The organism is Pseudoponticoccus marisrubri (assembly GCF_001482405.1).
Lineage (GTDB): Bacteria > Pseudomonadota > Alphaproteobacteria > Rhodobacterales > Rhodobacteraceae > Pseudoponticoccus > Pseudoponticoccus marisrubri.
The window spans coordinates 5001-57877 of record NZ_LPXO01000007.1 but is presented as its reverse complement, the minus strand read 5'-3'; the positions used below and the strand labels follow the sequence as shown (position 1 = coordinate 57877).

Genomic DNA, 52877 nt, shown 5'->3' with positions numbered 1-52877 from the left:
GCCGCGCCGGTCGCCCCGGTCCGCATGGAGCGGGTCGCCGTGCTGGGCGCGGGGCCGCTGGCGCTGCAGATCGCCGTCTCGGCGCTGAATGCCGGGCTGTGCGTCGACTGGGGCATGCGCGACACCGCCCATCGTCACGAGGGCGAGGCGCAGCTGCGCGACCTGCTGGCCGCGGGGCGAGATGCCGATGCCCGCGCCGAGGCGCTGGACCGGCTGCGCATCGGCGACAGCGCCGCGATGACCGACCGTGCCGACATCATCCTGCACGCCGCACGCGGGCAGGGCGACGTGCCCGCGCCCGAAGGCGTGGTGCGCGCGGTCGCCATGGCCGGCCGCGTCGACCGGGTGGGCCTGCGTTTCGCGCCGCCGGTCTTTGCCACGCGGCTGGTCGAGATCATCGAGGGGCCGGACTGTGCGCCCGGCGACCTTGCCGCCGCTCTGGCCTTGGCCGACCGGCTGCACAAGGTGCCTGTCCATGTCCGCTCGACCGGCGAGAGCCTGGCCGGGCGGCTGGCCGCGGCGATGCAGCGGGCCGCCGACGGGCTGGTCGATCTTGGCGCCGACCCCTATGCGATCGACGCCGCGCTCGAGGACTGGGGCCTGGCCCGCCCGCCCTTCAAGGCGCGCGACATGGCCGGGTTGGAGACGCTGGCCCATGCCGAGCGCGGGGCAGGGGCCACGAACTGGTCGGCCGAGATTGCCGGGCTGGGACGCACCGGCTGGGTCGCGGGGCTGGGCTTCTATGACTGGGAGCAGCGCGTCGCCTGTCCCAGCGCCGCCGTGACCCGCCATCTGGACACCGCGCGCGCGCCGGTGAAATGGCCGGCCGAGGACCTGCGCCGGCTGGTGATCGGCGCGATGGCCAACGAGGGCACGCGCCTGCTGGCCGAGGGCATGGCGCGCCGGGCCTCGGATCTCGACGTGGTCTCGCTGCTGGCGCTGGACCTACCGCGCCCGCGCGGCGGGGTGATGAAGGCGGTAAGCCTCTGGGGCGTCTTCGGCGTGATGAAGACACTCGAGCGGCTGGGTCATCCCGACGCCGATTTTTGGCAGCCGCAGCCCGCCTGGGCCGAGCTGGTCAAGTACGGTCAGAGTTTCGACGACCTGTGACTGGTGGCGCCGGCCCGCGGGCCGGCCTGGCGGCTCAGCCCAGGAAGATGCCCAGGATCACCATCATCAGGCCCAGCACCGAGAACATCAGCGCGCCCATGTTGATCGGCATGACGCGGCGCACCCGGGCGCGCAGCTCCTCGTCGGGCAGCTGCGCGCGGCGCGCCGTCCAGACCTGCCAGATGCACCAGATCAGCCCCGCGAGCCCAGCCACGGACACCGCTGCCCCGCTCCAGATCAGCCATCCCATACACCCTGCTCCCCGCTCGCTTCCGGCGCCCTGCGGGTAAAGCAGAGCCCGCCATGGCGCAACCCCTTGATGGCCGCGCGGGGCTTGGGTAGCTAGAAGCACTCACAGGCAGGAGACCCCCGGATATGCAGGATTCCGCACCCGACAATTACGGCGTCGCCGCGGGCGAGCTGAAGCAGTTCATCGAGCGCGTCGAGCGGCTGGAAGAAGAGAAAAAGGAGATCGCCGAGCAGATCAAGGAGGTGATGGCCGAGGCCAAGGGCCGCGGCTACGACACCAAGGTCATGCGCAAGGTCATCGCCCTGCGCAAGCGCGACGCCGACGACATCGCCGAGGAAGAGGCCGTTCTGGAGATGTACAAGACCGCGCTTGGGATGGGCTGAGCCCGTCGGGCGAGCCTGGGGACGGAGCCGTGTAACGCGCCGCCGTGGGCCGGCGGCGCGCGGCAGCGTCACTGCTTGTCGGTGACGTTTTCCTTGAACGCGGTGTCGAAGGCGGCTTTCTGGTCGGGGCTGGCCTCGGTCTGGTGGGCGGATTTCCACTGGTCGTAGGGCATGCCGTAGAAGACCTCGCGCGCCTCGTCCTTGCCCATCTCGATGCCGCGTTCGGCGGCGGCCTCCTGGTACCAGCGGCTCAGGCAGTTGCGGCAGAACCCGGCGAGGTTCATCAGGTCGATGTTCTGCACGTCCTTGCGGTCTTCCATCAGGTGGCGCTGCAGCCTGCGGAAGGCCGCCGCCTCGAGTTCGGTCCGTGTCGCGTCGTCCATGGGATCCTCCCTTGTCTGGGGCCTGTCGCGGCCCCGGTTGCTCAGTCCGGGACCTGGGCCAGCGCGTGGCGCAGCAAGGGTGCCAGCCGGGCGCCCCAATGCGCCTGCGCCACCTCGGTCCCGATCAGGTCGTTGCGCAGTTCCAGCAGCGTGTTCAACCGCCCGTGATGCAGCGCGTGCCGGTCGATCGCGTCGCCCGGCAGGTGGCCGGGATAGGGCTCGTTGCGCCCCACCACCAGGTCGGGCTCGGCCTCCAGCGCGGCGATCAGCGGGTCGGAGAGGCGCGAGTCCCAGGCGTGGAGCACGCCCACATGCCAGGGTCGCGACGGCCGGCCGCGCAGCTGCCGCGTGAAGGAATGCACCGAGACGATGACCGTGTCCTCGCGCCGGCCGGCCAAGTCCGCCAGCGCATCGTGATAGGGACGGTAATAGGCCTCCAGCCGGCGCGCGCGCTCGGCCGCATCGGCATGGCGGTTCCCCGGGATGACCGAGCCGTCATAGAGCTTCATCAGCAGGGTCGGGTCGTCCTCGCCGCGATTCGGGTCGATCACCAGCCGCGAGAAGTTGGACAGCAGCACCGGCGCCTCCAGCGCCGCGCCAAGCGCCCGCGCCACGCCCGCGGCGCCCACGTCATAGGCGATGTGGCGGCACATGTCGGCCACCGGCAGGCCGAGATCGCCGCCAAGGTCCGGCGGGACCGTGTTGAAGGCATGGTCGCACGTGATCAGAAAACGGCTGTCGCGCGCCGCGCCATCAATGTGGTAGGGGGAATACGTCATCGCCTCGTCATCTCTGCTCGGCTACACATAAGCAAGTTGCGCGGCGAAGGGAAATACGCGATAACGCGAGCGCCGTTAGCGGTAACGCCGCCGGCCGGCGGCTTGTGGCCGCCGCGCTGCCAGAAGAAGGCCGCGACGCCGCCAGAAACCTGCATGTGGCAGGAAGGGACAGACATGAAACGAGACCGCAAAGTCAAGATCGTGGCCACGCTTGGCCCGGCATCCAGCACCTACGAGATGATCCGCGCCCTGCACGAGGCCGGCGCCGATGTGTTCCGGCTGAACATGAGCCATGGCAGCCACGAGGAGATCGAGGCCCGCCACAAGATCATCCGCCAGGTGGAGCGCGACCTCGACAGCCCGATCGCCATCCTCGCCGACCTGCAGGGCCCCAAGCTGCGCGTCGGCACGTTTGCCAACGAGGCCGAAGAGCTGGAATGGGGCGAGCGTTTCCGCCTCGATCTCGACGAGGCGCCCGGCGACAAGACCCGCGTGAACCTGCCCCATCCCGAGATCTTCGCCGCGCTGGAACCCGGTGCGCACCTGCTGGTCAATGACGGCAAGATCCGCCTGCGCGTCGATGATTGCGGCAAGGACCATGCCAACTGCACCGTGGTGACCGGCGGCACGATTTCGAACCGCAAGGGCGTGAACGTGCCCGACGTGGTGCTGCCCGTGGCAGCGCTGTCCGAGAAGGACCGCCGCGATCTGGAATTCGTCTGTGCGCTGGGCGTGGACTGGCTGGCGCTGTCCTTCGTGCAGCGCGCTGCCGATGTCGAGGAGGCGCGCGCGCTCTGCGCCGGCCGCGCCGCGATCATCTCGAAGATCGAGAAACCCTCGGCCGTGAAGGCCTTCGACGAGATCATGGCCGTCTCGGACGGGATCATGGTGGCGCGGGGCGACCTGGGCGTCGAGCTGCCGGTGCAGAACGTGCCGCCGATCCAGAAGCGGCTGGTGCGCAAGTGCCGCGCCGCGGCCAAGCCGGTGATCGTGGCCACGCAGATGCTGGAGAGCATGATCGAGTCGCCCATGCCCACCCGGGCCGAGGTCTCGGACGTGTCGAACGCGATCTACGAGGGGGCCGACGCGATCATGCTGTCGGCGGAATCGGCGGCCGGCGAGTACCCGATCGAGGCGGTCGGCACGATGAACAACGTCGCCATCGAGGTCGAGAGCGACAGCATTTATACCGAGATCATCGAGGCCTCGCGCACCGCGCAGCGCCACACGATCGCCGACGGCATCGTGGCCGCGGCCCGCGAGATCGCTGAGACCACCGACATCAAGGCGATCTGCTGCTTCACCTCCTCGGGGACCACCGCGGCGCTGGTCGCGCGGGAACGCCCGCGGGTGCCGATCATCGCCATGACCAGCCTGCGCGGCGCCGCACGGCGGCTGTCGCTGACCTGGGGCACGCAATGCGTGATGACGGGCGAGCTGGAGCGCTTCAAGCAGGCGGTGGTCAACGCGGCCCGCGCGGCGCGGGCCGAGGGCTATGCCACGACCGACGACCAGATCGTCGTCACCGCCGGCGTGCCCTTCAACGAGCCCGGCACCACCAACATCCTGCGCGTCGCGCCCTGCGACGAGCGTTTGATCTATCGCACCGATCCCGAGTAACCTCGGGGCCGGGCAACAGGACCGGGCAACAGGGCAGGGGGCGCAGAAGGTGAATCTCGATCCGGACGTGTCCCTTGTCATCGGCCTCGTGCTGGCGGTGATGGCCGTGCCCTCGCTGATCTCGGCCTGGGCCGACCGGCGCAGGCCCTGGACGGGCGTCATCGTCGCGCTGATGGCAGCCGCGCTGATCGGCTGGGCCGTCACGCGCAAACCCGGCGGCTACACGCTGGCGCAGGTGCCCGAGGCGATCTATACCGTGATCGCGCGCCTGCTGAACTGAGCGGATTGCGCCTCCCCGCCCGAAAGGGCTTGTCATTCCCGCCCGCCTTTCCTATACGCGCCCCTCAACCGCGCGGCCGGCCCCGGAGGCATGCCGAGTCGCGCCAGAAGACAGGAGCCCGAAATGCCCAAGATGAAGACCAAGTCGAGCGCCAAGAAGCGCTTCAAGGTGAGCGCCACCGGAAAGGTGATCACCGCCCAGGCCGGCAAGCGCCACGGCATGATCAAGCGCCACAAGAAATTCATCCGCAACGCGCGCGGAACCACTGTCATGTCCGAGCCTGACGCCAAGATCGTCAAGCAGTTCATGCCCTACGACCGCTGATAGGAGGATTTACGCATGTCCCGAGTCAAAGGCGGAACCGTCACCCACGCGCGCCACAAGAAGATCACCAAGGCGGCCAAGGGCTATTACGGCCGGCGCAAGAACACCTTCAAGGTGGCGGCGCAGGCGGTCGACAAGGCCAACCAGTACGCCACGCGCGACCGCAAGAACCGCAAGCGCAATTTCCGCGCGCTGTGGATCCAGCGGATCAACGCAGCCGTGCGCAGCCATGACGAATCGCTGACCTATTCGCGCTTCATCAACGGCCTGACGCTGGCCGGCATCGAGGTCGACCGCAAGGTTCTGGCCGATCTCGCCGTGCACGAGCCCGAAGCCTTCGGCGCCATCGTCGAGCAGGCGAAAGGCGCGCTGCCGGCCTGAGCCGCGCAGGCACCACACGGATCCGGAAGGGCGGTCTCTGACAGAGGCCGCCCTTTTTTCATGTCCGGGCTGTGATCTAGCGGGCCGGCGCGAAGCGCTCGGGGTCGACATCGCGCAGATGCGCGGCGACCAGCTGTGCGATCCGGGCCGAGCCGGCGGCCGAGGGGTGGATGCGGTCGCTGGCGAACAGCGACAGGTCCGACGAGGGCAGAACGTCGCCCATGTCGACCAGCGTCACGCCCGGGTCGGCCTCGGCCATGCGGCGCAGCCGGTCCTCCATCTCGTCATAGATCGGCACGCAGGAGGTGCCGGCGTAGCGGGGCGAGGTGTAGTAATCCACCCAGACCACCCGCGAGCCGCGGGCGCGCTGTTCGGCCACCATCTGCGGGATCGCGCCCGAGCGGCCATCCTGCGCGATCAGCCGGTCGAGGATGGCGCGGCTGTTGCCGCCGGTGCAGCCGACGCCCAGGTCGTTGGCGCCGCCGTTCAGCACCACCCAGGGCGCGTCCACCCCCTCCAGCTGGTTGGGGATGTTCAGCGCGCCGCGCCCGTCCATGACCCTCGCCAGTGGCAGCGAGACATCGCCGGCCTGCACCTCCAGCAGCCGCTCCAGCCCGTCGGCGACAGAACCGCCCTGCACCCGGTTCCATGCCATCACCGAATCGCCGGCCACGACGACCGGCGCGTCGCCGGGCACGCCGCGCCCGCAGGCGCTCAGGACAAGGAACAGGACGGGTACGAGCCAGCGCATGGGGGGTCTCCTTTGCACAGGACAAAGGTGGGGCAGGGGCCGCGCCCGACAAGCCCCGTACGCCGGAGCGCTTGCAAACCCGCCGGGGCGCGGCTAACCCGTCGGCGACCAAACTGGAGCCCGGAAAATGGACGATCTGCGCGACAAGTACATCACTGCCATCGCCGAGGCGGCCGACGAGGCGGCGCTGGAGCAGCTGCGCGTGGCGGCCGTGGGCAAGAAGGGCGAGATCAGCCTCAAGATGCGCGAACTGGGCAAGATGACCCCCGAGGAGCGGCAGGTCATGGGCCCAAGGCTCAACGCGCTCAAGGACGAGATCAACGCCGCGCTGGCCGCCCGCAAGACCGCGCTGGCCGATGCCGCGCTGGAAGAGCGGCTCAAGGGCGAGTGGCTGGATGTCACGCTGCCCGCGCGCCCGCGCCGGCAGGGCAGCATCCACCCGGTCAGCCAGGTCTGGGAGGAATGCACCGCGATTTTCGCCGACATGGGCTTTGCCGTGGCCGAGGGCCCGCAGATCGAGGATGACTGGTACAATTTCGATGCGCTGAACATCCCGTCGCACCACCCCGCGCGGGCCGAGATGGACACGTTCTACATGCACCGCGCCGAGGGCGATAACCGCGCCCCGCATGTGCTGCGCACCCATACCTCGCCGGTGCAGATCCGCTCGATGCAGGCGCAGGGCGCGCCGATCCGCATCATCGCGCCGGGCCGGGTCTACCGCGCCGATTACGACCAGACGCACACGCCGATGTTCCACCAGATCGAGGGGCTGGCCATCGACCGCGACATCTCGATGGCGAACCTGAAATGGGTGCTCGAGGAGTTCTTCTCGGTCTTCTTCGGCACCAGCGTCAAGACACGCTTCCGCGCCTCGCATTTCCCCTTCACCGAACCCTCGGCCGAGGTGGACATCCAGTGTTCGTGGCAGGGCGGCCAGGTCAAGGTGGGCGAGGGCGATGACTGGCTCGAGGTGCTGGGCTCGGGCATGGTGCACCCCAAGGTGCTGGAGGCCGGCGGGATCGACCCGAACGAATGGCAGGGCTTTGCCTTCGGCATGGGCATCGACCGGATCGCCATGCTGAAATACGGCATCCCCGACCTGCGCGCCTTCTTCGACAGCGACCTGCGCTGGCTGCGCCATTTCGGCTTCCCCGGCCTCGACGTGCCGACGCTGCACGGCGGGCTGAACCGCTAGGGCCCGGCGCGGGGTCGGGTATTCCGCCACCCGGCCGAATTGGCCGCCCCGCAGGCGCGGGATCCGTGGCAGGCTGTCTTGCATCGCATTTCGGAGACAGCCCATGATTCGCACGCTTTTCCTGGCCGCCCTTCTGGCCACGCCCGCCGCCGCCGACGAGATCTGGACCTCGGATTACGGTCGCATCACCTACGAGGACGAGATCGACGGCGCGGCGCTGTTCGCCTTCCGGCATCCCGGCGGGCAGCGCGCGATGCTCTACATCCCCGGGTTGGCCGGCAATTACGACAACCGCCACACGCATCGCGCCTACTGGTTCGGCGAGGGGCCGGGCTTCTGCGAGATGGCGCTCTCGGCCGGCGGGGCCGCGCCCTCGCGCAACTGGGGGCAGGCGCTGATCAGCTTCGACACGCCGGCCTTCCCGACCTCCTTCACGCTGACCATGGGCGATTGCTTCGATCCGCTGAGCTACAGCCTGCGGGCCGAGACCTGGTCGGAATAGCCGCTGCACCACGGCGGGCACGCAACCGATCGGGCGCTGCGGCGTTGGATCCCCGGATCCACACACCGGAGCGCCCATGTCCCTGTTTCACGCCGAGAACCGCAACAAGTCCCCGCGCGCCAAGCGGGTCTATGCCGCCTTCGAGATCGCGTACACGATCGTCGATTTCATCGCCGCCCTGTGCTTTCTCGCCGGCTCGATCCTGTTCTTCTGGGAGGCCACCAAGACCCCCGGCATCTGGCTCTTCGTGGTGGGCTCGGCCTGTTTCGCGCTCAAGCCCACGCTGCGTCTGGTGCGCGAGCTGAAGCTGGCCGCGATGGGCGATGCCGAGGATCTGGCGGCCCGGCTCGATCCCTGAGCCGCGCCCCGGGCCTTTCCCCCGCCGGGGCAATCGGCTATGCCCCGCGCGAACCGGAATTCCGACGAAGGGCCGCCTGCCATGAAATTCACCCTGTCCTGGCTGAAAGAGCATCTCGACACCAGTGCCGGCGTCGACGAGATCGCCGAGACCCTGACCGACCTCGGCCTCGAGGTGGAAGGCGTCGAGAACCCGGCGGCGCGGCTCTCGGCCTTCACGCTGGCCCGCGTGCGCTCGGCCGAGCAGCACCCCGATGCCGACCGGCTGCGCGTCTGCATGGTCGAGACCGACGAGGGCGACAGGCAGATCGTCTGCGGCGCGCCCAATGCGCGGGAAGGGATCACCGTGGTGCTGGCCAAGCCCGGGGATTACGTGCCCGGCATCGACGTGACCCTGTCGGTGGGCAAGATCCGCGGCGTCGAAAGCCACGGCATGATGGCCTCTGAGCGCGAGCTGGAGCTTTCGGACGAGCATACCGGCATCATCGAGCTGCCCTCGGGCGAGGTCGGGCAGCGCTTCGTCGACTGGCTGGCCGAGAACGACCCCGCCAAGGTCGACCCGGTGATCGAGATCGCCATCACCCCCAACCGGCAGGATGCTCTGGGCGTGCATGGCATCGCCCGCGACCTGGCCGCGCGCGGGCTAGGCACGCTGAAGCCGCTGAAGACTGCGCAGGTCCCCGGCAGCTTCCCCTGTCCGATCAAGGTCGAGATCGACGCCGACACGCAGGGCGAGGGCGGCTGCCATGTCTTTGCCGGCCGCGTGATCCGCGGCGTGACGAACGGGCCCAGCCCGGAATGGCTGCAGCAGCGCCTGCGCGCCATCGGCCTGCGCCCGATCTCGGCGCTGGTGGATGTGACGAACTACTTCACCTTCGACCGCAACCGCCCGCTGCATGTCTTCGACGCGGCCAAGGTGCAGGGCGGGCTGCGCATCCACCGCGCCAAAGAGGGCGACACGCTGGTCGGGCTTGACGAGAAGACCTACAGCTTCTCCGACGGGCAGGTGGTGATCTCGGACGCGGGCGGCGTCGAGTCCATCGGCGGCATCATGGGCGGGCTCGCCACCGGTGCCACGCTCGAGACCACGGATGTCTTCCTCGAGGCCGCCGTCTGGGACCGGATCCAGATCGCCCATACCGGCCGCGCGCTCAAGATCAACTCGGATGCCCGCTACCGCAACGAGCGTGGCATCGACCCGGCCTACAACATGCAGGCCATGGAGGATGCGACGCAGATGATCCTCGATCTCTGCGGTGGCGAGGCCTCCGAGATCGTGGTGGCCGGCGCGGTGCCCGAGGACCGGCGCGCTTACCGGCTGGACCCGGCGCGCGTGGTCTCGCTGGTGGGGATGGAGATCCCCGCCGAGACGCAGCGCGCCACGCTGGAGGCGCTGGGCTTTGTCCTTGAGGGCGACATGGCGCATCCGCCCTCGTGGCGGCCCGACGTGCTGGGCGAGGCGGACCTGGTCGAGGAAGTGGCCCGCATCGCCTCGCTGACCCGGCTGCAGGGCACGCCCCTGCCGCGCGCGCAGGCCGGTGTGCCCCGGCCGATCCTGTCGCCGCTGCAGAAGCGCGAACAGGTGGCCCGCCGCACCGCCGCGGCGCTGGGCTATGACGAATGCGTCACTTACACCTTCATTGACCGGGCCTCGGCCGCGCTGTTCGGTGGGGGCGATGACGCGACGATGCTGGCCAACCCGATCAGTTCCGAGATGAGCCACATGCGCCCCGCGCTGCTGCCCGGCCTGCTGCAGGCCGCCGCCCGCAACCAGGCGCGCGGCCAGATGGACATGGCGCTGTTCGAGCTGGGCCACGCTTTCCACGGCGGCGAGCCGGGCGAGCAGCACCTGCTGCTGTCGGGGCTGCTGGTCGGTCGGACGGGGCCCAAGGACGTGCATGGCGCGCAGCGCCCCGTGGACGTGTTCGACGTCAAGGCCGATGCCGAGGCGCTTCTGGCCGCGATCGGGGCACCCGCCAAGGTGCAGATCCTGCGCGGCGCGCGCGAATGGTGGCATCCGGGCCGGCACGGCATGATCTGCCTCGGCCCCAAGAAGGTGCTGGGCATCTTCGGCGAGCTGCACCCCAAGGTGCTGCGCGAGATGGACGTGAAGGGCCCGGTCATGGGCTTCACCCTCTGGCCGGCCGAGGTGCCGCTGCCGCGCAAGGCCGGTGCCACCCGCCCGGCGCTGGAGCTGCATGACCTGCAACCGGTCGAGCGCGATTTCGCCTTCGTGGTGGATTCGGAGGTCGAGGCGCTGACGCTGGTCAATGCCGCGGCCGGGGCCGACAAGGGCCTGATCGCGGATGTGCGCGTCTTCGACGAGTTCATCGGGGGCAGCCTCGGCGAGGGCAAGAAATCGCTCGCCCTGACCGTCCGCCTTCAGCCCAAGGACAAGACGCTGAAGGAGAAGGAGATCGAGGCCGTCGCCGCGAAGATCGTCGAGAAGGTCACCAAGGCCACCGGTGGCACGCTGCGCGGCTGATCTGGGGCCGGACGGCGCCACCCGGCGCGGGCAAATTTCATGGATGAAATTTGCAAAACTCTTGAGGAAGAGTTTTTGTCGCGCCGGTGGCAATGTCGGGATGTGGGTCGGGCGGGGCGCTGCGTGGTCTGCGGCGCCCGCGCCCCGGATCAGCCCTTGAGCTCGTCGAAACAGGCCAGCGCCTTGGTGCCGTACATCACGCCCGGCCCGCCGCCCATCTCGACACAGACCGCCAGCGTCTCGGCAATCTCGTCGCGCGTGGCGCCCAGCCGCACCAGGGCCTCGACATGGAACAGGATGCAGGGCTCGCAGCGGATCGCCACGGCGATGCCGAGCGCGATCAGCTCTTTCTGCTTGTGATCCAATGCCCCGTCGCCCTTCAGGCTGGTCACGATGGCGCCAAACCCCGTCGCCGTCTCGCCGATCGCGGCGTTGAACTCCCGCACCTTGGGGCGGAAGGTCGATATCGTCTCCTTGTAGCTCATCCGAGCCTCCGTGATGTTGTCTCACGATTTCAAGACCATGGGCGGGAACCGCCGGCCTTGATCCGGATCAGTTGCGGCTGGTGACTTCGGGGCAATGCGGGGCGACAAAAAAGGCGCCCCGCGGGGCGCCTTTGATCCGTTTTTTTGCAGCAGTCTCTTGCGCACGCCATCAGGCGGCGGGCGATGACCTCGGCCTGGATTTCCGCGTGCCGCGGGGAAGGCGTCCACTGGACGTCGTCCGATATCGCCTAGGCCATCAGGCGGCGTGCGATCACCTGTGCCTGGATTTCCGCGGCACCCTCGAAGATGTTCAGGATGCGGGCGTCGCAGAGGATGCGCGACACGGTGTATTCCAGCGCGAAGCCGTTGCCGCCATGGATTTGCAGCGCGTTGTCCGCCGCCGACCAGGCCACGCGGGCGCCCAGCAGCTTGGCCATCCCGGCCTCGAGATCGCAGCGCCGGCCGTGATCCTTTTCCCAGGCCGAGTAATAGGTCAGCTGGCGGGCCACCATGATCTCGACCGCCATCATCGCCAGCTTGCCCGAGACCCGCGGGAAGGCGATCAGGGATTTGCCGAACTGCTTGCGGTCCTGCGCGTAGCGCATGCCGACATCCAGCGCCGATTGCGCCACGCCGATGGCGCGGGCCGCGGTCTGGATGCGCGCCGATTCGAAGGTCTCCATCAGCTGCTTGAAGCCCTTGCCCTCTTCGCCGCCCAACAGGTTCTCGCCCTTCACGTGGAAGCCGTCGAAGCCCAGCTCGTATTCCTTCATGCCGCGATAGCCCAGCACCTCGATCTCGCCGCCGGTCATGCCCTCGGTGGGGAAGGGGTTGGCATCGTCGCCGGGCGTCTTCTCGGCCAGGAACATCGACAGGCCCTTGTAGTCGTCGCTGGACGGGTCGGTGCGGGCCAGCAGCGTCATCACATGGGTACGCGCGGCATGGGTGATCCAGGTCTTGTTGCCGGTCACCTTGTAATCGCCGTTCTCGTCCTTGACCGCCCGGGTGCGCAGGCTGCCGAGATCCGAGCCGGTATTCGGCTCGGTGAAGACCGCCGTGGGCAGCACCTCGCCGCTGGCCAGCTGGGGCAGCCACTTTTCCTTCTGCTCATCCGTGCCGCCGGCGAGGATCAGCTCGGCCGCGATCTCGGAGCGCGTGCCCAGCGAGCCCACGCCGATATAGCCGCGCGACAGTTCCTCGGAGACCACGCACATCGACGCCTTGGACATGCCCAGACCGCCGAGGTTCTCGGGGATGGTCAGGCCGAACACGCCCATCTCGGCCAGTTCCTCGATCACCTCGAGGGGGATCAGCTCGTCCTTGAGGTGCCACTCATGGGCATGCGGTTCGATCCTGTCGACGGCGTAGCGGCGGAACTGCTCGCGGATCATCTCCAGCTCGTCATCCAGCCCGCTGCGGCCCACGGTGATCTCGGCGGCGCGTTCCTGCATCAGTTCGACCAGCCGACTCCGCGCGGCCTGCGTGTTGCCGCCCCGGGTCAGGGTCATCACCGCGTCGGACATCAGCGCGCGCATGTCCTCCTGCGCCAGCCCCATGTCCTGCAGGCGCACGACCTCGCCCTGGTTCATCTGGATGCCGCCATAGATCTGCCAGAGATACTCGCCGAAGGCGATCTGGTGGATCAGCTGCTCGACCTCGCCGAAGGTGCCCTCGGCCTCCAGCCGCTCGGCCCAGGCCTGCATCTGGCGCAGGCTTTCGCGGTAGGTGGCCAGCCAGGCCAGGCCATGCGCGGCGGTCTGGTGGGCCTCGACCAGTGTGCCCGACACGCGGCCATCGGCGCTGACCATCTCGCGCACGCGGGCGCGGGCGGTCTCGAACACGGTCTCCACCGGGTCGAGGCTCTGCCGTGTCAGGCTCAGAAGGTCGGCCAGAAGGGCATCGCCGAGGTTCAGGTCTTGTCCGTCATGGGGCATTCGTCACATCCTCTCTCGCGGTTACCGTTCTCCTAGTCCTTTCGCACGCGCAGCGCAACAAAAATACAAAGGAGCCCGAACCGGTGTTCAATTGTTGCGCAGCCGATTTCGGTACGCAGGTCCCTGTGGCGCATGATATGGCGCGGACATGCTCGAAGTCCTCCCCCCGTTTTCCGGCCCCGTCCTTGCCTTGTGTCTTTGCGTCGCGCTGCTGGCCGGCACGGTCAAGGGCATGGTCGGTTTCGCCATGCCCATGGTGCTGGTTTCGGGCCTCGGAAGCCTGATTTCGCCCGAATGGGCGCTTGCGGGGCTGATTCTGCCCACGCTTGCGACAAATGGCGTGCAGGCGCTGGCGCAGGGCCCGGCGGCCGCTTTGGGCTCGATCCGGCGCTTCCGGGTCTTCCTGTTGGTGGGGATGGCGATGCTGCTGGCCTCGGCGCAGCTGGTCTCGTGGCTGCCGCAGGACGTGCTGCTGCTGATGATCGGCGCCCCGATCTGCCTCTTCGCCGTGCTGCAGCTGCTCGGTTGGCAGCCGCGTCTTGCTGCGGCGCATCGCGGCTGGGAGGTGGGCTGCGCCGCGCTGGCGGGGTTCATCGGCGGCTTCTCGGGGGTCTGGGGGCCGCCCACCGTGGCCTACCTGACCGCGCTCGGCACCGAGAAGAGCGAGCAGATGCGCGTGCAGGGCGTCATCTACGGGCTGGGCGCCGTGGCGCTGACCGTCGCGCATATGGGCTCGGGCGTGCTCAACCGAGAGACGGTCTGGCTGTCGGTGATGCTGCTGCCGCCGGCCTTCCTTGGCATGTGGCTGGGCGGACTTGTGCGGGCGCGAATCGACCAGGCCGCGTTCCGGCGCGCCACGCTGCTGGTGCTGCTGATCGCCGGGCTGAACCTGCTGCGCCGCGCGCTGGTCTGAGCGGGCCGGGGGGCGTCCCCCGGCCCGGGTCTTCAGGCAAAGCGGGCCCGGGTGCGGTTCGCCAGCGCCACCAGCGACAGCATCACCGGCACCTCGACCAGCACGCCCACCACGGTGGCCAGTGCCGCGCCCGAGTTCAGCCCGAAGAGCGAGATCGCCACGGCCACGGCCAGCTCGAAGAAGTTCGACGTGCCGATCAGCGCGCAGGGTGCCGCGATCCGGTGCGGCACCTTCAGCGCCCAAGCGGCGGCATAGGCGAGCGCGAAGATGCCGTAGCTCTGGATCAGGATCGGCACGGCGATCAGCACGATGACAAGCGGCCGGTCGAGAATCACCTCGCCCTGCAGTGCGAAGAGGATCACCACCGTGGCGATCAGCCCGACGATCGAGACCGGCTTGATCCGACCCTGAAAGGCCTCGATCCGCGCGGGATCGCGCAGCCGGGCCCGGGTCCAGAGGCCAGCGGCCAGCGGCAGCGCCACGAAGAGCACGGCCGACAGGACCAGCGTCTGCCACGGCACCGCGATGTCGGTCACGCCCAGCAGAAAGGCCACGATGGGCGCATAGGCCACCACCAGCACGAGGTCGTTCACCGAGACCTGCAACAGCGTGTAGGTCTCGTCGCCGCGGGTCAGATGCGACCAGACAAAGACCATGGCGGTGCAGGGGGCCGCGCCCAGCAGGATCAGCCCGGCAATGTACTGGCTGGCCTCTTCGGGTTGCAGCAGCGGCGCGAAGATCCCCTCGAAGAACAGCACCCCCAGCGCGGCCATGGTGAAAGGCTTGATCAGCCAGTTCACCACCAGCGTGATGGCCAACCCCTTGGGCTGCCGGGCCACGTCCTTCAGCGATTTCGGGTCCACGCCCACCATCATCGGGTAGACCATGGCCCAGATCAGCACCGCCACCACGAGGTTCACGCTGGCGACCTCGGCGCCCGCGATCAGTCCCACCAGCCCCGGCGCCACCAGTCCCAGCCCGATCCCGCCGGCCATGGCCAGCGCGACCCAGACGCTCAGATACCGCTCGAACACACCCATGTCGCTTCTCCGTCCTGTTGCATCGGCGCCTTACGCCCGGGCCCGGGGCAAGGCAACCGCAGGCCGCCATGCACGGGGCGAATGCCTGCACGCCCCTGCGCGGCCGTCCGGCGCGTCGGCGCAACACCTCGGGCGCATCGGGCAAAACCCCGTTTCCCCCGGCGGCACGATCCGCTAAGCCCGGTGCCGGGGGCATTTGCAACGACGGGACGTGATGTGCAGATAGTCCAGACCGACCTTCCCGGTGTCCTGATCCTGACGCCCCGGCGCTTCGGCGACGCGCGCGGCTTCTTCAGCGAAAGCTGGAACAAGGCGCGCATGGCCGAACACGGGCTGCATTACGATTTCGTGCAGGACAACCACTCGCTCAGCGAGACCGAGAACACCGTGCGCGGCCTGCATTTCCAGAGCCCGCCGCACGCGCAGGCCAAGCTGGTCCGCTGCGGGCGCGGGCGGCTCTTCGACGTGGCGGTCGACATCCGCACGGGCTCGCCCACCTATGGCCGCTGGGTCGGGGTGGAGCTGAGCTTCGAGAACGGCCGCCAGCTGCTGATCCCCGAGGGGTTCCTGCACGGCTTTGCCACGCGAGAACCGATGACCGAGATCCTCTACAAGTGCACCGACACCTACGCGCCCGAGTGTGACGGCGCGGTGCGCTTCGACGATCCCGATATCGGCATCGACTGGGGGCTGACCGGCCCGCCGGTCCTGTCCGACAAGGACGCCGCCGCGCCCGCGCTGGCCGCGTTCGACAGCCCCTTTGCCTGGGAGGCCGCATGAAGCTTCTTGTCACCGGCGGCGCCGGGTTCATCGGCTCGGCCGTGGTGCGGCTGGCCGTCGCGCGCGGGCACGAGGTGGTCAATCTGGATGCGCTGACCTATGCCGCCTGCCTCAACAACGTGGCCTCGGTGGCCGACAATCCGCTCTACACGTTCGAACATGCCGATATCCGCGACCGCGCCGCGCTGGACCGGATCCTCGGCCAGCATCGCCCCGACGTGATCCTGCACCTGGCTGCCGAAAGCCACGTGGACCGGTCGATCGACGGGCCGGGCACCTTCATCGACACCAATGTCACCGGCACCTACACGCTTCTGGAGGCCGCGCGCGCCTACTGGGTGACCGAGGGGCGGCCCGAGCGCTTCCGCTTCCACCATGTCTCGACCGACGAGGTGTTCGGCTCGCTGCCCGCCGACCCTGCGGTGAAGTTCACCGAGGACACGCCCTATGATCCGCGCTCGCCCTATTCGGCCTCCAAGGCGTCTTCGGATCATCTGGTGCGCGCCTGGCACGAGACTTACGGCCTGCCGGTGGTGCTGACCAACTGTTCCAACAATTACGGCCCCTACCACTTCCCCGAAAAGCTGATCCCCGTGGTCATCCTGAACGCGCTGGCGGGCAAGCCCCTGCCGATCTATGGGCAGGGCGAGAACATCCGGGACTGGCTTTACGTCGAGGATCACGCCGATGCGCTGCTGCTGGTGGCCGCGCAGGGGCAGGTGGGGCGCAGCTACAATATCGGGGGCGAGAACGAGCGCAGCAATCTCGACCTCGTGCGCACGCTCTGCGGCATCCTCGACCGGTTGGCCCCGCGTGCCGAGGGGCCTTATGCCGATCTCATCACCTTCGTGACCGACCGGCCCGGCCATGATGCGCGCTATGCCATCGACCCGACGCGGATCCGCACGGAACTGGGCTGGCGCCCTTCCGTTACCGTGGAGGAAGGGCTGGAGCGGACCGCGCGCTGGTACCTGGACAACGCGCCCTGGTGGCGCGCGCTCCAGGCCCGGGATGGGGTCGGCCAGCGCCTGGGCACCGCCCCGCTGGAAAGGAGCACGTGATGAAGGCCTTGATCTTCGGCACCACCGGGCAGGTCGCCCGCGAACTCGATCGCCGCACGCCTCACGGGGTGCAGGCGATCCGGCTGGGCCGGGACGAGGCCGACCTGACGGATCCCGAGACCTGCGTCAGCATGATCGGCCAGACCGCGCCGGACGTGGTGATCAACGCCGCCGCCTACACGGCCGTGGACCGGGCCGAGGCGGAAGAGCCGCTGGCCACCACGATCAACGGCACCACGCCGGGCGCCATGGCGCGGTCCTGTGCCGACCGGGGCATCCCCTTCCTGCATGTCTCGACCGATTACGTCTTCGACGGCTCGGGCGACACGCCCTGGGCCCCGGACGCACCCACCGGGCCGCTCAACGCCTATGGCCGCTCCAAGCTGGCCGGAGAGGAGGCGATCCGCGCCGCCGGTGGACCCCACGCGATCCTGCGCACCTCATGGGTGGTCTCGGCGCACGGATCCAACTTCGTCCGGACGATGCTGCGCCTTTCCGAGAGCCGCGAAGAGTTGCGCATCGTGGATGACCAGGTGGGCGGGCCGACCCCGGCCGCCGACATCGCCCGCGCGCTCTGGACCATGGCGCAGGCGATGGTCGCGGGGCAGGGCGGCGGCACCTATCATTTCGCGGGCCAGCCCGCCGTCAGCTGGGCCGGTTTCGCGGAAGAGATCCTTGCCCGGGCGGGGCGCGCCGTGACCGTGACCCAGATCCCAACGGCCGAGTATCCCACGCCGGCGGCGCGACCGCTCAATTCCCGACTGGATTGCGCCAAACTGACGGCCGATTTCGGAATTACCCCTTCGGACTGGAAGGCGGGCCTCGCCGACATTCTGAAGGACCTTTCATGACGCGACGCAAGGGCATCATCCTCGCCGGCGGCTCGGGCACGCGGCTCTGGCCGATCACCATGGGCGTGTCGAAACAGCTGCTGCCGGTCTATGACAAGCCGATGATCTACTACCCGCTTTCGGTGCTGATGCTGACGGGGATCCGCGAGATCTGCGTCATCACCACGCCGCAGGACCAGGAGCAGTTCCAGCGCACGCTGGGGGACGGGGCGCAGTGGGGGCTGTCGCTGGATTACGTCGTGCAACCCTCGCCCGACGGGCTGGCCCAGGCCTACCTGCTGGCCGAGGCCTTCCTGGCCGGCGCACCCTCGGCCATGGTGCTGGGCGACAACATCTTCTTCGGCCACGGCCTGCCCGAGCAGCTGCAGGCGGCCGATGCCCAAGAGACGGGCGGCACGGTCTTCGGCTACCGCGTCGCGGACCCCGAGCGCTACGGCGTGGTCGATTTCGCCCCTGACGGCACGGTGCGCCACATCGTCGAGAAGCCGCTGGTCGCGCCCTCGCCCTATGCCGTGACCGGGCTCTACTTCCTCGACGGCAGCGCACCCGAGCGCGCCCGCTCCGTCACGCCCTCTGCCCGGGGCGAGCTGGAGATCACCTCGCTGCTGGAAAGCTACCTGGCGGATGGCGCGTTTAACGTGCGCCAGATGGGGCGGGGCTATGCCTGGCTCGACACCGGGACGCATGGCTCGCTGCTCGATGCGGGCAATTTCGTGCGCACCCTGTCCGAGCGGCAGGGCCAGCAGGTCGGCTGCCCCGAAGAGATCGCCTTCGACCAGGGCTGGATCGACCGCGAGGCGCTGCTGGCGCGGGCCGAGATGTTCCACAAGACGGATTACGGAGCCTACCTGCGGCGCATCGCGGGCTGAGCGCGCGGGGTAGGGATATGCCGACCGGTGCCGCGCGTGGCATCGTGCTAGGCTTGGCGCATGACCCGTTCTCCGACAGGTGGCCACCATGCGCATTGATCCCCGGATACTGCCCGCCCTCGTCCTGCTGGCCGCGCTGGCGGGTCTGCCCCCGGCACGCGCCGAGACCGTGGCCGCCGCCCGTGCCGCGCAGCAGCGCGGCGATCATGCCGCCGCGATCGCGATCCTGGAACCGCTCGCCGCCGCCGGGGACAGCGCCGCGCTGGTTGCGCTGGGCCGGGCGCATTTCTTCGGCGACGGTGTCGGGAAGGACCGGGCCCGCGCAGCCGCGCTCTACCGTGCCGCGGCTGATCAGGGCGACCCCGAGGGGATGGCGCGGCTGGGTCAGCTGTATTTCCACGGCTTCGGCGTCGAGAAGAACCAGGCGCGGGCCGTCGAACTCTACCGCCAGTCGGCCGTGACGGGCCATATCCTCGGCCAGATCAGCCTCGCTTGGGCGCTGGAGAACGGCAAGGGCGCCCCGCAGGACCTTGTCACCGCCATGACCTGGTACGAGATCGCCGCCGCCGCGGGCAGCAAGGATGCCGAGATCCAGAAGACCCATCTCGAACGCGACCTGACCCCGGCACAGCTCACCCAAGCCCGCACCCGCGCCGCAGCATGGACGCCCACGGAGCAGCAGCGCCGAGTTATCCGGCCTAAGGGCGCCGGGCCGGTGCCGTACGCCGGACGTCGCTTGAGTCAAGCTATGCTCGAATCCTGAAATGCTGTTGCACCATCTGCGGGTCGCAGAGAGGCGCGCTTGTTGCGAGAGGGCTGCCGGACATTCGCGAAATGTGACCTATCCTCTGGGGTGACATTCACGCCCTCAACCACCGCTACTGGACACTCGACACAGGCATGCCCCTGAGACCTGTCATCGCCGCGCTCATGATCCTGCTGTCGCTCGCCGTGCTGGAGGTGGCGCGGCACGGGGTAGAGATCACGCGCTTCGACGTGGGGCAGACGCCCGTCACTGCCTATCAGCGCGCCGACGCGGACGGGCCGGTGGTGGTGATGGCGCACGGGTTCGCGGGCTCGCAGCAGATGATGCAGGGTTATGCGCTGCCGCTGGCCCGGGCGGGCTATCGCGTGCATGTTTTCGATTTCCTCGGCCATGGGCGCCACCCCGTGCCCATGTCGGGCGATGTCACGGCGGAGGATGGCACGACGCAGCTGCTGGTCGCGCAGGTGGGGCAGGTGATCGACGCGGTCGCGACCGGAGAGGGTCCCGTGGCGCTGCTGGGGCATTCCATGGCGACCGATGTGCTGGTCCGTGTGGCCGCGGCGCGGTCGGATATCGGACCGCTGGTGCTGCTCTCGGCCTTCTCGCGCGAGATCACCGCAGAGGCGCCCGCGGACCTGCTGATCGTCACCGGCGCTTGGGAGCCGGGCCTGCGCGACTTCGCCGTCGAGACACTGCGCATGCGCGACCCCGAGACGGAGGCCGGCGAAACCGTCGCTCAAGGCGACGACATCCGGCGCGCCGTCATCGCGCCCTATTCCGAGCATGTCTCGATCCTGCACAGCCGCGTGGGCCGACAGGCAGCGCTGGATTGGCTGAACCACGTCTTCGGGCGCAGCACCGAGACCGCGATGCGTCCGACCGGCTGGGCCATCCTTGGGCTCCTGGCGGGGCTGGTGCTGTCCTTTCGGCCGCTGAGCCGCCTGCTGCCGGAGAACCCGCTGCCCGCGGGCCGTCTCACCCGCGGGCAGGTCGCCTTGGCAGTGGCCGCGCCGACCCTGCTGGCCCCGCTGGTGGCCGCCCCGCTGGAGATCGCGGTCTTGCCGGTCCTTGTTGCCGACTACCTGGCGCTGCACATGGCGCTGTTCGGGGCGGTGCAGCTGGCTGTGCTGCGCGCCTGCGGTGTGTCCCTTGGCAGGCTGTCATGGCCGGCGCTGGGGCTTCTTCTGCTGGCCTGCGCGGTTTTCGGTTTCTCGCTCGATCGCCACGCGGCGAATTTCTGGCCCACGCCCGAGCGGCTCTGGATCATCGCGGCCGTGGCGCTCGGCGCGGTGCCCTGCATGCTGGCCGACGCGACTCTGACGCTGCGGCTGTCGGCGGTGGGGCGGCTGCTGGCCCGGGCGGGTTTCCTCGCCTCGCTCGGCATTGCCGTGGCGCTGGATTTCGAGGGGCTGTTCTTCCTGATCATGATCGCCCCGGTCCTCGTGCTGTTCTACCTCGTCTTCGGCACGATGGGCCGCCACGCCGCCCGCCGCACCGGCCCTTTGGCCCCGGGCCTTGCCCTGGGGCTGGTGTTGGCCTGGGCGCTGGGTGTGAGCTTTCCGTTGTTTCAGGCTTGATGAAGGAGCGTGAGCCCGCGAACGACCAACCGGAAACCGACACAAGCGCCCGCACGGTTCTCCCCCGTTACCGCAACAGGTCGTCTTCGAACGGGAAGCGCGACAGGAGTTCGATGCCGGTTTCGGTCACCAGCACCTGCTGCTCCAGCTTGACGCCCTCCTTGCCGCCTTCCGCGCCGATATAGCTTTCGACGCAGAGCGTCATGCCGGGCAGGATCTCTCCGTCATAGCCGGCATCGGGGAAGTCGCCGCGGTGGTAGAGATAGGGGTATTCGCCGGTCATGCCGCAGCCATGGGCCGAGAGGTAGTAGCGATTGGCGTAGTATTTATCGGGGATGTCCCAGGCGCGGTCGGCATAGTCGCGAAAGCTCATGCCGGGTTTCAGGATGCCCATGTTGTGTTGCACCTGCTCATGGGCGACCTTGTAGAGCTCGCGCTGCGTGTCGTCGGGCCTGTCGGGGCCGGAATGGAAGGTGCGCGAGAAATCCGAGTAGTAGCCGTGGCAGCCGACCACGTCCGTATCAAGCGCGATCAGCTCGTTTGCGCCGATCACGTGGGGAGAGCTTTCCTGGAACCACGGGTTCGTGCGCGCGCCGGCGTTGAGCAGGCGCGTCTCGCAATAATCCGCGTTCTGCGCGATGACCGACTGGTGCAGCACGGACCAGAGCTCGTTCTCGGTCAGGCCGGGGCGGATCGCGGCGCGCAGTTTCGCCACGCCGGCCTCGGTCGCGCGGAGCGAGGCGTTGACGCATTTCATCTCTTCTTCCGACTTGATGGCGCGGGCCATCTCTACCGGCTGCTGCGCATCCACGATACTCAGCCCGCAGTCCCGCAGCGCAATCGCGGTGCCGGCGTTCAGACGCTCCAACCCCACGGTGGCGCCGCGTCCGACTTGTTCCGTGATCAGCGCGGTCATCTCGATGGCCCAGGCCTTTTCGCGGGCCGCGATCTCGGGGCCTGCCGCGACGAAGCTGGCGGTGCTGGCGGGGCGCACCTCGTCAATCGTCTCGAAGCCTTCGGCCAGGTGGAGGCAGCCGGTGAATTCGAAGAGGATGGATCTGTGTTCCGTCAGAAGCAGGTAGCGCGAGGGCGCGTTGCGCTGCGAAAACACCTGCATGTTGCGCGCGCCGGTGGCGTAGCGGATGTTGACCGGGTCAGACAGGATCACCGCATCTACGCCGTGGCGCGCCATCTCGCGGCGCACCTGGGCCTGCCGGTAGAGGCGCACGGCCCGCAGGTCGATGCCGTCGCTTTCGGGGGCGCGGTCGAGCAGGGCGATCCCGGAGAGATCGCTGCGCTCCGCGTGCCAATCGAGTGTCGCCATGTCACGGCCTCCTGCAGCTTCAGCGCAACCTCTGCTATTCGTGGCCCTGCGTAAACGCTTGAAAAACTCCTGCATCCGGATAACCAAAAGGAATGCATCGCACCCGCAAATCCCTGCCGCCGCTCGATACGCTGGTCTTCTTCGACGCGGTCATGCGCAATGGCGGGTTCACCGCGGCCTCGTCCGAGCTCTATGTCTCTCAGGCGGCGGTCTCGAAACGGATCCGGCAGCTCGAGGACTGGCTTGGCACGCCCCTGTTCGAACGCGGCGCGCGCAGCCTGGCCGCCACGCCCACCGGCGCCAAGCTGGCCGAGCCGGTGGCCATGGCGCTCGACTATCTCGAGGCCTCGTTAGCGGGGGCGCGGGCGCCGGCAAGCCCGGCGGTGCGAATCGCGGCGAACAACGCGGTCTCAGTCTTCTGGCTGTTTCCGCGGATCCGGGCCTTTGCCATCGGCGCGGCCGCCTGCCCGGTCGAGACCGTGGTGTCGGACGATCCGGCGACCCTGCTCTCGGACGACCACGATCTGGCGATCATCTATGCCGCCGCGCCGCCCAACGGGTGGGAGGGCGAACGGCTCATGGACGAGGTGCTGACACCCGTACTGTCGCCGGCCTGCCGGGACCGCTTCGAGGCCGATCCGCAGAGCCTGTGCCTGCTGGACTACGACCGCGTCACGCCGGACTGGATCAACTGGGAGGTCTGGCTCAAGCGGCACGACCCGCCGATCCTGTCGGGCCTGCGCCGGGAGCCCTGCCGGACCTACAGCCATACCATCGGCCGCGCCATCGCGGGCGAGGGACTTGCCCTGGCGAGTGCCACGTTGCTGAAGGATGAGATCGGTTCCGGGGCGCTCGCGCCGCTGGGCCCGCATCGCGACCGGACGGGCAAGGGCTATTACCTCGTGCACCGCTCGGGCCCGGTCCTGCGCCGGCACGTGGCCGATTTCGCGGCATTCCTGTCAGGGGGGTGATTGAGCGGGAGGGCGTTGCCGTGTGCCCGGATCGGCAGCTCCTTGGCGCTGTCATCGGGCGCAATGCCCGGCAACCCGCGTGACGTTACGCCAAGCCGAAGGCCAGAGACCGCATCGAATTGGAAGGGTAGGAGGAGGATGGTGGAGCCTAGGGGGATCGAACCCCTGACCTCTACAATGCCATTGTAGCGCTCTCCCAGCTGAGCTAAGGCCCCATCTCCTGGGTGGCGCCAGCGGCGCCGTGTCGGGGTGATTACGCAAAGCCGGGGAGAGGTTCAAGCGGAAAAAACACCCCGGATCGCGATTTTCTCACCCCGCCGTCGCGGAAAGCTCAGCTCTCCTCGTCCTCGTTGGACACGTCGGTGATGTCGTCGAGCGAGACGTTGTCGTCCTCGTCGTCTTCCAGCACGTCATCGTCGTCCAGATCCACGTCGACATCATCGTCGTCGATCAGGTCGTCCGAGGTCTTGCCGGTGTCCTTGGACTTCTTCGCCTTGTCTTCGCTGTCGGCCGCGATCATGCTCTTCTTGCCGGTATCGAGGTTGACCACCTCGCCGGTATAGGGGCTGACGATCGGGTCGCGGTTGAGGTCGTAAAAGCGCTTGCCGGTGGTCGGGCAGACGCGTTTCGTACCCCATTCTTCCTTGGGCATGGGAGGTCCCCTTCGAACTCTTGAGTCTTGTCGACAATCAGCGTCCCCTGCCATAAGAGCACAAAGCTGTCAAAGCCTTTGGCGGTGACGCGGGCGGCATGGGCAACGCTGAGGGGCATATGGGGCAGATCCGGCTGACGGGCAACCCTCCGATCGAGGTCAACCTGCGGCGCTCGGCCCGGGCGCGGCGCCTGTCGCTGCGAATCTCGCAGCTGGACGGGCGCGTGACGCTGACCCTGCCGGACGCCGTGCCCGAGGCGCAGGGCGTGGCCTTTCTGCGCGAGAAGGAGGACTGGCTGCGCGGCCATCTTGCCCGCCAGCCGGGCAGCGTGACGATCCGCGCCGGCGCGCGCTTGCCGGTCGAGGGGGCGCTGCACGAGATCCGGCCGGGGCAGGGGCGCAGCGTGCGGCAGGCCGACGGCGTGCTCTGGGTGCCGGGGCCCGAGGCGCGCATCGCCGCGCGGCTCAAGGGCTGGCTCAGGGCGCGGGCGCGCGACCGGCTGTCGGAGGCCTGCGACCTGTATGCCGGCCGGCTGGGGCGCGGCTATGACCGGCTGACGCTGCGCGACACGCGCTCGCGCTGGGGGTCGTGCACCCATGATGGCGGGCTGATGTTCTCGTGGCGGCTGATCCTCGCCGATCCGCGCGTGCTGGACTATGTCGCCGCGCATGAGGTCGCCCATCTGCGCCATATGAATCACTCGGCCGCCTTCTGGGACCAGGTGCGCGCGCTCTACGGCGACTGGCAGCCGTCGCGCAACTGGCTGCGCGCCCACGGGCACGAACTGCACCGCTACCGCTTCGACGCGGGCTGAGCCCTGTCACGGCGCCATTGACGGGCTGCGGATTCGTGATCACAGATGGTGCCATGCAAGCTGCCGTGAAGCCCGAAATCGCCGTCTCGGCCCATGACCGCGTCTATCGCGGGTTGCGCACGCGTATCATGCACGGCCAGATCGGCCCCGGGGAGGCGCTGACCCTGCGCGGGTTGGGGCGCGAGTTCGGCGTCTCGATGACGCCCGCGCGCGAGGCGGTGAACCGGCTGGTGGCCGAGGGCGCGCTGCAGATGAGCTCTTCGGGGCGGGTCTCGACGCCCGAGCCCTCGAACGAGCGGATCGAGGAGCTGGCCGAGCTGCGCGCCCTGCTCGAGGTCGAGCTGGCCTCGCGCGCGCTGCCGCGGGCCCATATCGCGCTGATCGACCGCTTGCAGACCATCAATGGCGCCATTGCCGACGTGGTCAGCAACCGCGACGCGGTGGGCTATATCCGCACCAACCTTGAGTTCCACCGCACGCTCTACCTGCGCGCGCAGGCACCCGCCATGCTGGCCATGGCCGAGACGGTCTGGCTGCAGCTGGGCCCCACCATGCGCGCGCTCTACGGCCGGCTGCGCCGCACCGAGGCGCCGCAATATCACCGCCTGATCATCGCCGCGCTCAAGGCCGGGGACGAGCCCGGCCTGCGCCTTGCCGTGCGCACCGACGTCACGCAGGGTCTGCGCATGCTGGCGGGCTAGGCGCCGTGACCGGGTTGGCCGAGATCTTCATCGTACTGGGCGCGCTCTTCCTGGCCGCGCTTGCCGCCGACACGCTGGGCCGGCGCACGCGGGTACCAAGGGTCACCCTGCTGCTGCTGTTGGGGCTGGCCGTGGGCGAGGGCGGGCTGGGCCTGGTCAGCAACGGCGCGCTGCCCTTTGCCGATGCGCTCTCGACCATCGCGCTGACCATGGTGGCCTTCCTGCTGGGCGGCACGCTGCGCACCGAGACGCTGCGCGCCCATGGCCGCGCGATCCTGTGGCTGTCGGCGGGGATCGTGCTGGCCACGGTGGCGGTGGTGACCGGCGGGCTGCTGCTGCTGGGCGTGGCCGCACCATTGGCCATCCTCGCCGGCGCCATCGCAACGGCGACCGACCCGGCCGCCACGCAGGAGGTGCTGCGCGAGCACGGGGCCGAGACGCGCTTCACCCTGACGCTGCGCGGCGTGGTGGCGGTGGACGACGCCTGGGGCATGATCGTCTTTGCGCTCGCGCTGGTCGCCGCGCAGGCGCTGGGGGGCGAGGGCATGTCGCTGGACCATCTCTGGCGCGCCCTGTGGGAGCTGGGCGGCGCGCTGGCGCTGGGGCTCGCGCTGGGGCTGCCCGGCGCGGTGCTGACCGGCCGGGTCCGCGAAGGCGAGCCGCAGCAGGTCGAGGCGCTGGGGCTGGTCTTCCTGACGGCCGGGCTGGCGCTCTGGCTGGACGTCTCCTACCTGCTGGCGGGGATGACGGCGGGGGCGGTGATCGTGAACCGCGCCCTGCACCACGACTACGCCTTCCACGAGATCGAGCGCATCGAGTGGCCCTTCCTCGCGCTGTTCTTCCTGCTGGCAGGTGCCACGCTGGACCTTGCCGCGCTCTGGGCGATCGGCGGGCTGGGGCTGGCCTATGTGGTGCTGCGGATCGCCGGCCGCCTGCTGGGCGGCTGGCTGGGCGGCCGGCTGGGCGGGCTCGATGCGCGGGAAAGCCAGCTGTCGGGCGCGGCGCTGCTGTCGCAGGCCGGGGTGGCCGTGGGCATGGCGCTGGTCGCCGCGCAGGATTTCCCCGAGGCGGGCGAGATCCTGCTCTCGCTCGCCATCGGGACCACGGTGATCTTCGAGGTGATCGGCCCGCTGACCACCGCCTGGGCGCTGCGCCGCCTGTCGCGAAGTGCAACACCCTGAGGCCTGTCCCGGCTCAGCCGACGGCGGCGCCAAGCGCCGTGTCCATCAGCCCCTTGATCGCGCTCTGCGAGGTCTGCGCCACCAGCCGGCCCAACTCCTGCTCGCCCTTCAGCACGACCAGCGTCGAGCGGCGCGGGATGCGCAGCGATGTCGCCAGTTCCGAATCGCCGAACGCGTCCCAGTCCACGTCGATGAAGGTGATGTTGGCCTCGTAATCGGGGTTCTGGTCCTTGAGTGCCTTGATCACGCGCTCCTGCGCGGCGCAGGTCGAACACCAGTCGGCCTTGAAGTCGAGGAACACGGTGTCGCCCGCCTGCAGCCGCTCTTGCACCAGCCCCGGCGTGTAGGCCATCGGCGCGGCCGTGGCGGCGAAGGGCAGGGCGCAGGCGCCCGCGGTCAGGGTCAGAAAGGTCCGGCGGTCCATGAAAAGCCTCCTCTGGGTCGTGGACAAGGTCAAAGCGAAACGGAGAGGTCGATCAGCCAGGCCGGCAGGACGCCGATCAGCCAGGCCTCGATCACGTGATGCAGGCGGAAGAACAGCGCCAGCCCGACCGCGACAAAGGTCACGCCCAGGATCGGCCGCGCCACCCCGGCCAGCGCGCGCAGCCGTGCCGAGTGTCGCCCGATGGCGCCGCGCGTTCCGTAGGCGAGGCCAAGGATCAGGGTCGAGACCCCCAGCGCGAAGAAGATCATGATTGCCGTGGCGCGGCCCAGGCTCTCGCCCTGGCTGGCCAGGCTGATGGCGCCGCCCAGCGTCGGCCCGATGCAGGGGCTCCAGACCGCGCCCAGCAGCAGCCCGCCCAGGAACTGGCCGCGCAAGCCTTCGCGGTCGACATCGTCCAGCCGCGCATCGGCCTGCCGCGCCAGCCCGGCCGTGGCACCCTCCAGCACGGCGCCGGCCTGCGGCAGCAACAGCGCCAGACCGAACAGCACCATGACAATGGCGCCCGCGCGGGCGATCGTGTCGATATCCAGCCCGACCAGGTGGCCGAAGGCGGTGACGCCGACACCCAGCGTCACGAAGGACAGGCTCAGACCGCCGGCCATGGCCAGCGGCCCCAGCCGGCTGGCCTGCAGGGCGGTGGCGATGACGATGGGCAGCACCGGCACCACGCAGGGGTTGATCAGGGTCAGCAGACCCGCGCCATATGCGAACAGCAATTCCATGCGATGCACTATGTCGCAGGCGCGCGCCGTGTCACTGCACAACCGCCTGACATGCGGTCACTTGGATGTGGGATTTGTTACGCCGCGGGGCCGCGCCCGTATCAGGCCGCCAGCCCCTTGGAGCCGATGGCCAGGAATTTCGACCGCCGCGCCGCCACCAGCTCGGCCCGCGACGTGCCTGACATCTCGCTCAGCATCTGCCCGATCGCGGCACCCACCGCGGCCACGGTGTCGGCCGGTGCGCGATGCGCCCCGCCCAGCGGCTCGGGGATGACCCGGTCGCAGACGCCCAGCTTGAGCAGGTCCTGCGCGGTCAGGCGCAGCGCCTCGGCCGCCTCGCGCATCTTCTCGGCATCCTTCCACAGGATAGAGGCACAGCCCTCGGGCGAGATCACCGAGTAGACCGAGTGCTCCAGCATCGCCACCCGGTTGGCCGTGGCAAAGGCCACCGCCCCGCCCGAGCCGCCCTCGCCGATCACCACGCTGACCAGCGGCACGCCGATCTGCAGGCATTTCTCGGTGGCGCGCGCGATCGCCTCGGACTGGCCGCGCTCCTCGGCGCCCTTGCCGGGATAGGCGCCCGGCGTGTCCACCAGCGTGACCACCGGCAGGCCGAACCGGTCGGCCATGTCCATCAGCCGCACCGCCTTGCGATAGCCCTCGGGCCGGGCCATGCCGAAATTGCGCTTGAGCCGCGAGCCCGTGTCATGGCCCTTCTCGTGGCCGATCACCACCACGGGTTGGTCCTCGAACCGGGCCAGCCCGCCCATCACGGCCTCGTCCTCGGCAAAGTTCCGGTCGCCCGCCAGCGGCATGTACTCGGTGAACAGCGCCTCGATGTAATCCTTGCAATGCGGCCGCTCGGGATGGCGCGCCACCTGGCATTTCCGCCAGGGCGTCAGTTTGGCATAAAGATCCTTGAGCAGCTGCGCTGCCTTCTGGTCCAGCGCCGCCGCCTCGGCCGAGACATCCATCTCGGACGTGCCCCGCGCCATGGCGCGCAGCTCTTCCGCCTTGCCTTCGATCTCGGCCAGGGGCTTTTCGAAGTCGAGGTAATGGGTCATCCGCGGCGCCTCCGTCATGCTCGCCGCTATATGGCGCCGCCCGCCGGCGAATGCAACAAAGCGGCGAAAGGGCGATCGCGGGGCATTCCAGCAAGATTTGTCGCGCGTCCTGTGCTTGGATGGGCGCATGAGCCGCCGCAAGAGGCCGCTTGCCCGCCCATGTCCGACAGCTACGAAACCCGCATCCGCCGCGTGCTGCAACACATCTTCGACCATCCCGATGGCGATCTGTCGCTGGATGCGCTGGCCGACGTGGCGGCCCTGTCGCGCTTCCACTGGCACCGGGTGTTCCATGCCATGACCGGCGAGACCTGCGCCGAGGCGGTGCGCCGTGTGCGCACCCATCGCGCGGCAGTCTGGCTGGTCCAGACGGACTGGCCAGAGGAGACCGTGGCCCGGCGCGTGGGCTACGACAACCCGCAAAGCTTCGCGCGCGTCTTCCGGGCGCGCTACGGGATGAGCCCGCGCGCCTTCCGCGCCGCGGCGCGGCCCGACACGCTGGTCCACCCAAGCAGACCATCCAGGACAGGAGCCGACCCCATGCTGCCCATCGAGATCCGCGACCTCGCCCCCCTGCGCCTTGCCGCGCTGTCCCATGGCGGCGCCTATCACAAGATCGGCCGCGCCTTCGAACAGGTGGCGGCGGTCTTCGCGGCCCGCGATCTCTGGCCCGAGGCGCGCGGCATGGCCGGCATCTACCTCGATTCGCCCGCCGACACGCCCGAGGACCAGCTGCGCGCCGAAGCCGGCATCGTCGTGGGCGACCACGTCGCCATGCCCTCGGACCTGCATGCCGTCACGATCCCCGGCGGCCGCCACGCCGTGCTCACGCTCACGGGCCCCTATTCCGGTCTGCCTGCCGCCTGGGACCAGCTCTACGGCACCTGGCTGCCCGACAGCGGCGAGGAACCCGCCGATCGCCCGCCCTTCGAGCGCTACCTCAACGACCCCCCCAACCACCGCGCCCGCGGATCTCGTCACCGAAATCTGCCTGCCCCTGCGCTGACGCCGCCGCGCCCGGCTTTCATCTTTCCGAAAATACTCGAAAGCGGGGTCCGGGGGCGCAGCCCCCGGCCGGTCGGATCGCGTCAGCGATCCGAAACCGCTCAGGCCCGTCCGGCCAGCAGCACCGGCGCCATGGACAGGACCAGCAGCGCCGCCATGGTCCAGTTGAAGGCACGCAGCCGCGATGGCCGCGCCAGAAGGCGGCGCACCCCGGTGCCCAGCAGGGTCCAGGTCACCGCCGAGACCGTCCCCAGCGCGGCGAAGGTGCCCGCGACCCAGAGGATCGCGCCGATGTCGCGGCTCGCGGCGTAAAGCGTGATCGCCCCCAGCGCCATGGACCAGGCCTTGGGGTTGACCCATTGGAAGCCGGCCGCCTGCAGGAAGCTCAGCGGGCTGGCGCCCGCCTCGGCCTCGGCCGGCGGGGCGGCATGGGCGATCTTCCAGGCCAGGTAGAGCAGGTAGGCGACCGAGACGATGCGCAGCGCCAGGTAGGAAAGCGGCCAGAGATCGAAGACCTGCATCACGCCGAGGCCCACCGGCACGATCATCATCGGAAAGCCGAAGGCGACCCCTATCAGGTGCGGCAGGGTACGGCGCAGGCCGAAATTGGCGCCCGAGGCCATAAGCATCAGGTTGTTGGGCCCCGGCGTGAACAGCGTGGCGGCACAGAACAGGGCGAGGGCAAGCAGAAGATCCGGTGTCATGGCATAGGGATGCCGCAGGCCGCGTGGCGAAAGGTTGCAAGATGCAGCGAAAACTCGCTAGATTTGCAATTCATGAGCGATCTTGACGACATTGACCGCAGGATATTGCGCGCGCTGAGCCGGGACGGGCGGCTCAGCAACCTCGCCCTGTCCGAGCAGGTGGGCCTGTCGCCCTCGGCCTGCCTGCGGCGCACAGCGGCGCTGGAGCGTTCGGGCGTGATCCGCGGCTACCGCGCCGTGCTCAGCCCGGAGAAGACCGGCATCGGCTTCGTCGCCTACCTGACCGTGGGGCTCAGCCAGCACACCAAGCGCGCGCAGGAGGCTTTCGAGGCCGCGATGCAGGCGGCGCCGCAGGTGCGCGAATGTCACAACGTGACCGGGACGGTGGAATACCTGTTGCGGATCGAGGCGGCGGATCTCGCCGCCTACAAGCATTTCCATACCGAGATCCTCGGCGCGCTGCCGCAGGTCAACACGTTGACCACCTTCGTGGTCATGGGCTCGCCCAAGGATGAACGCGCCTGACCGGCCGGGCCCGCCGCGCGGCGCGACGGGCCCCCCGGATCTGGACGTTTCGTACGTTTCGGCGCCGCAAATCTCCGAATTGTCCGAAACGGCGGGCTCACATGCCGGCGATCATCTCGGACTGGCGCACGATGACCTCGGCCTGCTTGATCGAGGCGATGTCGATCAGCTTGCCCTTGTAAGTGGTCGCGCCCTCGCCGCGGGCCTTGGCCTCTTCCATGGCGGCAAGGATGGCGCGCGCATCGGCCACCGCTTCCTCGGTCGGGGTGAAGACCTCGTTGGCCAGCGCCACCTGCTTGGGATGGATCGCCCATTTGCCCACCATGCCCAGCGTGGCCGAGCGCAGCGCCTGGGCGCGGAACCCGTCATCATCCGAGAAATCGCCGAAGGGTCCGTCCACCGGCAGCACGCCATGGGTGCGGCAGGCGGCGACGATGGCGGCCTGCGCCCAGTGCCACGGGTCCGACCAGTGCTTCTGCCCCTCGCGGATCATGTAGTAATTCTCCTGCGTGCCGCCGATGCCGGTGGTGGCCATGCCCATCGAGGCCGCGAAATCCGCGGCGCCCAGGCTCATCGCCTCGAGCCGGGGGCTGGCGGCGGCGATCTCCTCTACATGGGCGATGCCGGCGGCGCTCTCGATGATGACCTCGAACTTGATCGGCTTGGCCCGGCCCTTGGCGCGTTCCACCGCGGTGACCAGCGCATCCACCGCGTAGATGTCGGCCGCGCAGCCCACCTTGGGGATCATGATCTGGTCGAGCCGCTCGGAGGCCTGTTCCAGCAGGTCCACCACGTCGCGGTACCAGAAGGGCGTGTCCAGCCCGTTGATGCGCACCGACAGGGTCTTGGCGCCCCAGTCGACATCGCCGATCGCCTCGATCGCCAGCTTGCGGGCCATGTCCTTGTCCGAGGGCGCGACCGAATCCTCGAGGTCGATATTGATCACGTCGGCGGCCGATGCGGCCATCTTGGGCGGCAGCTTGGTGTTCGAGGCCGGGCCGAAAAGCTGGCAGCGATTGGGGCGGGCCGGCGCGGCGGGCTGGATGCGGAAGGACATGTGATTGGCCTCGTGGAAGGAAGTTGCGCTTTTCTCGCTCCACGGGTTATGAAATTGCGCAATGCTGCGCAAGCGAAAAGACCGTCATTGGCGCGGGGCCCCGGGCGGGCGCATGCATGGATCTTCGAAGAAAGGGTGAAAAATCGGGCAGATCCCCCGGGATCGGGCGGGGGCGCGCCGGATTTCGGAAGCCTTTCCCGGACCCGGGCAGGCATGGTATCGCAAAACCTGACAAGGGAGAGCGCGATGATCGAGACACCGTATCTGCTGTTTCTGGGCGACGCGCCGGATGGGCTGGCCGCCAAGGTGGCACAGGGCATCCGGGACTGGCGTCCCGAGAACTGCGTGGGCCAGCTGCGCATGGAGGGCTGCAAGGCCGACCTCAAGCTGGAGGACATGACCCTGGAACAGGCCAAGGCCGCCGGCGCCAAGACGCTGGTGATCGGCGTGGCCAACCGCGGCGGCAAGATCAGCCAGGCCTGGAAGAAGGTGCTGGTGGCGGCGCTGGAGGAAGGGTTCGACCTGGCCTCGGGGCTGCACAACCTGCTGCGTGACGAGCCCGACCTCGTCGCCGTGGCCGAGGCGTGCGGGCGCAGCCTGCATGACGTGCGCGTGCCCGAGGTGGAGTATCCCATCGCGGACGGGCGCAAGCGGGCCGGCAAGCGGGTGCTGGCCGTGGGCACCGACTGCTCGGTCGGCAAGATGTACACCACGCTGGCGCTGGACGCCGCGATGCGGGCGCGCGGCATGAAGTCCACCTTCCGCGCCACCGGCCAGACCGGCATCCTGATCACCGGGGACGGCGTGCCGCTGGACGCGGTGGTGGCCGATTTCATGGCCGGCTCGATCGAGTGGCTGACGCCCGAGAACGATCCCGACCACTGGGACGTGATCGAGGGGCAGGGCAGCCTGTACCATGTCTCCTTCTCGGGGGTGTCGCTGGCGCTGATCCATGGCGGGCAGCCCGATGCGCTGGTGCTGTGCCACGAACCGACCCGCACCCATATGCGCGGCCTGCCGGATTACGGTCTGCCGGCGCTGGAGGCGGTGCGCGACCTGTCGCTGCAGCTGGCGCATGTGTGCAATCCCGACTGCCGCGTGGTGGGCGTGTCGATCAACACCCAGCACATGGGCGATGCCGAGGCCGAGCGCTATTGCCGCGAGATCGAGGACCGCATGGGCCTGCCCACGGTGGACCCGTTCCGCCACGGCGCCGACCGGCTGGCCGCGGCGCTGGCCGAGCTCTGAGGCCCTGCGCGGGGCGGACGGGACGGCGCTCGTGCCTGCGGCACCTCGCCCCGCCCGCCGTCCCGCAGGGCGCTCCGCCCCGGCCGCGCAAGGGCGATGGCCGGGTCTTTTCCGCAGCAAGACGCAACAGGAGGTGCCGCCATGGGCATCGAGGTAACCCGCGACGTGTTCCGGCTGGCCGAGGCGTTCACGATCTCGCGCGGCAGCCGGACCGAGGCAAAGGTCCTGACCGTGCGCATCACGCGCGACGGCGTGACCGGGCAGGGCGAATGCGTGCCCTATGCCCGGTATGACGAGACGCTGGACAGCGTGACCGGGCAGATCGCGGGGCTGCCCGACGGGATCACGCGCACCGCCCTGCAGGAGGCGCTGCCGGCCGGTGCGGCGCGCAACGCGGTGGATTGCGCGCTCTGGGACCTGGAGGCCAAGGCCGCCGGCAAACGTGTCTGGGAACTGGCGGGCCTGCCCGCGCCGGGCCCCGAGATCACCGCCTACACGCTGTCGCTGGGCGCGCCTGAGGACATGGAGGCCGCGGCGCGGCGCCACGCGCATCGCCCGCTGCTCAAGATCAAGCTGGGCACGCCGGATGACATGCCCCGGCTGGAAGCCGTGCGGCGCGGCGCGCCCGAGGCGCGGATCATCGTGGATGCCAACGAGGGCTGGTCGGCGCCCGTCTATGCCGAGCTGGCCCCGCATCTGCAGCGGCTGGGCGTGGCGCTGGTGGAACAGCCCCTTCCGGCGGGCGAGGACGAGGCGCTGCGCGGGCTGGACCGCCCTGTGCCGATCTGCGCCGACGAGAGCTGCCATGACCGCGCCTCGCTGCCGGGGCTGGCGGGCAAGTACGACATGGTGAACATCAAGCTGGACAAGACCGGCGGTCTGACCGAGGCGCTGGCCCTGCGCGCCGCCGCCCGCGAGGCGGGCTATGGCGTCATGGTGGGCTGCATGGTCGGCTCTTCGCTGGCCATGGCGCCGGCGGTGCTGGTGGCGCAGGGCGCCGCGGTGACCGACCTGGACGGCCCGCTGCTGCTGGCCGAGGATCGCGATGCGCCGCTGCGCTTCGACGCCGATGGCGTGCACCCGCCCGCACCGGCGCTCTGGGGCTAGGGGCGCGACGCAGGCGCCCGCTCGGGCTTTCGAACTTGTCTCACGCGGGGGCGCATTCTAAGACGACCGCGCCCGCCTTGCCTTTGGCCGCGCCGGTTCTTCACATCAAGGAGCATGACCATGACCCGCACCGTCTATGTCAACGGAGAGTACCTGCCCGAGACCGAGGCCAAGGTGTCGATCTTCGACCGGGCCTTCCTGATGGCCGACGGCGTCTACGAGGTGACCAGCGTGCTGGATGGCAAGCTGGTGGATTTCGAAGGCCACGCCAAGCGGCTGCAGCGCTCGCTGGACGAGCTGGACATGCGCGCGCCCTGCACCCCCGACGAGCTGCTGGAGATCCACCGCAAGCTGGTCGAGCTCAACGGCATCGAGGAGGGGCTGGTCTACCTGCAGGTCACGCGCGGGGCGGCGCCCGATCGCGACTTCGTCTTCCCTGACCCCGAGGAGGTGGCGCCCACGCTGGTGCTGTTCACCCAGTCCAAGCCGGGGCTGGCCGACAGCCCGGCGGCCCGGACCGGGATCCGCGTGATCTCGATCGAGGATGCCCGCTGGGCGCGGCGTGACATCAAGACGGTGCAGCTGCTCTATCCCTCGATGGGCAAGATGATGGCCAAGAAGGCCGGGGTCGACGATGCCTGGATGATCGAGGACGGCTATGTCACCGAGGGCACCAGCAACAACGCCTATTTCATCAAGGGCAACCGGATCGTCACCCGGGCCCTGTCCAACGACATCCTGCACGGCATCACCCGCGCCGCGGTGCTGCGCTTTGCGCGTGAAGCCCAGATGGAGGTCGAGGAGCGCAATTTCACCATCGACGAGGCCAAGGCCGCGGACGAGGCCTTCATCACCTCGGCCTCGACCTTCGTGATGCCGGTGGTCGAGATCGACGGCGTGGCGCTGGGCGACGGCACGCCGGGCCCGCAGGCGCGCCGCCTGCGCGAGATCTATCTCGACGAGAGCCGCAAGGCCGCCATCTGACGCCGACAGGGCCGGGGCGATGCGCGACATCCTGGCCATGCTGGCGATCATCGCCGCGGTCGTCGGGCTGGGCGTGTTCCGCGTGCCCGACGAGGACGCGCTGGTCGCCGCCGGCATCCGCGCCGCGGCCGAGGGCGCGGTCTACCAGGCCCGCCACCCGGTGCGGATCGCGGTCGAGGGCCGCACCATCACCGCGACGGGCCGGGTCGAGAGCGCAGCCGAGGGCGCCGCGCTGGTCGAGACGCTGGAGGCGCTGGACGGGGTCGAGGAGGTCGTGGCCGACTGGACCGTCCTGCCGCAGGTGGCCCCTTTCGTGCTGGCGGGTGTCAAGGACAGCGAGGGCGTGACTCTGTCGGGCCATGTCCCGCAGGCCGGGTTGGCGGCGGAGCTTGGGGCTCTGCTGGACACCGAGGCCGATCTGCCCCTTGGCGCCGGCGTGCCCGATGCCGACTGGAGCGCGGTCGCCCTGCGTGCGGCCAAGGCGCTGACGATCACGCTGGAGGGGCGCTTTGCGCTGACCGACCGGGCGCTGGTGCTGGAGGGGCAGGTGCATCTGCCGGACGACCGCGCCGCCGTGCAGGCCCTGCTGGCCGACCTGCCCGAGGGCTATGCGGCGGAGCTGAGCCTCGACACCGTGGATGACGGCACGCCTTACGCGCTGCTGGTCACCCGCTCGGACCGGCTGGGGCTGGAGATCCGGGGCAAGCTGCCGCCCGGCTTCGACAAGGCCGCGCTGGACGCGCTGGGCCCGGCGCAGCACCTGCAACTGAGCCACGCGCCCCTGCCGCTGGACAGCCCCGGCTTTGCTCAGGCCGTGGCCGCTGCGGTGCCGGTCTTTGCCCAGCTGCCGCGCGGCAGCCTGTCCGTCGCGCCGGGGACGGTGACGCTTAGCGGCGGGCCGGTGGGCGCCGGGGTGCAGGCGCAGCTGGCCGACCTGCGCGCGGCGCTGCCGCCGGGCTACGCGCTGCATGACGCGCTGGTGCCCGAGGATCCCGGCGGTCCGCTGGCGCTGCGCGTGACATGGGACGGGCAGGCGCTGGCCTGGGAAGGGCGCGTGCCGCGCGATTTCGCGCCCGCGGCGCTGGCCAACGCGGCCGGAGCCGGGCTGGGGGCCGTCACACTGGAGCATGCGCCCTATCCCGACCTTGCCGACTGGGGGGCGCCCCTGGGCGCCGGGCTGGACGCGCTGACCCGCCTGCGCCGCGGCGTGCTCGAGCGTGACGCGACCGGCCTGCGGGTCGAAGGGCTGGCCGCGGATCCGGCCGCGCGACAGGCGGCGCGGCGCGCGCTGGACGGGGTCGGGACACTGGCTGTCGACCTCGCCGATGACGGCGCGCCGCCGGGCTTCACCCTGCGCTACGATGCGGGCGCGGGCGCCTCGGTCACGGGCAAGCTTCCGGCCGGGCTGTCCCTGCGCGCCATGGCCGAGGCGCTGGGGCTGGAGCGCGTGCGCGGCACGGTGCGCGTGGCGCCCACCGGCGACGGCGCGGCCGTGCTGCGCCTGCTGAAGGAGATCGCGCCGAGGCTGGTGCTGCTGGATCGGGCCGAGCTGGTACTGGAGGCGGGCGCGCTGCGCGCCACGCTGGAGCTGACGCTGGGCGTGCCGGTTGCGCCGGTCGCGGCGGACCTGCCCGAGCGCGTCACCGTTCGCGCCGCCGTAGCGCCCTTGTCGGGCACGCGGCGCACCCATGTGCTGCGGGATGAGGGGCAGGTCTTTGTCGACGGGTTCTGGTTGCCCGAGCCGGGTTTTGCGCCTGCGCGCGACAGCTGCAACGCAGCGGGTGCGACGCTGCCCGAACTGGTCTTTGCACCCGGCGCGCTGAGCCCCGCGCCCGAGGCGGTCTGGCCGCTGGCCCGCATGGCGGCGATCCTGCGCGCCTGCACGCGGTTCGCGGATCTGTCGGCCGAGATCGAGATGCAGATGGGCAGCGCCGCGCTGCCGGCGCTCAACCGCCAGCAAAGCCGCCGCCGGGCCGAGGCGCTGCGCGCGGCGATGATCGACCGTGGCGTCGATCCGGGCCGGCTGAGCGCGCGTGGCCGCGTGGCCGAGGCCGACCGGGTCGTGCTGCGCTTCGACTAGGACGCGGCCAGCCAGCGGGCCGCGTGCTGCCCGGCCCAGAGCCCGGTGGCAAGGCAGCCGGTCAGCAGGTAGCCGCCGGTGGGCGCCTCCCAGTCCAGCATCTCGCCGGCGCAGAACGTGCCGGGGCGGGCGCGCAGCATCAGCCCCGCATCCAGCGCGTCGAAGGGCACACCGCCGGCGGTCGAGATCGCCTCGTCCATCGGGCGCAGCCCGGTCATCGGCACCGGCAGCGCCTTGAGCGCCGCGGCCAGCGCCTGCGGGCCGTCGGGCAGGGGGCGCAGGCATTCGTTCATCAGCGCGCGCGCCTGCGGCGACAGGCCAAGCGCCTTGCGCAGCATGTTGGCCCGGCTCTGCTTGCCGCGCGGCCGGTCGAGCCGCGCCGCCAGCGCGGCGGTGTCGAGATCGGGGGCGAGGTCGATGCGCAGCGCATGGCCGTCGCGCAGCGCCGGGGCCAGCGGGTAGAGCCCGCCGCCCTCGAGCCCGCGCGCCGAGAGCACCGCCTCGCCGCGCGACACGCGGCTCCCGGCGCGGAACGCCATGCCCTTGAGCGGCGCACCGAAATGCGGCGCCATATGGGACGACCAGTCCACCGCGATCCCGACATTCGAGGGCGCGAAGGGCGTCACCGGCAGGCCCGTGTCGCGCAGCGCCCCGGCCCAGGCGCCGTCCGAGCCGAGCCGCGCCCAGCTGGCCCCGCCCATGGCCAGCACGGTGACCTGCGGGGTCAGCCGGACCGGGCCCCCAGGCGTGTCGAACAGGGATGCGTCACCCTGCCAGCCGGTCCAGCGCCAACGCGTGCGGCGCGTCACGCCCTGTGCGTCCAGCCGCGCCAGCCATGCCCGCAACAGGGGCGAGGCCTTCATCGCGCATGGGAAAAGCCGCCCGGTCGAGCCGGTGAAACAGGGCTGGCCCAGCCCCTCGGCCCAGTCGCGCACCGCCTCCGGCCCGAAGGCCTGCAGCATGGGCCTCAGCGGCCCGGCCGCCACGCCATAGGCGGCGAGGAAGTGCTCGAACGGCGCCATCTTGGTCAGGTTCAGGCCGGATTTGCCGGCCATCAGGAACTTGCGCGCGACCGAGGGCTTGGCATCGGCCAGCGTCACCGGCACGCCCGCCGCCGAGAGCGCATCGGCCGCCATCAGGCCGGCGGGCCCGGCGCCGATCACCAGCGCGCCGCTCATGTCTCGGCGGGCTGGCGCAGCTCGACCACGCGGTGCGGGTAGGGGATCTCGATCCCGTTGTCGCGCAGCGCGTTCCAGATCAGGAAGCCCACGTCCGAGCTGTACTTGTGCCGCCCGTCATCGATCCCGGCGACCCAGAACTCGACCGCGAACTCGACGCCCGAGTCGCCGAAGCCGCGCAGCTCGCAATCGGGCGGGAAGGGGTCGTCCAGCACGTCGGGGTGGGTCGCGACCGCGGCCTCGATGATCGGGGGGACGCGGTTGATGTCGGTGTCGTAGCTGACCGAGAAGGGCACCTCGTAGCGGTTGGTGGAGCCCTGGTCGGAATAGTTGATCACGCGGGTGGTGATGAAATCCTCGTTCGGCACGACGATCCAGCGCCCGTCATAGGTCTCGAGGATCATGGCACGGGCGGTGGTCTGCACGATCGTGCCGGCCATGCCGTTGTCCAGCTCGACGAAATCGCCCACCGTGGCCTGCCCTTCCAGCAGCAGGATCACGCCCGAGATGTAGTTCGACGCGATCTTCTGCAGGCCGAAGCCCAGGCCCACGCCGATCGCGCCCGACAGCACCGCCAGCGAGGTCAGCGGGATGCCCACGATGTTGAGCAGCAGGAAGAAGGCGACGGCGAAGATGGTGAACTCGGCCGCCTTGGCCGCCAGTTGCCGCGTGGCCGGGCGCATCTGGTCCTGTTTCGAGATGTAGCTTCCGGTCTGGTCGTTGGACCAGCGCCCCAGCCAGAACAGGATCGCCCCGGCGATCACGCCGCGGATCACCGCCATCACGGTGAACTCGATATTGCCGAGGCTGACGGTCATCTCGTTCAGCCGCGCCGTGGCCACGTCCAGAAGCCCCAGCGCGTAAAGCGCCATGACCGGCAGCAGGATCACCCGGCCCAGCAGCTTGAGAAAGCCGTCGGTGACGATCTCGCGCACGAGGATGCGGGCAGCCAGCAGCAGGAAGAGCCGCTTGCCGAAGGCGATCACCGCCCCGGTGCCGAACACCGCGCGCGTGGCCTGTTCGCCGATCGCGGTGAAGGCGAAGGCCAGGAGCGGCAGCAGCAGCGGCACGAAGACCAGCAGGAAGCGGCGCAGCGTGGCCAGCAGCGAGCTGCGCCCCGCCGGCGGGGTCAGCAGGCGTTCCATCGCCGGGCGCAGGCGGCGGGTCAGCAACCATGCCAGCAGGAAGGCAGCCAGCAGCAGGCCGAATTGCGACCAGGCGGCGGGCGACATCAGCCATCCCTTGGCAATGTCCCAGCCCTGCACCGCGTAGGCGGCGCCGCGCTGGATGATCTCGGGCTGCGAGGCGAGGTCGAAATTCATGCCGGGCTTGATCCTGTGCGGGCGTGCGCCACTGTCATGCCCCGAGCCCGTGAAAGGCACAAGACATGACCGACCCGATCTGCCCGCTCTGCGGCCGCCCGATCCCGCCCGGGGTCCGGCAGAGCCTGCATCACCTCGTGCCCAAGCTGAAGGGCGGCAAGGGCGGGCCTGTCGTGCGCCTGCACCAGATCTGCCACAACGAGATCCATGCCCGCTTCACCGAGGCCGAGCTGGCGCGCGAGGTCAACACGGTCGAGGCGCTGCGCAGCCATCCGCGCATGACCGGCTTCCTGGCTTGGGTCGCCAAGCGCCCGCCGGAATTCCACAAGCGCAGCGCCGGGGGGCGGCGCAAGCGGCGCTAGCACGCGCCGCGCCCGGCGTGATGCAGATCAAGGCCCTGCCGGTCCGCTCCGGGCCATCCTTGCCCCGGCAAGAGAGGGAGGGTTTCCATGAGATCGATCGTTGCACTGCTGAGCATCTGCCTTGTGCTGGCCGGCCCGGCCGCGGCCGAGTTCGAGGCCACTGCGCCGGACGGGCGCACCGTGATCCTGTCGGAGGATTTTACATGGCGCTACAAGGCGCCCGCGCCGGTGGCAGAGGGGGTGGTGGTCGACAACTGGAACCGCGGCGCCTGTGGGATGACGGGGCAGGCGGCGTTCACGCTGGCCACCGGCACCGAGGTGTCGCAGCTGGTCACCTGGTACAACTGGCCGGCGGGCCAGCAGAGCGCCCCGGCCAGTTTCCATGATGGGCGCGGCGCCACGGTGCTGGTGGGCCAGATCCGGCGCGGCGCCTGCGACATCCACCAGCCCGAATGGTGCGAGGGGGTCTTCGATCTGGGGCGCTCCCTGCCGGCCGGAAGCTACAGCCTGTCGGTCACCCCGCCGCGCATCTGCCAGAACGCGGGCTCGGGCGGGCAGGGCTTTCTGCGGGTCACGGGGCGCGCTGTCGGTTCGACCACGCCGCCACCGCCGCCCGCTGCGACGACGGCCGGGCAGTACCTGGGCTGTTTCAAGGACGAGGCCGACCGCGATCTGAGCGTCTTCATCATGGAAGGGCCGGCGATGAGCGCGGCGGTCTGCATCGCGGCCTGTGCGGCAGAGGGCTATGCCTATGCCGGGACGCAGTACGCGTCGCATTGCTTCTGCGACAACGACTATGGCCGCTATGGCTCGTCCGAGGCCTGCGACATGCCCTGCACCGGCAAGGCCGACGAGATCTGCGGCGGCACCTGGGCCAACAGCGTCTATGCCACGGGCCGCTGAGCCCGTGGGCAGTGTCAGGGGGTGGCGGCTGTGCCGAGCGCGGTGACGGCTGCGCGGAAGGCCTCGAGATAGCTGCCGTCCTCCGGCGGGGTGGCCAGCGGCGGGAAGACCACGCTGGTCAGGCCCAACTCGTCGGTGGCGGTCATTGCCTCGGCACCCGGGTCGGCCTCCCAGATCAGGATGCGGGCACCGCGTTCGGCGGCGAGGTCGGACAGGGCCTGAAGCTGGTCGGCATCGGGCGTCGCGCCCGCGTCCCAGTCCAGCGCCGCGATGTCCAGCCCGTAGGCGCGCGCAAGATATTGGTAGCGCGGATGGGTGGCGATCATCGGCACCGTGCCGGCATCGGCCAGCGCATCGCCTGCGGCGGCATCGAGGGTCTCCAGCTCACTGCGCAGCGCGTCCAGCCGGTCCTGCACCGCATCCGCGGGCGCGAGGCCACGGGCCGTCATGGCGCGGGCCACGGCCTCGGCCTGGGCGATGGCCAGGTCCGGGTCGAGCCAGGTATAGGCGGCGGTGCCCTCGTGCGAATGCTCGCCCCCGTCGCCATGGCTGTGGGTGATGCTCTGGGTCGAGATGAACCGGTCCGACAGCCCGTCCGAGCTGTTCACCAGCTTTGAGCGCGGCAGGGACACGCGGTCCACCCACGTGGCGAAGCCGGCACCGTTCAGCAGGATCAGGTCGGCCGATTGCACCGTGCTGATATCGGCGATGGCGGGGCGCCAGAAGGACGGGTCGACGCTCTCGGGCACAGGGTAGATCACCTCGGCCGCGTCCCCGGCCAGCCGCTCGGCGAAATAGGCCAGCGGGTAGTTCACCGCGACGATGCGCGCGCGCTCCTGCGCCATCGCGGCCCCGGCGGCCAGGAGAAGAAACGCCGCAAGCAGCAGGCGCGGGGTGGTGGTCGGGATCAGCTTCCGCATTTGCGTGCGATGTCCTCGGGGGTCAGGATCCAGTAATTGTCATGCCCGCCGGTATCCACCTCGATCATCAGCCCGCCGGAATAGTCCAGCGACTCGAGCGGGATGCGCGCGGTGCCATCTTCGGCCAGCGGCAGCGTGGTCAGCAGCGTGTTCTGGCCGTCCAGAACGCGCACCTCGCCCTGCTGGGCGACCCGGCCGGAGGAGAATTTCGCCTCGACCAGCACGGTCTCGCAATCGACCGAGGCGAAGACGACCAGCTGGTGGGCTGCCGCACCGATCGGTGCGGCAGACAGCAGGGCGGCTAGGGCGGCGGCGCGGATCACTGCCCGGTCCAGCCTTCGAAATGCACCCAGATCACGGCGCCCAGCTCGACCGCCTTGTCCTCGCCCTCTTGCGGGAGGGTGTAGTCGGCGGTGTTGAGCGCGGCAAAGCCCCACCAGCCCTCGGACGGCGGCGCATAGGTGAAGACGCCGTTCTCGTCGGCCTTGACGGTCTGGGTGATCATCAGCTCGTCCGGGGCGGTGGCGCCGGCGGTGTCGTTCAGGAACTCGACCTCGACCTCGGCATAGGGCACGGCTTCGCCATCCATCTTGACGATTCCCTGGAAGACATTGCCTTCCCACAGGCCAAAGGGCTTGGACAGCGGCACGATCTCGGTCTTGAGGCCCAGCTCGGTATCCCAGCCCTCGTCATCGCCATAGGCGGTCACGTAGGTCTTGGTGTAGTGGATGATGAAGGCATCCTCGGCCGGCTCCCAGTAGGGCTGGGGCTCCATGGCAAAGATGTAGGTGCCCGGGCGCTCCAGCGGGTAGTCCAGCGTGAAGCCCGCGTCATCCATCACCGTCGCCTCCTGCAGGCTGCCCAGCAGGTCGGTCGTCTCGCCCTCATGGGTCACGCTGAAGGCGACCGGGCGGTCGAGCATCATGCCGTCCATCTCGAACGGGTGCGAGAAGGACATGGTCAGCCCGACGCTGCGCCCGTCTTCCTGGCTGACCATCGGATCGCTGGGAATAATCATGCCGTAATGGGCCAGCGCCGGGGTGGCGGCGACGAGGCCGGCCAGCGTGGCCGAGAGAAGATGACGTTTCATGCAAAAATCCTTTGTCCGAGACCTGTTCACGAGCCGAGCGCCAGCAGGAACCCGACCCAGCTTTCCGCGTTCCGTGAGACGACCACGGCGCCCGCCATGGCAAAACCGCCTGCGACAAACAGTAGCGTGACGGTTTCTGCTGCCAAGAGCCGAAGCACCATCCCGCGCCGCGCGCCCAGCTTGACGGCGGTGGCGATCTCGCCGGCGCGCAGCCGGTAGCTGAGAAAGACCGCCAAACCGATCGCGGCCAGCGCGGCCACGGCGATGATGGCCGTGACCACGTCCAGCAATGTCTTGATGCGGAAGATCCGGTCCACCAGCCCGCGGATCACCCCGGCCGGCTCGACCAGCTGGGTCGGGCTTTCGGGGTCGAGATAGCGGCCCTTGAGGATGGTGCCCGAGCGCGTGTCATTGGGCACCACGATCACCGAGGAGGCGGGGAAGTCGTCCTGGCTGCCGTGGAAATGGAAGCTCTCGATATTCTCGGGCGTGATGCGCTGGTATTGCACCACGGCCGCATTGGCCAGCGCATCGGTGCCCGAGGCGATGTCGGCGGCGGTGACCACGTCCTCGTGACCGTGGCCGATCCCCTGGATCACCCAGGCGGTCTTGATGTCGACGAAGATCGCGTTGTCATCGGGGGTGTTGGTGGGCGCCAGCACGCCCACGATGGGCATTTCCAGCGGGTAGACCCCGTCGAGGTCGAACAGGTTCTCGGGCGCCGAGACCAGCGCGTCGCCCACGCCCTTGTCCAGCGCCTGCGCCACCTCGGCGCCGATCACCGCCTCGCCCAGCAGGGTCAGGCCGCGGCCCTGCGCCACCTCGAGATCGCGGAAGCCGAAATAGTCCAGCGTCGTGCCAACGATCCGGAACCCGCCCGAGGAAAACGCCGTGTGCAGCGGCAGGGGCATGGCCAGCCCGCTGTCCCAGATCGCCTCGACCTGGGACATGCGGATCGGGTCGGGCCGTTCGTCCGAGAAATAAAGCGCCGACATGGTCAGGTCGAGCTCGGAGCCGCGCGCGCCCAGTACCAGCGGCGTCGCCTCGCCCCGGGCCACCAGCGCGCGTTCGCTGGTCGACAGCAGGATCTGCGTCGCGGCCGGCACGAAGAGGATCAGCGCCGCCACCACCACCAGCACCGCGCTGCGCGCCCAGTGATAGCGCAGATAGGCATAGGCAAGGAACAGCGCGTTCATGCCGGGGTCTCCTGCCGGTACTGCGCGAAGTCCAGCACGCGTTCGAAGCGCGGCAGCAGCTCGTGGTCATGGGTCACCGCCAGCACCGCGGCGCCGGCCTCTTCGGCCTGCCGGAAGAGCAGGTCGAGGATGCGCGCCTTGCTGTCGGGGTCGAGATTGCCCGTCGCCTCGTCGGACAGGACCAGCCGGGGGCGCGTGACCAGCGCCCGGCAGATCGCGACGCGTTGCTGTTCGCCCTGGCTGAGCGCGGCGGGGTGGCGGTCGAGCTTGTCGCCGATGCCGCAGGCCTCGGCCAGCGCTTCGGCCCGGTCGCGCGCGGCGGCATCCAGCACAAGTGCGGGGGTGATGCGGTAGGGGTAGAGGATGTTCTGCCGCGCCGAGAGATAGTCGAGCAGCGCGAAATCCTGAAAGACGAAGCCGATGCGGCTGGCGCGGAAGCGGCGGCGCAGGGCGTCCGACATGCCCGTCACCTCGGTGCCCGCGACGATGATGCGCCCGCTGTCGGGCACGAGGATCCCGGCCACGAGGTTCAGCAGCGTGGTCTTGCCGCTGCCGCTGGGCCCGACGATGGCCAGCTTCTCGCCATCGGCCAGCGACAGCTGCGGGATCGCCAGGCGGAAGCCGCCGCGATAGCCGAAGCCAAGGTTCTCGACCTCGACCATCAGTTCGTCTGCGGCGCGAGAAAGGTCTCGCCGGCCGCGTCCCGGTTGACATCGCGCAGGGTGAAGCCGGTGATCTTCCACGCATCCGCGACCGGCGCGATGGTCAGGTCGGCGCTGTAGGTGTTGCCGCGGACATGCAGGTGCTCGGCATGGCCCACGGTCCCGATCACCTGCCACGAGGCATCGACGGCCAGCGCCCGGGCCTCGTTGCGCACCTGGGCATTGAGCAGCTTGATCTCGTGGATCGTCTGGTCGGCCTCGTCCAGCCCGCCCCCGGCCATGGCGCCGACCCGTTCGAGATAGAGATATTCCAGCGCCTCGCCATCGGTGACGCGGGCCAGCGTGTCATAGATCTCGTCCTCGTCGGTGCGGGCGAACGCCTCGTAGACGACCAGCAGCAGCGCGGGGGTCAGGTCGAAGAAATTGGCGCGCGCCGTCTCGACCGTCATCGGGTCGAGCCCGGGGGCGGTGAACGCCGCGGTGCCGTCGCTGCCATCCCCTTGCGGCCAGAGGAGCAGGGCCCCGGCGACGGCCAGCCCCGCGACCCCGAGGCCGATTGCTCCGATCAGACTGGAACGGCCCATGCGTGCCCTCACCTATCACCCTGTCCGCCATGGCCTCCGGATCGGGGGCCTGCGGAACTCTTGCTACAGACAGGATAGGAATCGTCAGGGCATTTCAAGGCAGCTCTCTGCAATCGTTCCGGGCGACCGGGTCGGGGGCTGGGTTTCGGGCCGGCCCCCGGACGCGGCACGGGCCGGCAGCCGCATGGGGCGGCTGCCGGGGGGATATCACCAGCCGTGTTGGATGGTCATGCCCGTCAGGCCCTCGCCATCCTGGCGGATATGGGCCGTGGTGCCCTTGCCGAACTGGTAGAGCGCGTAGGAATTGTTGCGCCCGGTCTGGGTGATGCTGCCCTCGTGGTTCTTGCCGTGCTGGACGATCGTGGCCTGGTGTCCGGGTCCGGTCTGGAACAGCCCGGCGGCATTGCCGGTGCCGTGCTGGATCACCTCGCCGCTGGGGCGGGTGCTGTTGCGCAGGTCATGCAGGTGCATGATGGCGCGCATCTGGGCGGCTTCCTTGGCGTTGCGCGGGCCGACATGCAGCGTGTACTGGCCGCCGGCCAGCGCCGGCAGGGCAATGAGCGAGAGCAGGGCGGCGAGAATGGTCTTGCGGATCATGGATCAGATCTCCTCTTGCGGGGTGCCGTTCACGAGCACGGGGCAGCGCAGGCTGCGCCCGCCGGTCTTCAGCGTCAGCCGCGCCTTCAGGTCGCGCGGGTCGCCGTTCAGCACGGCCTCGTTCAGGATGGCCGTCTCGCCGGGGCGCAGTTCGAACGCGCCGCTCTGGCTCATGTCGATGCTGCCGCCGGCATTGCGGCGCGTCAGCGTCAGGTCGTACTGCCCGGACAGGGCTTCGGGGCTTTGCGCCACGGCGCGGGCGGTCAGCATGCCCTGTGCGGTGTCGATCTGCAGCGCGCAGCGGGGCAGGTCCTCGCCCTCGGTCGCGGCGCCAAGCTGTAGCCCGCCGAGGGTGGCCAGCACGGCAGCGATGCCGGCAAGCGTGGGAATGCGATGGGACATTTGGGGTCTTCCTGGCTGGGGGTGGGGCAGGCGGGGCGGATGCGTGCCGCGTGGCGGCACGCATCAAGGCGCCGGGTCAGTCCTGCACGATCACGGTGACATTGCCGCGGCCGTGCTGGGTGGTCGTGGCGGTGTTGCCGCGGCCCGACTGGATCACGCCGATGGCGTTGCAGCGGCCGCGCTGGTCGACATCGGCCAGGTTGCCGCGGCCGAACTGGGCGATGCCCATGACGTTGCAGCGGCCCTGCTGGTTGCCATAGGCCTCGTTGTGGCGGCCGTGCTGGCCGACGACGGTGCGGTTGCGGTGGCCGTCCTGCATGTTGATCGTGGTGTTGGCATAGCCGTTCTGCTCGACGCTAAGACGGTTGCGGCTGCCGTATTGCGAGGCGCCGATCGCGTGGTCCTGCCCCCACTGGTCGAGGCGGACCGAGTTGCCGCCGGCCTGAACCGAGGTGCCGCCGATGACGATCAGGGAAACGATGGAGGCCGATTTGATGAAGCTGGCGAATTTCATGGTCTGGTCCTTTGTGTCCGTGCCCTTTCGGGGCGTGTTCAAGCTCTGGCCCGGTGCGGTGCGTCGTGGCCCGAACCGGTGATCCAGAGATGCGGCCAGACCCCTGTCGCGCTCAATATCGGGCGCCGGTTATCCGCTGTCCGAGGGGGCGCGGGGCGCGTGTTTTCGGATAACCGTCAGGGAAATCCGTTTTATATCAATGGACTGAAAGGGTGGGGTGTCGGCGCGCCGGTCTGGGTGCCGTGGCCGCCCGGGCCGGTGCCATCCGTTGACAGCGGCCCATGTGCCGGGGCCGCGGGCCCCGGTCATCGATGACGGCCGGTTCGGCCGGGCAATGGCTGTCCGGCCGCCTTGAGTGATTCCATCTGAAAGGCGGGACACGGCCCGCTCGCGCTCAGCCGGTGTCGCGCAGGTACTGCATGACGGCCTCGCGCACCGACTGGTCGCCGCGGGCGCGGGCCTCGTCGATCACGGCCTTGACCTCGTCCAGCCGGGTGCGCAGCAGCAGGCTTTTCACCGGGCCGATGGAGGCCGGCCGCATGGACAGCGAATGGATGCCGATCGCGGCAAGGCAGAGCGCCTCGATCGGGCGGCCGGCATCCTCGCCGCAGAAGCTCAGCCGCGTGCCGCTTTCGGCGCAGCGCGCGACGATGCCTTCGAGGAAGGTCAGGAAGGACAGGTTGAGCATGTCGTAGCGGCGGCGCACGCGCTCGTTCTCGCGGTCGGCGGCAAAGAAGAACTGCTTGAGGTCGTTGCCCCCGATCGAGATGAACTCGACCTCCTCGAAGAACTTGCGCGAGGCAAAGGCGAGGCTGGGCGTCTCCAGCATCGTGCCGACCTCGAGCGTCTCGGGGATGGCGTGGCCAAGGCGCTTTTCGCGGGCCAGCACCTTGTCGACCTCCTCGCGCGCCTGCGAGAATTCCTGGTACTGCGCGATGAAGGGGAACATGATCGAGAGCGGCCGGCCATTGGCGGCGCGGAACAGCGCCTGCAGCTGCATGCGCATCACGCCGGGGCGGTCCAGTGCCACCCGGATCGCGCGCCAGCCAAGCGCCGGGTTCGGCTCGTCCTGCGGCTTCATGTAGGGCAGGACCTTGTCCGAGCCGATATCCAGCGTGCGGAAGACCACGCGCTTTCCCTGCGCCGCGTCCAGCACCCGCGCGTAAAGCTGCGCCAACTCGGTCCGCTTGGGCATCTTGTTGCGGATCAGGAATTGCAACTCGGTCCGGAAGAGGCCCACGCCCTCGGCGCCCGAGCTTTCGAGCGAGGGCAGGTCGGCCATCAGCCCGGCATTCATGGTCAGGGTGACGCGCACCCCGTCGGCGCTGGTGCAGGGCGTGTCGCGGATCGAGGCATAGCGTTCCTGCGCCTCGGCCTTCATCGCCATCTTGTCACGGAAGGCGGCGGCCACGCTGTCATCGGGGCGCAGGTGCACGATGCCCTGGTCGCCATCGACCAGGATCTGGTCGCCGTTCAGCGCCTCGTCGGTGATGCGGCTGGCATGGATCACAAGCGGGATCGCCAGCGCGCGGGCGACGATGGCGGCATGGCTGCCGACCGAGCCCTCTTCGAGCACCACGCCCTTGAGCTTGCGGCCATAATCCAGCAGCTCGCCCGGGCCGATATTGCGGGCGATCAGGATCGGGTCGGGCGGCATTTCCGAGCCGGTCTCGGAGCCCTGTCCGGTCAGGTTGCGCAGCAGCCGGTTGGACAGGTCGTCGAGATCGTGCAGCCGCTCGCGCAGGTAGGCGTCGGTCACCTGGCCCATGCGGGCGCGGGCCTGGCTCTGTTCCTTCTCGACCGCCGCCTCGGCGGACAGGCCGCGGGCGATGTCCTCTTCCATGCGGCGCAGCCAGCCCTTGGAATTGGCGAACATGCGGTAGGCTTCCAGCACCTGCACCTGGTCGCTGTCGCCGCCATTGGCGCCGGCCAGCATCTGGTCGACGCTGACGCGCAGACGCTCGATCGCCTCGTTCAGGCGCTGGCGTTCGGTCTCGGGATCGTCGGTGACGAGGTTGGTGACCACCACGCGCGGCTCGTGCAGCCAGACCTGCCCCATGGCCGCGCCTTCCTGCCCGGTGCCGCCGCGGAACAGGACGGGCTGGGTGTGGCGCGCCTTGAGCGCCGCGCCTTCGCCGACAAAGGCGCCCAGCTCGGCCATCTCGGCCAGCACCATGGCGACCACTTCCAGCGCATAGACCTCGTCCTCGGTATATTGCCGGGCCTGCTTGGACTGCACGACCAGCACGCCCAGCTTCTCGCCCAGCCGCTGGATCGGCACACCGAGGAAGCTGGAATAGATCTCCTCGCCGGTCTCGGCCATGTAGCGAAAGCCCGGCTCGGACGGGGCATCGGCCGAGTTGATCTGCGTGCCGGTGCGCGCGACGCGGCCGACCAGGCCTTCGCCCAGGCGCATGCGGGTCTGGTGCACGGCCTCGGCCTTGAGACCCTGCGTGGCGCAGAGCTCCAGCGTCTCGGCATCGCGGAACAGGTAGATCGAGCACACTTCGGTGCCCATGGAATCGGCGGTCAGGTGGGTGATCTTGTCGAGCCGCGCCTGTCCGGCGGCCTCTTCCGCCATGGTGTCGCGCAGGCGGCCGAGCAGCTTCCGGCTTTCGGATTCGGTGTTGGTCGGCATCGTGCCGCGACTCCCTTCATGCGCTCGGGCACCAGCTATAGGCGAGTTGGCGGGGCGAGGGAAAGAAACAATCCCCGGCGCGCCCGCCCGGTGGCGCGGCGCGCGCGTGTCGGCCCGGTTGTGCCGGGCCCGTGTCCGCGTTTCTGTGCTGGGTCTCAGCCGGCCTTGTCGAGCTCGAACGCGTCGTGCAGCGCCTGCACGGCCAGTTCCATGTACTTGCGCTCGACCAGCACCGAGATCTTGATCTCGGAGGTGGTGATGACCTGGATGTTGATGCCCTCGTCGGCCAGAACCTTGAACATCTTGGCGGCCACGCCGGCATGGCTGCGCATGCCGATGCCCACGACCGAGATCTTGCACACGCCGGTATCGGCCAGCACCTCGGCGAAATTGATCACGCCCTCGTCGCGGGCCGCGGCCAGCGCCTTTTCCGCCCGGGCCACCTGGTTGGTGGGGCAGGAGAAGGTCATGTCTGTGCGCCCGTCTTCCGAGATGTTCTGCACGATCATGTCGACGTTCACGCCGGCCTCGGCCAGCGGCGAGAAGATCGCCGCGGCGATGCCCGGACGGTCGGCGACCGACACGAGCGTCATCTTGGCCTCGTCGCGGGAATGGGCCACACCGGCCACGACATTGCTTTCCATGATGTCCTCCTCGTCGCAGACGAGCGTTCCCGCCTCGTCGGACTGTTCCTCGAAACTCGACAGCACCCGCAGCCGCACCTTGTAGCGCATGGCCAGTTCGACCGAGCGGGTCTGCAGCACCTTGGCGCCCAGGCTGGCCAGTTCCAGCATCTCTTCGAAGGCGATGCGGTCGAGCTTGCGGGCCTTCTCGCAGATCCGCGGGTCGGTGGTGTAGACCCCGTCCACGTCGGTATAGATGTCACAGCGCTCGGCGCCGAAGGCCGCGGCAAAGGCCACCGCGGTGGTGTCCGACCCGCCGCGACCCAGCGTTGTGATGCGGCCCTCGGGGCTGATGCCCTGGAAGCCGGCGACCACGGCCACCTTCATGCCCTCGGCGAACTTGGCGGTGATGTTCTCGGGCGGGATTTCCTCGATCCGGGCGCTGGCATGGGCATCGGAGGTGCGCACCGGCACCTGCCAGCCCTGCCAGGACCGCGCCGGCACGTCCATCTCCTGCAGGGTCAGCGCCATCAGCCCGGCGGTCACGTTCTCGCCCGAGGAGACGACGGCATCGTATTCGCGCGCGTCGAACAGTGGCGAGGTCTCTTCGACGAAGCCCACCAGCTTGTTGGTCTCGCCCGACATGGCCGAGACGATGACGATCACGTCATAGCCCTTGGCCACCTCGACGCCGACGCGCTTGGCGGCACGGCGGATGCGGTCCAGCGTGGCGACCGAAGTGCCGCCGAATTTCATCACGAGAACGGGCATGGGCAGTCTCACCTGTCTGATCGTCGCGCCATTACTCGGCACGCAACATGCGCGCAAGGGCGCAAGTGACGCGGGGGCGGGGGCTGTTGCAGGAACGTCCCCGTTGCGGGCCCCGGGGGCGGGCCCTCAGCGGTGGCGAGAGGGGGGGGACGGGTGTGGCGTCAGAACGGGTGTGCGCGCCCGTCCCAGGTCTCGAAACAGCCGGTAGTCTGCAGCGACAGCGCGTCGAAGCGCGCCGCAAGCCCCTCTGCCGCCTCGTCGACCGAGATCTCGGCCGTCTCGCCGCCCATGTCGGTGCGCACCCAGCCCGGGTGGTAGACGCCCACCGCGATATCGAGGTTTTTGAGATCCATGGCGAGGTTGCGCCCGAGGTTCAGCACCGCCGCCTTGGAGGCGCGGTAGATATAGCTGCCGCCCGGCGCGCGCGTATCCGAGCCCATCTGAGAGCCGATGATGGCGATGCGCGGCGTGTCGGAAAGCTGCAGGTTGGGCAACAGCGCCTGGACGGTCAGGAACACGCCCGTCACGTTCACCGCGAAGGTCTGCGCCCACATCTCGGCGGGAAAGCCGTCGGCGAGGTTCTGGCCCTTGTCGGGATAGATGCCGGCATTGCAGACCAGCGTGTCGATCGCGCGCCCCTCCAGCTGCGTCGCCAGCGCGCGGTGCGAGGCCGGGTCGGTCACTTCGAGTTGCAGGTATTCGGGATGGTCGCGCGCCGTGCCCAGAACGGTGTCGCCCCGCGCGCTGAGCGCCCGGTCCAGCGCGGCGCCGATGCCGCGGCCCGCGCCGGTGATCAGGACCGTCGCCATGGCTCAGTTGCTCCGCCGCGACGGGGTGAAGGGCAGGGGCGCGATGGGCACGCCTTCCTCGGCCAGTGCCTTGGCCTCGTCGGCGCGGGCCTCGCCCCAGATCGGGCGCTCGGGCGTCTCGCCCACATGCATGGCGCGCGCCTCGCGGGCGAAATCGCGCCCGACATAATCGGAGTTTTTCTCGACATGGGCCTTGAGCGCGGCCAGCGCCTGCTCGGCCGGGGACTTGGGTTGCGACAGCGGTGTCTTGGCGGGGGCGGGCGGCTGTGCCTCGCCCGAGGAGACGCGCGGCGCCATCATCGCCTTTTCCACCTCGCTCGATCCGCACACGGCACAGGAGACGTGCCCCGCCCGGCGCAGCTTGTCATAGGCGCTGGCCGACTGGAACCAGCTGTCGAAGCGGTGCCCCTCGGCGCATTTCAGCGTGTACTGGATCATCTGTCTCTTCCGTTCGTCGCGAAGCCTCAACATAACCTCGCGCGCGCGCGTATCAATATGTGTCGCGGTCGCAGGGCGGCAGCAGCGAGAGGATCGTGTCGGTCAATCCCGCCACGTCGGTGTCCTGCCGCAGGGCCGTCTGCGCCCGGGTTCCCAACGCGGATTGTGCCTCGGCCCCGGCCAGATCGGTCAGTGCCTGCGCCA

58 protein-coding genes, 1 tRNA gene and 1 pseudogene (2 of these 60 cut by a window edge) are annotated in these 52877 nt (G+C 69.5%); 29 read left to right on the top strand and 31 right to left on the bottom strand.

What is annotated here, in order from left to right; translation table 11 throughout:
- Nucleotides 1–1110, top strand: the 3' portion of a protein-coding gene (locus AVJ23_RS12840) for an enoyl-CoA hydratase/isomerase family protein (protein WP_058862605.1). 888 nt of this gene lie to the left of the window's left edge; 1110 of the gene's 1998 nt are visible here — the last part of the coding sequence; its start codon lies beyond the left edge, outside the window; its stop codon occupies nt 1108–1110.
- A gap of 34 nt (nt 1111–1144) precedes the next feature.
- Here AVJ23_RS12840 and AVJ23_RS12835 read toward each other — a convergent pair whose 3' ends face one another.
- Entirely contained in the window at nt 1145–1360 is a 216-nt protein-coding gene (locus AVJ23_RS12835; protein ID WP_058862604.1) for a hypothetical protein, read from the bottom strand.
- A 125-nt stretch (nt 1361–1485) separates the two neighbouring features.
- Here AVJ23_RS12835 and AVJ23_RS12830 point away from each other — a divergent pair, with 125 nt between their 5' ends.
- Nucleotides 1486–1743: a DUF2312 domain-containing protein gene (locus AVJ23_RS12830; RefSeq protein ID WP_058862603.1), complete on the top strand. Its 258-nt coding sequence runs from the start codon at nt 1486–1488 to the stop codon at nt 1741–1743.
- Nucleotides 1744–1811: 68 nt separating this feature from the next.
- Here the strand turns inward: AVJ23_RS12830 and AVJ23_RS12825 are convergent, their stop codons facing one another.
- Nucleotides 1812–2126 carry a DUF1244 domain-containing protein gene (locus AVJ23_RS12825; RefSeq protein ID WP_058862602.1) on the bottom strand — a complete coding sequence of 105 codons (315 nt, stop codon included), beginning with the start codon at nt 2124–2126 and terminating at the stop codon, nt 1812–1814.
- A gap of 41 nt (nt 2127–2167) precedes the next feature.
- The gene (locus AVJ23_RS12820) at nt 2168–2905 is read right to left on the bottom strand and encodes an N-formylglutamate amidohydrolase (protein WP_058862601.1); all 738 of its coding nucleotides are present in this window, start codon (nt 2903–2905) and stop codon (nt 2168–2170) included.
- 174 nt (nt 2906–3079) lie between these two features.
- Between AVJ23_RS12820 and pyk the strand changes: the two genes are divergently transcribed.
- From pyk to rplT, 4 genes are all read left to right on the top strand, one after another.
- Nucleotides 3080–4525, top strand: coding sequence for a pyruvate kinase (gene pyk / locus AVJ23_RS12815; protein ID WP_058862600.1), 1446 nt, complete (start codon nt 3080–3082; stop codon nt 4523–4525).
- Nucleotides 4526–4574: 49 nt separating this feature from the next.
- Nucleotides 4575–4805, top strand: a complete 231-nt coding sequence (locus AVJ23_RS12810; protein WP_240484640.1) for a hypothetical protein — start codon at nt 4575–4577, stop codon at nt 4803–4805.
- 123 nt (nt 4806–4928) lie between these two features.
- Nucleotides 4929–5129 (top strand): 50S ribosomal protein L35, encoded by a 201-nt coding sequence (rpmI, locus tag AVJ23_RS12805; RefSeq protein ID WP_058862599.1) that lies wholly within the window; start codon nt 4929–4931, stop codon nt 5127–5129.
- Nucleotides 5130–5144: 15 nt separating this feature from the next.
- On the top strand, nt 5145–5510 hold the full coding sequence (rplT, locus tag AVJ23_RS12800; protein WP_058862598.1) for a 50S ribosomal protein L20: 366 nt from the start codon (nt 5145–5147) through the stop codon (nt 5508–5510).
- Nucleotides 5511–5586: 76 nt separating this feature from the next.
- Here the strand turns inward: rplT and AVJ23_RS12795 are convergent, their stop codons facing one another.
- The gene (locus AVJ23_RS12795; protein ID WP_058862597.1) at nt 5587–6261 is read right to left on the bottom strand and encodes an SGNH/GDSL hydrolase family protein; all 675 of its coding nucleotides are present in this window, start codon (nt 6259–6261) and stop codon (nt 5587–5589) included.
- Between the two features lie 127 nt (nt 6262–6388).
- On the opposite strand from AVJ23_RS12795, the gene pheS reads away from it, so the two are divergent.
- From pheS to pheT, 4 genes are all read left to right on the top strand, one after another.
- Nucleotides 6389–7459: a phenylalanine--tRNA ligase subunit alpha gene (gene pheS, locus AVJ23_RS12790; protein ID WP_058862596.1), complete on the top strand. Its 1071-nt coding sequence runs from the start codon at nt 6389–6391 to the stop codon at nt 7457–7459.
- A 103-nt stretch (nt 7460–7562) separates the two neighbouring features.
- Nucleotides 7563–7961 (top strand): hypothetical protein, encoded by a 399-nt coding sequence (locus AVJ23_RS12785; protein ID WP_058862595.1) that lies wholly within the window; start codon nt 7563–7565, stop codon nt 7959–7961.
- Nucleotides 7962–8037: 76 nt separating this feature from the next.
- Complete coding sequence (locus AVJ23_RS12780) at nt 8038–8319, top strand: YrhK family protein (protein ID WP_058862594.1); 282 nt, start codon at nt 8038–8040, stop codon at nt 8317–8319.
- An 81-nt stretch (nt 8320–8400) separates the two neighbouring features.
- A complete protein-coding gene (gene pheT / locus AVJ23_RS12775; RefSeq protein WP_058862593.1) occupies nt 8401–10803 on the top strand; it encodes a phenylalanine--tRNA ligase subunit beta in 2403 nt (800 codons plus the stop codon).
- Between the two features lie 149 nt (nt 10804–10952).
- Here the strand turns inward: pheT and AVJ23_RS12770 are convergent, their stop codons facing one another.
- Nucleotides 10953–11288: a carboxymuconolactone decarboxylase family protein gene (locus tag AVJ23_RS12770; RefSeq protein ID WP_058862592.1), complete on the bottom strand. Its 336-nt coding sequence runs from the start codon at nt 11286–11288 to the stop codon at nt 10953–10955.
- A gap of 248 nt (nt 11289–11536) precedes the next feature.
- Nucleotides 11537–13222: an acyl-CoA dehydrogenase family protein gene (locus AVJ23_RS12765; RefSeq protein WP_058862591.1), complete on the bottom strand. Its 1686-nt coding sequence runs from the start codon at nt 13220–13222 to the stop codon at nt 11537–11539.
- Between the two features lie 148 nt (nt 13223–13370).
- Between AVJ23_RS12765 and AVJ23_RS12760 the strand changes: the two genes are divergently transcribed.
- Entirely contained in the window at nt 13371–14135 is a 765-nt protein-coding gene (locus AVJ23_RS12760) for a sulfite exporter TauE/SafE family protein (RefSeq protein ID WP_058862590.1), read from the top strand.
- A 32-nt stretch (nt 14136–14167) separates the two neighbouring features.
- On the opposite strand, the gene arsB is transcribed toward AVJ23_RS12760, so the two are convergent.
- A complete protein-coding gene (gene arsB, locus AVJ23_RS12755; protein WP_058862589.1) occupies nt 14168–15175 on the bottom strand; it encodes an ACR3 family arsenite efflux transporter in 1008 nt (335 codons plus the stop codon).
- 216 nt (nt 15176–15391) lie between these two features.
- On the opposite strand from arsB, the gene rfbC reads away from it, so the two are divergent.
- The 6 genes from rfbC (at nt 15392) to AVJ23_RS12725 (ending at nt 21079) form a co-directional block, all read left to right on the top strand.
- Nucleotides 15392–15955 (top strand): dTDP-4-dehydrorhamnose 3,5-epimerase, encoded by a 564-nt coding sequence (gene rfbC / locus AVJ23_RS12750; RefSeq protein WP_058862588.1) that lies wholly within the window; start codon nt 15392–15394, stop codon nt 15953–15955.
- The gene (gene rfbB / locus AVJ23_RS12745; protein ID WP_058862587.1) at nt 15952–17016 is read left to right on the top strand and encodes a dTDP-glucose 4,6-dehydratase; all 1065 of its coding nucleotides are present in this window, start codon (nt 15952–15954) and stop codon (nt 17014–17016) included. The genes rfbC and rfbB overlap by 4 nt, the downstream gene beginning before the upstream one ends.
- On the top strand, nt 17016–17867 hold the full coding sequence (rfbD, locus tag AVJ23_RS12740; RefSeq protein WP_058862586.1) for a dTDP-4-dehydrorhamnose reductase: 852 nt from the start codon (nt 17016–17018) through the stop codon (nt 17865–17867). Before rfbB ends, rfbD begins: the two co-directional genes overlap by 1 nt.
- Nucleotides 17864–18736 (top strand): glucose-1-phosphate thymidylyltransferase RfbA, encoded by an 873-nt coding sequence (gene rfbA / locus AVJ23_RS12735; protein WP_058862585.1) that lies wholly within the window; start codon nt 17864–17866, stop codon nt 18734–18736. Before rfbD ends, rfbA begins: the two co-directional genes overlap by 4 nt.
- An 88-nt stretch (nt 18737–18824) precedes the next feature.
- Complete coding sequence (locus AVJ23_RS12730; protein ID WP_058862584.1) at nt 18825–19499, top strand: tetratricopeptide repeat protein; 675 nt, start codon at nt 18825–18827, stop codon at nt 19497–19499.
- 137 nt (nt 19500–19636) lie between these two features.
- Nucleotides 19637–21079 carry an alpha/beta hydrolase gene (locus AVJ23_RS12725; RefSeq protein ID WP_058862583.1) on the top strand — a complete coding sequence of 481 codons (1443 nt, stop codon included), beginning with the start codon at nt 19637–19639 and terminating at the stop codon, nt 21077–21079.
- A gap of 67 nt (nt 21080–21146) precedes the next feature.
- On the opposite strand, the gene AVJ23_RS12720 is transcribed toward AVJ23_RS12725, so the two are convergent.
- Complete coding sequence (locus AVJ23_RS12720) at nt 21147–22403, bottom strand: M24 family metallopeptidase (protein WP_058862582.1); 1257 nt, start codon at nt 22401–22403, stop codon at nt 21147–21149.
- A 92-nt stretch (nt 22404–22495) separates the two neighbouring features.
- Between AVJ23_RS12720 and AVJ23_RS12715 the strand changes: the two genes are divergently transcribed.
- The gene (locus tag AVJ23_RS12715; RefSeq protein ID WP_058862581.1) at nt 22496–23374 is read left to right on the top strand and encodes a LysR family transcriptional regulator; all 879 of its coding nucleotides are present in this window, start codon (nt 22496–22498) and stop codon (nt 23372–23374) included.
- Between the two features lie 139 nt (nt 23375–23513).
- On the opposite strand, the gene AVJ23_RS12710 is transcribed toward AVJ23_RS12715, so the two are convergent.
- A tRNA-Ala gene (locus AVJ23_RS12710) sits at nt 23514–23589 on the bottom strand.
- Between the two features lie 116 nt (nt 23590–23705).
- Nucleotides 23706–24026 carry a TIGR02300 family protein gene (locus tag AVJ23_RS12705; RefSeq protein WP_058862580.1) on the bottom strand — a complete coding sequence of 107 codons (321 nt, stop codon included), beginning with the start codon at nt 24024–24026 and terminating at the stop codon, nt 23706–23708.
- A gap of 119 nt (nt 24027–24145) precedes the next feature.
- Between AVJ23_RS12705 and AVJ23_RS12700 the strand changes: the two genes are divergently transcribed.
- From AVJ23_RS12700 to AVJ23_RS12690, 3 genes are read left to right on the top strand one after another with little or no spacing between them, the layout of a single operon-like run.
- Nucleotides 24146–24841 (top strand): M48 family metallopeptidase, encoded by a 696-nt coding sequence (locus AVJ23_RS12700; protein ID WP_058862579.1) that lies wholly within the window; start codon nt 24146–24148, stop codon nt 24839–24841.
- Between the two features lie 53 nt (nt 24842–24894).
- Complete coding sequence (locus AVJ23_RS12695) at nt 24895–25542, top strand: GntR family transcriptional regulator (protein ID WP_058862578.1); 648 nt, start codon at nt 24895–24897, stop codon at nt 25540–25542.
- A gap of 5 nt (nt 25543–25547) precedes the next feature.
- Nucleotides 25548–26723 carry a cation:proton antiporter gene (locus AVJ23_RS12690; protein WP_240484638.1) on the top strand — a complete coding sequence of 392 codons (1176 nt, stop codon included), beginning with the start codon at nt 25548–25550 and terminating at the stop codon, nt 26721–26723.
- 13 nt (nt 26724–26736) lie between these two features.
- Here the strand turns inward: AVJ23_RS12690 and AVJ23_RS12685 are convergent, their stop codons facing one another.
- From AVJ23_RS12685 to AVJ23_RS12675, 3 genes are all read right to left on the bottom strand, one after another.
- Nucleotides 26737–27147, bottom strand: a complete 411-nt coding sequence (locus AVJ23_RS12685; protein ID WP_058862577.1) for a thioredoxin family protein — start codon at nt 27145–27147, stop codon at nt 26737–26739.
- A 29-nt stretch (nt 27148–27176) separates the two neighbouring features.
- On the bottom strand, nt 27177–27890 hold the full coding sequence (locus AVJ23_RS12680) for a cytochrome c biogenesis CcdA family protein (protein WP_058862576.1): 714 nt from the start codon (nt 27888–27890) through the stop codon (nt 27177–27179).
- Between the two features lie 101 nt (nt 27891–27991).
- Complete coding sequence (locus AVJ23_RS12675; RefSeq protein WP_058862575.1) at nt 27992–28954, bottom strand: acetyl-CoA carboxylase carboxyltransferase subunit alpha; 963 nt, start codon at nt 28952–28954, stop codon at nt 27992–27994.
- Between AVJ23_RS12675 and AVJ23_RS12670 the strand changes: the two are divergent.
- Nucleotides 28946–29848: pseudogene (locus AVJ23_RS12670) on the top strand (AraC family transcriptional regulator); the annotation flags it as partial. The gene AVJ23_RS12675 and the pseudogene AVJ23_RS12670 overlap by 9 nt on opposite strands.
- Nucleotides 29849–30060: 212 nt before the next feature.
- Here the strand turns inward: AVJ23_RS12670 and AVJ23_RS12665 are convergent.
- Entirely contained in the window at nt 30061–30663 is a 603-nt protein-coding gene (locus AVJ23_RS12665; RefSeq protein WP_058862574.1) for a LysE family translocator, read from the bottom strand.
- Nucleotides 30664–30735: 72 nt separating this feature from the next.
- On the opposite strand from AVJ23_RS12665, the gene AVJ23_RS12660 reads away from it, so the two are divergent.
- Nucleotides 30736–31188, top strand: a complete 453-nt coding sequence (locus AVJ23_RS12660; RefSeq protein WP_058862573.1) for an Lrp/AsnC family transcriptional regulator — start codon at nt 30736–30738, stop codon at nt 31186–31188.
- Nucleotides 31189–31285: 97 nt separating this feature from the next.
- Here AVJ23_RS12660 and AVJ23_RS12655 read toward each other — a convergent pair whose 3' ends face one another.
- Nucleotides 31286–32245, bottom strand: coding sequence for an L-malyl-CoA/beta-methylmalyl-CoA lyase (locus AVJ23_RS12655; protein ID WP_058862572.1), 960 nt, complete (start codon nt 32243–32245; stop codon nt 31286–31288).
- A gap of 246 nt (nt 32246–32491) precedes the next feature.
- On the opposite strand from AVJ23_RS12655, the gene dgcN reads away from it, so the two are divergent.
- From dgcN to AVJ23_RS12635, 4 genes are all read left to right on the top strand, one after another.
- Nucleotides 32492–33493, top strand: coding sequence for an N-acetyltransferase DgcN (gene dgcN / locus AVJ23_RS12650; protein WP_058862571.1), 1002 nt, complete (start codon nt 32492–32494; stop codon nt 33491–33493).
- Nucleotides 33494–33634: 141 nt separating this feature from the next.
- Nucleotides 33635–34600, top strand: a complete 966-nt coding sequence (dgcA, locus tag AVJ23_RS12645; protein ID WP_058862570.1) for an N-acetyl-D-Glu racemase DgcA — start codon at nt 33635–33637, stop codon at nt 34598–34600.
- Between the two features lie 120 nt (nt 34601–34720).
- Nucleotides 34721–35584: a D-amino-acid transaminase gene (locus AVJ23_RS12640; RefSeq protein ID WP_058862569.1), complete on the top strand. Its 864-nt coding sequence runs from the start codon at nt 34721–34723 to the stop codon at nt 35582–35584.
- 19 nt (nt 35585–35603) lie between these two features.
- The gene (locus tag AVJ23_RS12635) at nt 35604–37664 is read left to right on the top strand and encodes a BON domain-containing protein (protein WP_058862568.1); all 2061 of its coding nucleotides are present in this window, start codon (nt 35604–35606) and stop codon (nt 37662–37664) included.
- On the opposite strand, the gene AVJ23_RS12630 is transcribed toward AVJ23_RS12635, so the two are convergent.
- The gene (locus tag AVJ23_RS12630; protein WP_058862567.1) at nt 37661–38842 is read right to left on the bottom strand and encodes a TIGR03862 family flavoprotein; all 1182 of its coding nucleotides are present in this window, start codon (nt 38840–38842) and stop codon (nt 37661–37663) included. The genes AVJ23_RS12635 and AVJ23_RS12630 overlap by 4 nt on opposite strands.
- Entirely contained in the window at nt 38839–40164 is a 1326-nt protein-coding gene (locus AVJ23_RS12625) for a mechanosensitive ion channel family protein (protein ID WP_058862566.1), read from the bottom strand. The genes AVJ23_RS12630 and AVJ23_RS12625 overlap by 4 nt, the downstream gene beginning before the upstream one ends.
- A 65-nt stretch (nt 40165–40229) precedes the next feature.
- On the opposite strand from AVJ23_RS12625, the gene AVJ23_RS12620 reads away from it, so the two are divergent.
- Together AVJ23_RS12620 and AVJ23_RS12615 are read left to right on the top strand one after the other, a co-directional pair.
- Nucleotides 40230–40526: an HNH endonuclease family protein gene (locus AVJ23_RS12620; protein WP_058862565.1), complete on the top strand. Its 297-nt coding sequence runs from the start codon at nt 40230–40232 to the stop codon at nt 40524–40526.
- A gap of 87 nt (nt 40527–40613) precedes the next feature.
- Nucleotides 40614–41429 carry a WSC domain-containing protein gene (locus AVJ23_RS12615; protein WP_058862564.1) on the top strand — a complete coding sequence of 272 codons (816 nt, stop codon included), beginning with the start codon at nt 40614–40616 and terminating at the stop codon, nt 41427–41429.
- A gap of 14 nt (nt 41430–41443) precedes the next feature.
- On the opposite strand, the gene AVJ23_RS12610 is transcribed toward AVJ23_RS12615, so the two are convergent.
- The 14 genes from AVJ23_RS12610 to AVJ23_RS12545 all read right to left on the bottom strand — a co-directional run.
- Nucleotides 41444–42349, bottom strand: coding sequence for a metal ABC transporter substrate-binding protein (locus tag AVJ23_RS12610; protein WP_058862563.1), 906 nt, complete (start codon nt 42347–42349; stop codon nt 41444–41446).
- Nucleotides 42337–42672 carry a hypothetical protein gene (locus AVJ23_RS12605; RefSeq protein ID WP_058862562.1) on the bottom strand — a complete coding sequence of 112 codons (336 nt, stop codon included), beginning with the start codon at nt 42670–42672 and terminating at the stop codon, nt 42337–42339. Before AVJ23_RS12605 ends, AVJ23_RS12610 begins: the two co-directional genes overlap by 13 nt.
- Entirely contained in the window at nt 42669–43439 is a 771-nt protein-coding gene (locus tag AVJ23_RS12600; protein ID WP_058862561.1) for a DUF4198 domain-containing protein, read from the bottom strand. Before AVJ23_RS12600 ends, AVJ23_RS12605 begins: the two co-directional genes overlap by 4 nt.
- Nucleotides 43440–43465: 26 nt before the next feature.
- Complete coding sequence (locus AVJ23_RS12595) at nt 43466–44635, bottom strand: ABC transporter permease (RefSeq protein ID WP_058862560.1); 1170 nt, start codon at nt 44633–44635, stop codon at nt 43466–43468.
- Nucleotides 44632–45297, bottom strand: coding sequence for an ABC transporter ATP-binding protein (locus AVJ23_RS12590; protein WP_058862559.1), 666 nt, complete (start codon nt 45295–45297; stop codon nt 44632–44634). The genes AVJ23_RS12595 and AVJ23_RS12590 overlap by 4 nt, the downstream gene beginning before the upstream one ends.
- Entirely contained in the window at nt 45297–45881 is a 585-nt protein-coding gene (locus tag AVJ23_RS12585; RefSeq protein WP_058862558.1) for a hypothetical protein, read from the bottom strand. The genes AVJ23_RS12590 and AVJ23_RS12585 overlap by 1 nt, the downstream gene beginning before the upstream one ends.
- Before the next feature lie 207 nt (nt 45882–46088).
- Nucleotides 46089–46478, bottom strand: a complete 390-nt coding sequence (locus AVJ23_RS12580; protein WP_058862557.1) for a hypothetical protein — start codon at nt 46476–46478, stop codon at nt 46089–46091.
- A gap of 3 nt (nt 46479–46481) precedes the next feature.
- A complete protein-coding gene (gene csgH / locus AVJ23_RS12575; RefSeq protein ID WP_058862556.1) occupies nt 46482–46880 on the bottom strand; it encodes a curli-like amyloid fiber formation chaperone CsgH in 399 nt (132 codons plus the stop codon).
- A gap of 76 nt (nt 46881–46956) precedes the next feature.
- On the bottom strand, nt 46957–47394 hold the full coding sequence (locus tag AVJ23_RS12570) for a hypothetical protein (RefSeq protein ID WP_058862555.1): 438 nt from the start codon (nt 47392–47394) through the stop codon (nt 46957–46959).
- A 394-nt stretch (nt 47395–47788) separates the two neighbouring features.
- Nucleotides 47789–50032, bottom strand: coding sequence for a phosphoenolpyruvate--protein phosphotransferase (gene ptsP, locus AVJ23_RS12565; RefSeq protein ID WP_058862554.1), 2244 nt, complete (start codon nt 50030–50032; stop codon nt 47789–47791).
- A gap of 155 nt (nt 50033–50187) precedes the next feature.
- Nucleotides 50188–51426 (bottom strand): aspartate kinase, encoded by a 1239-nt coding sequence (locus AVJ23_RS12560; protein WP_205626857.1) that lies wholly within the window; start codon nt 51424–51426, stop codon nt 50188–50190.
- 161 nt (nt 51427–51587) lie between these two features.
- Nucleotides 51588–52235, bottom strand: a complete 648-nt coding sequence (locus AVJ23_RS12555) for an SDR family NAD(P)-dependent oxidoreductase (RefSeq protein WP_058862553.1) — start codon at nt 52233–52235, stop codon at nt 51588–51590.
- Nucleotides 52236–52238: 3 nt separating this feature from the next.
- Nucleotides 52239–52673 (bottom strand): DUF1178 family protein, encoded by a 435-nt coding sequence (locus tag AVJ23_RS12550; protein WP_058862552.1) that lies wholly within the window; start codon nt 52671–52673, stop codon nt 52239–52241.
- Between the two features lie 52 nt (nt 52674–52725).
- Nucleotides 52726–52877 carry the 3' portion of a 3-deoxy-D-manno-octulosonic acid transferase gene (locus AVJ23_RS12545; RefSeq protein WP_058862551.1) on the bottom strand. 1084 nt of this gene lie beyond the right edge of the window, so 152 of the gene's 1236 nt are visible here — the last part of the coding sequence; its start codon lies beyond the right edge, outside the window; it ends in the stop codon at nt 52726–52728.

Excerpts from the sequence above, each read along its gene's own strand:
- AVJ23_RS12835 (WP_058862604.1), bottom strand. The coding sequence starts at position 1,360 with ATGGGATGGCTGATCTGGAGCGGGGCAGCGGTGTCCGTGGCTGGGCTC.
- AVJ23_RS12830 (WP_058862603.1), top strand. The coding sequence starts at position 1,486 with ATGCAGGATTCCGCACCCGACAATTACGGCGTCGCCGCGGGCGAGCTG.
- AVJ23_RS12825 (WP_058862602.1), bottom strand. The coding sequence starts at position 2,126 with ATGGACGACGCGACACGGACCGAACTCGAGGCGGCGGCCTTCCGCAGG.
- AVJ23_RS12820 (WP_058862601.1), bottom strand. The coding sequence starts at position 2,905 with ATGACGTATTCCCCCTACCACATTGATGGCGCGGCGCGCGACAGCCGT.
- pyk (WP_058862600.1), top strand. The coding sequence starts at position 3,080 with ATGAAACGAGACCGCAAAGTCAAGATCGTGGCCACGCTTGGCCCGGCA.
- rpmI (WP_058862599.1), top strand. The coding sequence starts at position 4,929 with ATGCCCAAGATGAAGACCAAGTCGAGCGCCAAGAAGCGCTTCAAGGTG.
- rplT (WP_058862598.1), top strand. The coding sequence starts at position 5,145 with ATGTCCCGAGTCAAAGGCGGAACCGTCACCCACGCGCGCCACAAGAAG.
- AVJ23_RS12795 (WP_058862597.1), bottom strand. The coding sequence starts at position 6,261 with ATGCGCTGGCTCGTACCCGTCCTGTTCCTTGTCCTGAGCGCCTGCGGG.
- pheS (WP_058862596.1), top strand. The coding sequence starts at position 6,389 with ATGGACGATCTGCGCGACAAGTACATCACTGCCATCGCCGAGGCGGCC.
- AVJ23_RS12785 (WP_058862595.1), top strand. The coding sequence starts at position 7,563 with ATGATTCGCACGCTTTTCCTGGCCGCCCTTCTGGCCACGCCCGCCGCC.
- AVJ23_RS12780 (WP_058862594.1), top strand. The coding sequence starts at position 8,038 with ATGTCCCTGTTTCACGCCGAGAACCGCAACAAGTCCCCGCGCGCCAAG.
- pheT (WP_058862593.1), top strand. The coding sequence starts at position 8,401 with ATGAAATTCACCCTGTCCTGGCTGAAAGAGCATCTCGACACCAGTGCC.
- AVJ23_RS12770 (WP_058862592.1), bottom strand. The coding sequence starts at position 11,288 with ATGAGCTACAAGGAGACGATATCGACCTTCCGCCCCAAGGTGCGGGAG.
- AVJ23_RS12765 (WP_058862591.1), bottom strand. The coding sequence starts at position 13,222 with ATGCCCCATGACGGACAAGACCTGAACCTCGGCGATGCCCTTCTGGCC.
- AVJ23_RS12760 (WP_058862590.1), top strand. The coding sequence starts at position 13,371 with ATGCTCGAAGTCCTCCCCCCGTTTTCCGGCCCCGTCCTTGCCTTGTGT.
- arsB (WP_058862589.1), bottom strand. The coding sequence starts at position 15,175 with ATGGGTGTGTTCGAGCGGTATCTGAGCGTCTGGGTCGCGCTGGCCATG.
- rfbB (WP_058862587.1), top strand. The coding sequence starts at position 15,952 with ATGAAGCTTCTTGTCACCGGCGGCGCCGGGTTCATCGGCTCGGCCGTG.
- rfbD (WP_058862586.1), top strand. The coding sequence starts at position 17,016 with ATGAAGGCCTTGATCTTCGGCACCACCGGGCAGGTCGCCCGCGAACTC.
- rfbA (WP_058862585.1), top strand. The coding sequence starts at position 17,864 with ATGACGCGACGCAAGGGCATCATCCTCGCCGGCGGCTCGGGCACGCGG.
- AVJ23_RS12730 (WP_058862584.1), top strand. The coding sequence starts at position 18,825 with ATGCGCATTGATCCCCGGATACTGCCCGCCCTCGTCCTGCTGGCCGCG.
- AVJ23_RS12725 (WP_058862583.1), top strand. The coding sequence starts at position 19,637 with ATGCCCCTGAGACCTGTCATCGCCGCGCTCATGATCCTGCTGTCGCTC.
- AVJ23_RS12720 (WP_058862582.1), bottom strand. The coding sequence starts at position 22,403 with ATGGCGACACTCGATTGGCACGCGGAGCGCAGCGATCTCTCCGGGATC.
- AVJ23_RS12715 (WP_058862581.1), top strand. The coding sequence starts at position 22,496 with ATGCATCGCACCCGCAAATCCCTGCCGCCGCTCGATACGCTGGTCTTC.
- AVJ23_RS12705 (WP_058862580.1), bottom strand. The coding sequence starts at position 24,026 with ATGCCCAAGGAAGAATGGGGTACGAAACGCGTCTGCCCGACCACCGGC.
- AVJ23_RS12700 (WP_058862579.1), top strand. The coding sequence starts at position 24,146 with ATGGGGCAGATCCGGCTGACGGGCAACCCTCCGATCGAGGTCAACCTG.
- AVJ23_RS12695 (WP_058862578.1), top strand. The coding sequence starts at position 24,895 with ATGCAAGCTGCCGTGAAGCCCGAAATCGCCGTCTCGGCCCATGACCGC.
- AVJ23_RS12685 (WP_058862577.1), bottom strand. The coding sequence starts at position 27,147 with ATGGACCGCCGGACCTTTCTGACCCTGACCGCGGGCGCCTGCGCCCTG.
- AVJ23_RS12680 (WP_058862576.1), bottom strand. The coding sequence starts at position 27,890 with ATGGAATTGCTGTTCGCATATGGCGCGGGTCTGCTGACCCTGATCAAC.
- AVJ23_RS12675 (WP_058862575.1), bottom strand. The coding sequence starts at position 28,954 with ATGACCCATTACCTCGACTTCGAAAAGCCCCTGGCCGAGATCGAAGGC.
- AVJ23_RS12665 (WP_058862574.1), bottom strand. The coding sequence starts at position 30,663 with ATGACACCGGATCTTCTGCTTGCCCTCGCCCTGTTCTGTGCCGCCACG.
- AVJ23_RS12660 (WP_058862573.1), top strand. The coding sequence starts at position 30,736 with ATGAGCGATCTTGACGACATTGACCGCAGGATATTGCGCGCGCTGAGC.
- AVJ23_RS12655 (WP_058862572.1), bottom strand. The coding sequence starts at position 32,245 with ATGTCCTTCCGCATCCAGCCCGCCGCGCCGGCCCGCCCCAATCGCTGC.
- dgcN (WP_058862571.1), top strand. The coding sequence starts at position 32,492 with ATGATCGAGACACCGTATCTGCTGTTTCTGGGCGACGCGCCGGATGGG.
- dgcA (WP_058862570.1), top strand. The coding sequence starts at position 33,635 with ATGGGCATCGAGGTAACCCGCGACGTGTTCCGGCTGGCCGAGGCGTTC.
- AVJ23_RS12640 (WP_058862569.1), top strand. The coding sequence starts at position 34,721 with ATGACCCGCACCGTCTATGTCAACGGAGAGTACCTGCCCGAGACCGAG.
- AVJ23_RS12635 (WP_058862568.1), top strand. The coding sequence starts at position 35,604 with ATGCGCGACATCCTGGCCATGCTGGCGATCATCGCCGCGGTCGTCGGG.
- AVJ23_RS12630 (WP_058862567.1), bottom strand. The coding sequence starts at position 38,842 with ATGAGCGGCGCGCTGGTGATCGGCGCCGGGCCCGCCGGCCTGATGGCG.
- AVJ23_RS12625 (WP_058862566.1), bottom strand. The coding sequence starts at position 40,164 with ATGAATTTCGACCTCGCCTCGCAGCCCGAGATCATCCAGCGCGGCGCC.
- AVJ23_RS12620 (WP_058862565.1), top strand. The coding sequence starts at position 40,230 with ATGACCGACCCGATCTGCCCGCTCTGCGGCCGCCCGATCCCGCCCGGG.
- AVJ23_RS12615 (WP_058862564.1), top strand. The coding sequence starts at position 40,614 with ATGAGATCGATCGTTGCACTGCTGAGCATCTGCCTTGTGCTGGCCGGC.
- AVJ23_RS12610 (WP_058862563.1), bottom strand. The coding sequence starts at position 42,349 with ATGCGGAAGCTGATCCCGACCACCACCCCGCGCCTGCTGCTTGCGGCG.
- AVJ23_RS12600 (WP_058862561.1), bottom strand. The coding sequence starts at position 43,439 with ATGAAACGTCATCTTCTCTCGGCCACGCTGGCCGGCCTCGTCGCCGCC.
- AVJ23_RS12595 (WP_058862560.1), bottom strand. The coding sequence starts at position 44,635 with ATGAACGCGCTGTTCCTTGCCTATGCCTATCTGCGCTATCACTGGGCG.
- AVJ23_RS12590 (WP_058862559.1), bottom strand. The coding sequence starts at position 45,297 with ATGGTCGAGGTCGAGAACCTTGGCTTCGGCTATCGCGGCGGCTTCCGC.
- AVJ23_RS12585 (WP_058862558.1), bottom strand. The coding sequence starts at position 45,881 with ATGGGCCGTTCCAGTCTGATCGGAGCAATCGGCCTCGGGGTCGCGGGG.
- AVJ23_RS12580 (WP_058862557.1), bottom strand. The coding sequence starts at position 46,478 with ATGATCCGCAAGACCATTCTCGCCGCCCTGCTCTCGCTCATTGCCCTG.
- csgH (WP_058862556.1), bottom strand. The coding sequence starts at position 46,880 with ATGTCCCATCGCATTCCCACGCTTGCCGGCATCGCTGCCGTGCTGGCC.
- AVJ23_RS12570 (WP_058862555.1), bottom strand. The coding sequence starts at position 47,394 with ATGAAATTCGCCAGCTTCATCAAATCGGCCTCCATCGTTTCCCTGATC.
- ptsP (WP_058862554.1), bottom strand. The coding sequence starts at position 50,032 with ATGCCGACCAACACCGAATCCGAAAGCCGGAAGCTGCTCGGCCGCCTG.
- AVJ23_RS12560 (WP_205626857.1), bottom strand. The coding sequence starts at position 51,426 with ATGCCCGTTCTCGTGATGAAATTCGGCGGCACTTCGGTCGCCACGCTG.
- AVJ23_RS12555 (WP_058862553.1), bottom strand. The coding sequence starts at position 52,235 with ATGGCGACGGTCCTGATCACCGGCGCGGGCCGCGGCATCGGCGCCGCG.
- AVJ23_RS12550 (WP_058862552.1), bottom strand. The coding sequence starts at position 52,673 with ATGATCCAGTACACGCTGAAATGCGCCGAGGGGCACCGCTTCGACAGC.